General features: G+C 33.5%; 56 protein-coding genes and 1 other annotated feature (2 of these 57 cut by a window edge). Of the genes, 3 read left to right on the forward strand and 53 right to left on the reverse strand.

The features are described from left to right. The 3 genes in view from DFR80_RS01720 to DFR80_RS01730 are tightly spaced (at most 11 nt apart) and all read right to left on the reverse strand, a layout consistent with a single transcriptional unit that may run on beyond the window. Positions 1 to 50, reverse strand: the 5' portion of a protein-coding gene (locus tag DFR80_RS01720; RefSeq protein ID WP_076545026.1) for a DegV family protein. 823 nt of this gene lie to the left of the window's left edge; the window shows 50 of its 873 coding nt (coding positions 1-50); it begins with the start codon at positions 48 to 50; its stop codon lies off the left edge, out of view. A gap of 11 nt (positions 51 to 61) precedes the next feature. Further along, complete coding sequence (locus DFR80_RS01725) at positions 62 to 1840, reverse strand: DAK2 domain-containing protein (protein ID WP_114489057.1); 1779 nt, start codon at positions 1838 to 1840, stop codon at positions 62 to 64. Next, positions 1830 to 2192 carry an Asp23/Gls24 family envelope stress response protein gene (locus tag DFR80_RS01730; RefSeq protein WP_076545030.1) on the reverse strand — a complete coding sequence of 121 codons (363 nt, stop codon included), beginning with the start codon at positions 2190 to 2192 and terminating at the stop codon, positions 1830 to 1832. The genes DFR80_RS01725 and DFR80_RS01730 overlap by 11 nt, the downstream gene beginning before the upstream one ends. Positions 2193 to 2506: 314 nt before the next feature. On the opposite strand from DFR80_RS01730, the gene rpmB reads away from it, so the two are divergent. Beyond that, complete coding sequence (rpmB, locus tag DFR80_RS01735) at positions 2507 to 2737, forward strand: 50S ribosomal protein L28 (protein ID WP_014552945.1); 231 nt, start codon at positions 2507 to 2509, stop codon at positions 2735 to 2737. 59 nt (positions 2738 to 2796) lie between these two features. Here the strand turns inward: rpmB and DFR80_RS01740 are convergent, their stop codons facing one another. From DFR80_RS01740 to remA, 22 genes are all read right to left on the reverse strand, one after another. Then, positions 2797 to 4029 (reverse strand): NADP-dependent malic enzyme, encoded by a 1233-nt coding sequence (locus DFR80_RS01740; RefSeq protein ID WP_076545031.1) that lies wholly within the window; start codon positions 4027 to 4029, stop codon positions 2797 to 2799. 26 nt (positions 4030 to 4055) lie between these two features. After that, positions 4056 to 4718, reverse strand: coding sequence for a thiamine diphosphokinase (locus tag DFR80_RS01745; protein ID WP_076545032.1), 663 nt, complete (start codon positions 4716 to 4718; stop codon positions 4056 to 4058). After that, entirely contained in the window at positions 4711 to 5367 is a 657-nt protein-coding gene (gene rpe, locus DFR80_RS01750) for a ribulose-phosphate 3-epimerase (RefSeq protein ID WP_076545034.1), read from the reverse strand. Before rpe ends, DFR80_RS01745 begins: the two co-directional genes overlap by 8 nt. After that, positions 5367 to 6227 (reverse strand): ribosome small subunit-dependent GTPase A, encoded by an 861-nt coding sequence (rsgA, locus tag DFR80_RS01755; protein WP_114489058.1) that lies wholly within the window; start codon positions 6225 to 6227, stop codon positions 5367 to 5369. The genes rpe and rsgA overlap by 1 nt, the downstream gene beginning before the upstream one ends. Before the next feature lie 8 nt (positions 6228 to 6235). After that, the gene (gene pknB / locus DFR80_RS01760; RefSeq protein WP_114489059.1) at positions 6236 to 8284 is read right to left on the reverse strand and encodes a Stk1 family PASTA domain-containing Ser/Thr kinase; all 2049 of its coding nucleotides are present in this window, start codon (positions 8282 to 8284) and stop codon (positions 6236 to 6238) included. Positions 8285 to 8317: 33 nt separating this feature from the next. After that, positions 8318 to 9031 (reverse strand): Stp1/IreP family PP2C-type Ser/Thr phosphatase, encoded by a 714-nt coding sequence (locus tag DFR80_RS01765; protein WP_114489060.1) that lies wholly within the window; start codon positions 9029 to 9031, stop codon positions 8318 to 8320. A 17-nt stretch (positions 9032 to 9048) separates the two neighbouring features. Further along, complete coding sequence (gene rlmN / locus DFR80_RS01770; RefSeq protein ID WP_076545039.1) at positions 9049 to 10098, reverse strand: 23S rRNA (adenine(2503)-C(2))-methyltransferase RlmN; 1050 nt, start codon at positions 10096 to 10098, stop codon at positions 9049 to 9051. A gap of 7 nt (positions 10099 to 10105) precedes the next feature. Next, positions 10106 to 11440, reverse strand: a complete 1335-nt coding sequence (gene rsmB / locus DFR80_RS01775) for a 16S rRNA (cytosine(967)-C(5))-methyltransferase RsmB (protein ID WP_233493663.1) — start codon at positions 11438 to 11440, stop codon at positions 10106 to 10108. A gap of 15 nt (positions 11441 to 11455) precedes the next feature. Continuing rightward, entirely contained in the window at positions 11456 to 12145 is a 690-nt protein-coding gene (locus tag DFR80_RS01780) for a zinc metallopeptidase (RefSeq protein WP_076545042.1), read from the reverse strand. A gap of 42 nt (positions 12146 to 12187) precedes the next feature. After that, positions 12188 to 13132, reverse strand: coding sequence for a methionyl-tRNA formyltransferase (gene fmt / locus DFR80_RS01785; RefSeq protein ID WP_114489062.1), 945 nt, complete (start codon positions 13130 to 13132; stop codon positions 12188 to 12190). A gap of 4 nt (positions 13133 to 13136) precedes the next feature. Beyond that, on the reverse strand, positions 13137 to 13589 hold the full coding sequence (def, locus tag DFR80_RS01790) for a peptide deformylase (protein ID WP_114489063.1): 453 nt from the start codon (positions 13587 to 13589) through the stop codon (positions 13137 to 13139). 22 nt (positions 13590 to 13611) lie between these two features. Beyond that, complete coding sequence (priA, locus tag DFR80_RS01795; RefSeq protein WP_114489064.1) at positions 13612 to 15837, reverse strand: primosomal protein N'; 2226 nt, start codon at positions 15835 to 15837, stop codon at positions 13612 to 13614. Between the two features lie 90 nt (positions 15838 to 15927). Continuing rightward, entirely contained in the window at positions 15928 to 17112 is a 1185-nt protein-coding gene (gene metK, locus DFR80_RS01800) for a methionine adenosyltransferase (RefSeq protein WP_076545048.1), read from the reverse strand. Positions 17113 to 17219: 107 nt separating this feature from the next. After that, complete coding sequence (locus DFR80_RS15330) at positions 17220 to 17426, reverse strand: prolipoprotein diacylglyceryl transferase family protein (RefSeq protein WP_369862558.1); 207 nt, start codon at positions 17424 to 17426, stop codon at positions 17220 to 17222. Next, positions 17395 to 18003, reverse strand: coding sequence for a prolipoprotein diacylglyceryl transferase (lgt, locus tag DFR80_RS01805; protein WP_233493665.1), 609 nt, complete (start codon positions 18001 to 18003; stop codon positions 17395 to 17397). Before lgt ends, DFR80_RS15330 begins: the two co-directional genes overlap by 32 nt. A gap of 13 nt (positions 18004 to 18016) precedes the next feature. After that, complete coding sequence (gene nikC, locus DFR80_RS01810; protein ID WP_076545049.1) at positions 18017 to 18898, reverse strand: nickel transporter permease; 882 nt, start codon at positions 18896 to 18898, stop codon at positions 18017 to 18019. A gap of 17 nt (positions 18899 to 18915) precedes the next feature. Further along, the gene (locus DFR80_RS01815; protein ID WP_114489065.1) at positions 18916 to 19920 is read right to left on the reverse strand and encodes an ABC transporter permease; all 1005 of its coding nucleotides are present in this window, start codon (positions 19918 to 19920) and stop codon (positions 18916 to 18918) included. Between the two features lie 81 nt (positions 19921 to 20001). Further along, positions 20002 to 21561 (reverse strand): ABC transporter substrate-binding protein, encoded by a 1560-nt coding sequence (locus DFR80_RS01820; RefSeq protein WP_076545053.1) that lies wholly within the window; start codon positions 21559 to 21561, stop codon positions 20002 to 20004. A gap of 207 nt (positions 21562 to 21768) precedes the next feature. Beyond that, positions 21769 to 22953, reverse strand: coding sequence for a bifunctional phosphopantothenoylcysteine decarboxylase/phosphopantothenate--cysteine ligase CoaBC (gene coaBC, locus DFR80_RS01825; protein ID WP_076545055.1), 1185 nt, complete (start codon positions 22951 to 22953; stop codon positions 21769 to 21771). A gap of 57 nt (positions 22954 to 23010) precedes the next feature. Further along, a complete protein-coding gene (gene rpoZ / locus DFR80_RS01830; protein WP_114489066.1) occupies positions 23011 to 23220 on the reverse strand; it encodes a DNA-directed RNA polymerase subunit omega in 210 nt (69 codons plus the stop codon). Next, the gene (gmk, locus tag DFR80_RS01835; protein WP_076545058.1) at positions 23217 to 23792 is read right to left on the reverse strand and encodes a guanylate kinase; all 576 of its coding nucleotides are present in this window, start codon (positions 23790 to 23792) and stop codon (positions 23217 to 23219) included. The genes rpoZ and gmk overlap by 4 nt, the downstream gene beginning before the upstream one ends. A gap of 17 nt (positions 23793 to 23809) precedes the next feature. After that, positions 23810 to 24055 carry an extracellular matrix/biofilm regulator RemA gene (remA, locus tag DFR80_RS01840; protein ID WP_076545060.1) on the reverse strand — a complete coding sequence of 82 codons (246 nt, stop codon included), beginning with the start codon at positions 24053 to 24055 and terminating at the stop codon, positions 23810 to 23812. A 190-nt stretch (positions 24056 to 24245) separates the two neighbouring features. On the opposite strand from remA, the gene DFR80_RS01845 reads away from it, so the two are divergent. Further along, positions 24246 to 25997 carry an NFACT family protein gene (locus DFR80_RS01845; RefSeq protein WP_076545061.1) on the forward strand — a complete coding sequence of 584 codons (1752 nt, stop codon included), beginning with the start codon at positions 24246 to 24248 and terminating at the stop codon, positions 25995 to 25997. Here the strand turns inward: DFR80_RS01845 and DFR80_RS01850 are convergent. The 5 genes from DFR80_RS01850 to lspA all read right to left on the reverse strand — a co-directional run bounded on the left by DFR80_RS01850 (position 25994) and on the right by lspA (position 32532). Next, positions 25994 to 27499: a copper homeostasis protein CutE gene (locus tag DFR80_RS01850; protein ID WP_114489067.1), complete on the reverse strand. Its 1506-nt coding sequence runs from the start codon at positions 27497 to 27499 to the stop codon at positions 25994 to 25996. The two genes, DFR80_RS01845 and DFR80_RS01850, sit on opposite strands and share 4 nt — an antisense overlap. A gap of 97 nt (positions 27500 to 27596) precedes the next feature. Beyond that, a complete protein-coding gene (fusA, locus tag DFR80_RS01855; RefSeq protein WP_233493667.1) occupies positions 27597 to 29666 on the reverse strand; it encodes an elongation factor G in 2070 nt (689 codons plus the stop codon). A 236-nt stretch (positions 29667 to 29902) separates the two neighbouring features. After that, positions 29903 to 31105, reverse strand: coding sequence for an FprA family A-type flavoprotein (locus DFR80_RS01860; protein WP_076545066.1), 1203 nt, complete (start codon positions 31103 to 31105; stop codon positions 29903 to 29905). Positions 31106 to 31161: 56 nt separating this feature from the next. Next, entirely contained in the window at positions 31162 to 32073 is a 912-nt protein-coding gene (locus tag DFR80_RS01865) for an RluA family pseudouridine synthase (protein ID WP_076545067.1), read from the reverse strand. Beyond that, the gene (lspA, locus tag DFR80_RS01870) at positions 32074 to 32532 is read right to left on the reverse strand and encodes a signal peptidase II (RefSeq protein WP_076545069.1); all 459 of its coding nucleotides are present in this window, start codon (positions 32530 to 32532) and stop codon (positions 32074 to 32076) included. A 160-nt stretch (positions 32533 to 32692) separates the two neighbouring features. On the opposite strand from lspA, the gene DFR80_RS01875 reads away from it, so the two are divergent. Beyond that, positions 32693 to 34057, forward strand: a complete 1365-nt coding sequence (locus tag DFR80_RS01875) for an MATE family efflux transporter (protein ID WP_076545071.1) — start codon at positions 32693 to 32695, stop codon at positions 34055 to 34057. 50 nt (positions 34058 to 34107) lie between these two features. On the opposite strand, the gene DFR80_RS01880 is transcribed toward DFR80_RS01875, so the two are convergent. The 23 genes from DFR80_RS01880 to ftsW form a co-directional block, all read right to left on the reverse strand. Next, positions 34108 to 34722: a V-type ATP synthase subunit D gene (locus DFR80_RS01880; RefSeq protein WP_076545164.1), complete on the reverse strand. Its 615-nt coding sequence runs from the start codon at positions 34720 to 34722 to the stop codon at positions 34108 to 34110. Then, entirely contained in the window at positions 34709 to 36103 is a 1395-nt protein-coding gene (locus tag DFR80_RS01885; RefSeq protein WP_076545072.1) for a V-type ATP synthase subunit B, read from the reverse strand. The genes DFR80_RS01880 and DFR80_RS01885 overlap by 14 nt, the downstream gene beginning before the upstream one ends. A gap of 17 nt (positions 36104 to 36120) precedes the next feature. Beyond that, complete coding sequence (locus DFR80_RS01890; protein ID WP_076545074.1) at positions 36121 to 37890, reverse strand: V-type ATP synthase subunit A; 1770 nt, start codon at positions 37888 to 37890, stop codon at positions 36121 to 36123. A 26-nt stretch (positions 37891 to 37916) separates the two neighbouring features. Next, entirely contained in the window at positions 37917 to 38534 is a 618-nt protein-coding gene (locus DFR80_RS01895; RefSeq protein ID WP_076545075.1) for a V-type ATP synthase subunit E, read from the reverse strand. A gap of 147 nt (positions 38535 to 38681) precedes the next feature. Then, complete coding sequence (locus DFR80_RS01900) at positions 38682 to 38993, reverse strand: V-type ATP synthase subunit F (RefSeq protein ID WP_076545077.1); 312 nt, start codon at positions 38991 to 38993, stop codon at positions 38682 to 38684. A gap of 10 nt (positions 38994 to 39003) precedes the next feature. Beyond that, entirely contained in the window at positions 39004 to 39363 is a 360-nt protein-coding gene (locus DFR80_RS01905) for an ATP synthase subunit C (RefSeq protein WP_199505753.1), read from the reverse strand. Positions 39364 to 39498: 135 nt separating this feature from the next. Next, entirely contained in the window at positions 39499 to 41418 is a 1920-nt protein-coding gene (locus DFR80_RS01910; protein WP_114489068.1) for a V-type ATP synthase subunit I, read from the reverse strand. 2 nt (positions 41419 to 41420) lie between these two features. After that, positions 41421 to 42476 carry a V-type ATPase subunit gene (locus DFR80_RS01915; RefSeq protein WP_076545082.1) on the reverse strand — a complete coding sequence of 352 codons (1056 nt, stop codon included), beginning with the start codon at positions 42474 to 42476 and terminating at the stop codon, positions 41421 to 41423. 5 nt (positions 42477 to 42481) lie between these two features. Further along, complete coding sequence (locus DFR80_RS01920) at positions 42482 to 42802, reverse strand: hypothetical protein (protein ID WP_076545084.1); 321 nt, start codon at positions 42800 to 42802, stop codon at positions 42482 to 42484. A gap of 14 nt (positions 42803 to 42816) precedes the next feature. Then, on the reverse strand, positions 42817 to 44202 hold the full coding sequence (locus DFR80_RS01925) for a cell wall metabolism sensor histidine kinase WalK (protein ID WP_076545086.1): 1386 nt from the start codon (positions 44200 to 44202) through the stop codon (positions 42817 to 42819). Continuing rightward, complete coding sequence (locus tag DFR80_RS01930) at positions 44195 to 44875, reverse strand: response regulator transcription factor (protein ID WP_076545088.1); 681 nt, start codon at positions 44873 to 44875, stop codon at positions 44195 to 44197. The genes DFR80_RS01925 and DFR80_RS01930 overlap by 8 nt, the downstream gene beginning before the upstream one ends. Before the next feature lie 262 nt (positions 44876 to 45137). Beyond that, positions 45138 to 47933, reverse strand: a complete 2796-nt coding sequence (gene ileS, locus DFR80_RS01935) for an isoleucine--tRNA ligase (protein WP_114489069.1) — start codon at positions 47931 to 47933, stop codon at positions 45138 to 45140. Positions 47934 to 47989: 56 nt separating this feature from the next. Beyond that, positions 47990 to 48225 (reverse strand) — a binding site (T-box leader). 101 nt (positions 48226 to 48326) lie between these two features. Next, the gene (locus DFR80_RS01940) at positions 48327 to 48857 is read right to left on the reverse strand and encodes a DivIVA domain-containing protein (protein ID WP_076545091.1); all 531 of its coding nucleotides are present in this window, start codon (positions 48855 to 48857) and stop codon (positions 48327 to 48329) included. Positions 48858 to 48876: 19 nt separating this feature from the next. After that, entirely contained in the window at positions 48877 to 49665 is a 789-nt protein-coding gene (locus DFR80_RS01945; protein ID WP_076545094.1) for an RNA-binding protein, read from the reverse strand. An 11-nt stretch (positions 49666 to 49676) separates the two neighbouring features. Then, complete coding sequence (locus DFR80_RS01950) at positions 49677 to 49949, reverse strand: YggT family protein (protein ID WP_076545096.1); 273 nt, start codon at positions 49947 to 49949, stop codon at positions 49677 to 49679. Positions 49950 to 49966: 17 nt separating this feature from the next. Continuing rightward, the gene (locus tag DFR80_RS01955; RefSeq protein WP_076545098.1) at positions 49967 to 50671 is read right to left on the reverse strand and encodes a YggS family pyridoxal phosphate-dependent enzyme; all 705 of its coding nucleotides are present in this window, start codon (positions 50669 to 50671) and stop codon (positions 49967 to 49969) included. A 4-nt stretch (positions 50672 to 50675) separates the two neighbouring features. Further along, positions 50676 to 51578 (reverse strand): HlyD family efflux transporter periplasmic adaptor subunit, encoded by a 903-nt coding sequence (locus tag DFR80_RS01960; RefSeq protein WP_114489070.1) that lies wholly within the window; start codon positions 51576 to 51578, stop codon positions 50676 to 50678. A 66-nt stretch (positions 51579 to 51644) separates the two neighbouring features. Then, entirely contained in the window at positions 51645 to 52730 is a 1086-nt protein-coding gene (gene ftsZ / locus DFR80_RS01965) for a cell division protein FtsZ (protein ID WP_114489071.1), read from the reverse strand. 58 nt (positions 52731 to 52788) lie between these two features. Next, the gene (gene ftsA / locus DFR80_RS01970) at positions 52789 to 54075 is read right to left on the reverse strand and encodes a cell division protein FtsA (protein ID WP_076545104.1); all 1287 of its coding nucleotides are present in this window, start codon (positions 54073 to 54075) and stop codon (positions 52789 to 52791) included. A gap of 119 nt (positions 54076 to 54194) precedes the next feature. Next, the gene (locus DFR80_RS01975; protein ID WP_076545106.1) at positions 54195 to 54890 is read right to left on the reverse strand and encodes a cell division protein FtsQ/DivIB; all 696 of its coding nucleotides are present in this window, start codon (positions 54888 to 54890) and stop codon (positions 54195 to 54197) included. 35 nt (positions 54891 to 54925) lie between these two features. Beyond that, the gene (murC, locus tag DFR80_RS01980) at positions 54926 to 56299 is read right to left on the reverse strand and encodes a UDP-N-acetylmuramate--L-alanine ligase (RefSeq protein WP_234978087.1); all 1374 of its coding nucleotides are present in this window, start codon (positions 56297 to 56299) and stop codon (positions 54926 to 54928) included. A gap of 42 nt (positions 56300 to 56341) precedes the next feature. Then, the gene (gene murG / locus DFR80_RS01985; protein ID WP_114489072.1) at positions 56342 to 57445 is read right to left on the reverse strand and encodes an undecaprenyldiphospho-muramoylpentapeptide beta-N-acetylglucosaminyltransferase; all 1104 of its coding nucleotides are present in this window, start codon (positions 57443 to 57445) and stop codon (positions 56342 to 56344) included. Positions 57446 to 57452: 7 nt separating this feature from the next. Beyond that, on the reverse strand, positions 57453 to 57671 hold the 3' portion of the coding sequence (gene ftsW / locus DFR80_RS01990) for a putative lipid II flippase FtsW (protein ID WP_076545111.1). Its footprint extends 876 nt past the window's final position; only the last 219 of its 1095 coding nucleotides appear in the window; the start codon falls outside the window, past its right edge — the gene reads right to left on this strand; its stop codon occupies positions 57453 to 57455.

The following is a 57671-nucleotide window of genomic DNA, read 5'->3' on the forward strand; positions in this document are numbered from 1 at the left end:
AGAATTTCTGCAGGTAAATCACAGGTGCTATCTGTTACTAAAGCAATCATATTAACACATCCTATTCTAGGGAAATTATAAAGGGATAGAGTGGCTGTCCCCCTGGATAAATCTCTATCTCATCAAAATCAAAATTTTCTTCCATAATATTTTTGACTTCTTCTGCTTCAGCCTCAGTAATGCCTTCTCCATAATAAATAGTAACTAATTCCTCATCTTCAGCAACTTTATTCAATAAATTAATTACTGTTTCTCTTTCTGTTTCAGCACTAACTAAGATATCTCCATCCTTTAAACCAATATAATTATCTTTTTTTATTTCCAGTCCGTTAACCTTAGAATCTTTTACGGCCTGTGTTATTTCCAGTGTTTTTACATATTTAATTTCAGCTTCCATTCTTTCTTTGAGTTGTGAAGGAGAAGCCTGATCATCATAAATCATTAAAGCTGTTACAGCCTGGGGAATAGACCGGGTTTCAATAATCTCAATATTTTTTTTACTCAATTCAGAAACCTGTTTAGCTGCAGAAATAATATTTTTATTATTAGGCAGAATAATTATTTGATCAGTATTCATTCGTTCTACTACCTCTAAAAAATCATTGGTAGAAGGATTCATTGACTGGCCACCTTTTATAACATAGTCAACTCCTAACTCTTTCAGAATATTAACTACACCTTCGCCATTAGCTACAGAAATAATACCAGTGTTTTTCTCTACCACAATTTCTGAATCTTTTTGCTGATTGATTTCTTCTACCTCTTTCCTGTCTTTATCTTCAGTCTCTGCAGGCTCGTTATCTTCTTTAATATCAGTGTCTGAAGCTGATTTTTCACCCTGATGAAACTGAGAATGATCAAAGTCAGAGTCATTTTCCCGCTGTACTTTTTCCTGATTTTGCTTGCGCATATTATCAATTTTTATATCAAAAACTTTACCCTTTTTTAAACCATATTCTAATAAGACACCTGGATGATTGGTATGAACATGTATCTTAATTACATCATCACTGCCAACTACCATAATTGAATCGCCATAACTCTGCATGTCTTTTCTGATCTTATCAATCATACGATCAATATTTGATTTACGGCTGTCAATTTCAATTAACATCTGGGTACAGTAAGTAAACTTTATATCTTCTGCAAGTTCAGATTTTTTTCTTGTTTTAGCTTCAGCTGTTGCAGCCTGATATTCTATTTTTTCTCCTTTTAAACCTTTAAGCATTCCTTCAAGAATTGTTAGATATCCCTGTCCACCAGCATCTACTACTTCAGCCTCCTTTAAAGCAGCAAGTAACTCTGGAGTACGTTCTAACGATTCTTCCGCCGCTTTAATTGTTATTTCAAACAATTCTACTAAATCGGCAGCAGAATCTGCCTCCGCCAGAGCTTTTTCAGCCGCTTCTCTTGAAACAGTTAAAATCGTCCCTTCCACAGGTTTTAAAACACCATGATAGGCAACTTCAGAGGCTTTATTAAGAGCATTTGCTAAATCTTTAACTTTCAGTTTGCTTTTTCCTTTTAAGGCCTGTGCAAAGCCTCTAATTAACTGAGAAAGAATTACTCCTGAGTTTCCACGAGCACCCATTAAGGCACCTTTAGAAAGTGCAGAAGCAAGTTCGGAAACACTTCTTGAGTTTTTATCCTCCAGAGTGGATACAGCTTCCTTAAAGGTTAAATACATATTTGTACCAGTATCACCATCTGGCACCGGAAAAACATTTAGAGAATCAATAAATGATTTTTGCTCTTTAAGCCAGTGTAGTGATGTAAACATCATATCTTTAAATTTCTCTGCATCTACTGCAGTAATTTTTTCTTTATTATTAATTGGCATCGCCAACCCTCACTCCCCTTACATTAACATCTATCTTAACAACTTCAATTCCAACTTTATTTTCGAGGGTATAGCGAACTCTCTCCATTACATTATGAGCTACTTCATGAATATTAGTTCCGTATTCAACAATTATATTTAAATCCAGATGAACCTTATCTTCACTAATATCAATACCAACACCCTTACTAATATTGTCCCACCCTAGAAGATCAGCAAGACCATCCTGCATACTTCTGGAAGACATACCAACAAGACCATAGCATTCCATTACAGCAATACCTGCTGTCTTAGCTATTACCTCTTCATCAATAATTATTTTCCCAAGTTCATTTTTTAATTCTTTTTCCATTCTTTACACCTCTTTTCATACATAATTATTCTATCTTATATAAAGTCTCTATGCAAGAATAAAATCCATAGAAATAGTTAAATTAATACTCATTTATTATTTATTTCAAGATAAATTTATACTTTCCTGCATATATAGATTTATATTTTTTAGAATTGTAACTTGCTAAAGGATGTTTATCTATGTTAAAATATAATCTGAGATAAATTTTATCAGAAAGCGCTCATAAACTTAATTATTAAATTTTTAAAATCTATGGAGCGCCGCCCTTTTGGGTAAGTGCTGAAGTGAATAAATTAAGGAGGTGTTTTTCTATGTCTAGAGTCTGCGAAATTTGTGGTAAAGGTGGAAATAAAGCCAATAGCATACAGCGACGTGGTAAAGCTAAGAAAAAAGGTGGAGTTGGTCGTAACATTACAAGTTCTACAAAAAGAACTCAGCGTCCAAATCTAAAAAAAGTTAAAGCAATTGTTGATGGTTCACCAAAAAGAATAAAAGTATGTACTCAGTGTCTTAAATCCGGTAAGGTTGAAAGAGCTTACTAATTAAGATTTAAATTAGGAAGGGAGCAGCGATTTTAAAATTGCTGCTCCCTTTAGTACATTTAGCTAGTTTTTTTCTCCAGCTTATTTTCGATTTTTTGTTTTAATTCCTGCTCACTTAATTCTATCCGGGCCAGGTTATTTTTAATTGCATTTTTAGCAACTGCAAAAGCAACTGCTGGAACCACTCTCTGATCAAAGGGATCTGGAATAATATATTCAGCCGAAAGATCATCAGCAACCAGTTCAGCTATAGCTTCCGCAGCAGCAATTTTCATCCCTTCACTGATCTCAGAAGCCCTGACATCGAGGGTGCCCCTAAAAACCCCGGGAAAAGCCAGCACATTATTAATCTGATTTGGATAATCTGATCTCCCTGTTGCAATTACTGCAGCACCTGCATTTAAAGCAGATTCTGGATCAATTTCAGGAGTCGGATTTGCCATCGCAAAAATTAAAGGATCATCAGCCATTTCCTCTACCATTTCTGCCTTTAAAATATTACCTACAGACAATCCAATAAATAAATCAGCATCTTTAACCGCTTCCCTCAAACCTCCATTTAAATTATCTGGATTTGTCCTTTTTATTAAATCCTGTCTTAAAGAATCATACTGGTCCAGATTGGATGAATTTAAAATCCCAATTTTATCGTTGATTATCAAATTCTGAGCTCCTGCATCCAAAAGCAGTTTTGATACTGCTGTTGCGGCTGCTCCGGCTCCATTAACAACTATTTTTATCTGATCAATGCTTTTATTTACAAGTTTTAAAGCATTGATTACTGCTGCTAAAACAACAATTGCCGTTCCATGCTGATCATCATGAAAAATAGCCATCTCTGTTTCTTCTTTCAGCCTGGCCTCAATTTCAAAACATCTTGGAGCAGAAATGTCTTCTAAATTTATACCTGCAAAAGTGGGTTCCAGTAATTTAACAAAATCTACTATTTGGTCAACTTGCTTTGTGCCCACACACAAAGGAAAAGCATCTACATTGGCAAATTCCTTAAATAAGACTGCTTTCCCCTCCATAACAGGAAGAGCAGCTTTTGGGCCAATATCCCCCAGACCTAAAACTGCTGTACCAGAGGAGACTACAGCAACCTGATTCCCGTAAGCTGTATATTGATAGAGCTTTTCTGGATCTTGATTAATTTTCCGACAGGGCTCTGCTACTCCCGGCGAATAAGCAAGGCTCAATTCCTCCCTGCTGCGTACCCTGACCTTTGACTTAACTGCAATCTTTCCCTGATGATCACTATGTAATTTTAATGCTTTTTGATAAATATCCATTATTACCTCCATTTACTCTCTGCTATCTACTCTAATTTTTCTAATACATAAATCAACAAGCCACTTTTTAGTTCAATTAGTGCTCTTTCATCCTCAATTAAATTACTAATCCCCCGGCTTTGCGAACGGAAAATATCCTGATTTTCTAAACTATATTTACAGCCCTTAATAGTCAGACCACAAACTGTTTTACTTTGAGGAAGCAGAGAAAGACGATAACCTTTTTTTGATAAAAACTCTTTTTTTTCATTCTGACCAATTAAAGCAATTTCAAGATTCAATGAAATCATCTCTGCTCGCAAATTCAATTCATAAATATATTCTAAAAGATTTAAATTTGCCAGCTGCTGATCTATTCTACCGCCCAGAGCTGCAGTTAAATATAATTCTTCAAATCCATTTTTTTGACAGTAATCAACTGCAATTTCCCCATCTGTCTGATCTTTTTCAACCGGATATTTTATTATATTGACATTATGCTGGTTAAAATATACTTTGTTTTGCTCAGTTAATGAATCCAGATCGCCGATAATTAAATCCGGTATTAGCTTTAAACCTCTTAGTTTATTAGCACCACCATCAACAGCAATAATACAATCTATCTCTTTTTTTGAGATAAGCCGTTTTAAATCTGATTTCTTAAAATTTAGCTCACCATTAAGCACTAAAAGAGCCCTTTTTTTAGACATCAGACGCAATACTCCTCATTTCCAACAGTGCCCGGGCTGGATCAGCTGCACCAAAAATTGCAGAACCAGCAACTATTATATCGGCACCAGCATTTACAACTTCTTTTAAATTATGTGTTTTTATCCCACCATCAACCTCTATCTGACAGCTGTAATTATTTCTTTCAATCATTCTCTTCAAACTAGCAATTTTTGCTGTCATCTGAGGAATATATGATTGCCCTCCAAAACCAGGATTAACTGACATAATTAAAACCTGATCAAGTTCGGGAAGAATATATTCTAAATTCTCTAATGGTGTGGCAGGATTTAGAGAAACACCAGCTTTTATTCCCTGTTCTTTTATCAGCTGAATTACTCGATGAATATGGTCTGTTGCTTCCAGATGGACTGTTAAAATATCAGAACCTGCTTCTGCAAATTCTTTAATGTATCTTTCGGGATTGCTAATCATTAAATGAGTATCAAAAGGAAGCTGACTGTGCTTTCTTATAGAACTAATTAAACCGGGGCCAAAAGTAATGTTGGGCACATAATGACCATCCATTACATCTAAATGTAAATAATCAGCATCTTTAACCAGCTGAATTTGATCTTTTAACTGACTAAAATCAGATGCCAGCAGTGAAGGTGCAAATTCTGTTTTCATTAGTATTTTCTCTCCTTTTCTTTTAATTCATTATATAATTGTTGATAACTCTGATACCTGCGGGCAGATATTTCACCAGCTTCTACTTTTTGCTGAACCACACATTGAGGTTCATGGAGATGAGTACAGCGATTAAATTTACATTGATTATTATATTCTGCAATCTCCGGAAAATACCAGGATAAATTATCTGGCTCAATTTCTAAGTTTAGTTTTGACATTGAAGAAAAGCCTGGAGTATCTGCTACCCACCCCTTGTTTGGTAAAGATAATAATTCCACCATTCTTGTGGTGTGAACTCCTTTTTTTAGTTTTTTACTTACAGCAGCTGTTTTTAAATCAGCATCCTCTATAACTTTATTTAAAAATGAAGATTTACCTGCTCCTGATGGACCAGTTAAAACATTGATTTTGTTATTTAATTTTTTAAATAATCGATCTAGATTTTTATTTTCTTTAACACTGATAAAATGAAGCTCATAGCCTGCATCCTGATATTCTCCAAACTTTTCTTTAAAACTGACTGCAGCCTGGTCAATCTTATTAATTACTATCAAAGGTTCAAATCCAGAACTTTCTACAAGTAACAAAAATCTATCCAGTAATGCAGGCTTAAAATCGGGATTTTTAAGAGAATGCATGATCACAACCTGATCTACATTTGCTACCTTTGGCCTTTTAAGTAAGTTTTTCCTGGAATAAAAGTCTTCCAGAATTTTATTTTTTTTATCTATTTCTACATAATCTCCAGGATAAATTTTTTCTCGTATTTTACCTCTTATTCTACACTGATAAATATTCTTTTCCTGATCAGCTACGAAGAAAAACCCCCCTATGGATTTAATTAAAATCCCTTTCATCTAAATTATCAGCCTCCAAAGCTTTCTGACTTAATTAACTGATCATCAAAGTAAACTTTTATCTCTGTTTTTCCCTGACTTCTAATGTCTCTTACTATGTTATCTCCAGGTTCATGAATAGCCTGATAAACCTGATCTCGCCCATTATCATCTTCAACTACAATTCGTACCTCTCTGCTTTCAGAACCTGTCACATTTACAGAAATTCTATTTAGAGTATAATTCTCGGTCACATTAGTCGCTCCACCTCTACTAACAACAAAATCAACAGCAATCCCCCTGGGAAGATATTCGCCGGCTTTTACACTCTGTGAGATTACCTGTCCATCTGCAAAACGCTCTGAATTTTCCACACTAACCTGACCAATATTTAAACCTTTTTCTTTGATTAAATCAAAGGCTTCTGCCTGGGTTAAACCAGTCAAATCAGGCATACGAACAGATATATCTCGCTCTCCTCGGCTTACAAAAAGAGTGATTTCGCTTCCTTTTTCTACTTCAGCTCCGGCTGCTGGAATTTGATTGATAACTGTACCAGGTTCTTCTGATAACCTAAATATATACTGGATGTCTCCACTTTTTAAAGAAAGATTATCTAACTCAATTAAGGCCTCACGTAATGAATTACCGATAAATTCAGGTATTTCGATCAACTGGGGGCCTTTACTAACAGTAATATTTAAAGGACGACTCTGCTTAACCCTTTCCCCTGCAGCAGGCTGCTGACTAACAATATGTTCAGCCTCAATTTCTTCACTAAAAACCCTTTCTTCATTTTCAACCAGGTTAAGGCCTACTTCTGAAGCAAGTTTTCTGGCCTCAGTTAGGCTTTTACCCTCTATCTCTGGCACCTGAACAACCGGCACATTTGTATATTGATTGAAAAAGAAAACAACTCCACCCAGTGATATCAATAAAAATAATATAACCGCTCCTGTAATAAAAAGAGGTTTTTTATATTTTTCCTGATCACTATTATCTTCAGATCTGTCTTTCTTTGAACCATTTTTCTTTTTAATTCTCGAATGTTTTTCATCCTGTTTGAGATCATTTTTATCTTTTAACCCTTTTTTATTTTTAACTGCTTCTTTATTTTCTTTGTTTTCATCGTTAGTTTTACTAACTTCTGCATTATTTTTGCTAGAATTATTTAAAAAATCAAAATCTGATTTTTTCATAACCCTTGTTTCATCAGCATTAAAATCAGCTTTTTTTTCTGAATTTACAATATTAGATTTTAGATTTTTTAAGCAGTAGGTAATCTGCTGTCGCATTTCGTAAGCATCCTGAAAGCGATCTGCCGGATCTTTTGCTATTGCTTTCATAATCAGGTCATTAACCTCTTCTGGTATATCCTTATTAATTTTTGCAGCTTCAACCGGCTGCTGTTGTATATGTTTTAAAGCAACAGAGATTGGACTCTCTCCATGAAAAGGAAGTTCTCCAGTTGTCATTTCATATAAAACCACACCCAGTGAATAGATATCAGAATAGGCTTTAATCTCTCCTCCTTTTGCCTGCTCAGGAGAAAAATAATGAGCACTTCCGACAACAGTTTCTGTAACCCTGACAGTTGAATTACTAACAGCTCTTGCAATTCCAAAGTCAGTAACCTTAACCTCATGGTCGTCATTTAAAATTATATTATGAGGCTTAATATCACAGTGTACAATCTGATTACCATGGGCAACAGAAAGCGCAGCAGCAATTTGTCTTGCTATCTCTAAAGATTCAGCAATAGATAGTTTTTTTCTTTCTTTTATTATATCTTTCAATGTTTTGCCTTCAACTATTTCCATTACAAGATAAATTCTTTCCTCATCAACAACAATATCATAAATACTCACCACATTAGGATGAGATAATCTGGCTACAGCTCTCGCTTCCTGTCTGAATTTATCAATAAATTCATCATCGGACTTATATTCCGGACGCAGCATTTTAATTGCCACTCGTCTTTCTAAAAGCGTATCACGAGCGGAGTAAACAATCGCCATTCCTCCACGTCCTATTTCCTTTATTATCTTATAACGGTTATTTAAAATCTTACCCTGCATAAATTCACCTCAATTATCATCAAACAATAATTATTATTCATTAAAACCAGCAACTATTAAAGTTATATTATCAAGACCACCACTGCTCAGTGCTTGCTGAAGAAGCTCATCTGCCACTTTTTCTACATTAGTATGTTTATTAAAAACTGTTTTAATTTCTTCTTCTTTGATCATATCTGTTAAACCATCAGTGCAAATTAATATATACTCATCGCCAGAAATATCAAGCTGCCCTTTATCTAAATCCAGTTCAGATTCTAATCCTAAAGCCTGAGTAACTATATTTTTTTTAGGATGATTAAAAGCTTCTTCTTTAGTGATTTTGCCTTTCCTTAATAAATCAGCAACAAGCGAATGATCCTCAGAAATTTTCTTTAAGGTTTTATTACTTTTATTATAAAGATAAATGCGGCTGTCACCTAAATTAACATAATAAAGCCTCTGGTTACAAACAATTACAGCAGCAAATGTAGTTCCCATCCCCTGATAATCAATTTTTTGCTTACTTTTTTTAATAATAGCCTGATTTATTTCAAAGGTCAAATCGCTCAGACTTGCCAGTGGATTTGAAAGTTCAAAGTTAAAATCTGCTGCAAAATCCACTGCAGTCTGACTTGCCACTTCTCCAGCAGCATGTCCCCCCATGCCATCAGCAACCATAAAAAAATCAATATCACTATTTATAAAATAATTATCTTCATTTGCGCTGCGTTTTTTCCCTTTATCAGTTAAAGCTTTAAACCGCATTTTTTTCCTCCTTAAAATTATAAGCTATTTTCTTTTCTTTTAAGCTGACCGCAGGCTGCATCAATCTGAGTTCCCATTTCTCTTCTTAGAGTAACCTGAATACCATTATTAGCCAGAGTTTCATAAAATCTATCTATTACTTTCTGTACAGGTCTTTCAATACCCAGCTCTGGCACTGGATTCGCAGGAATCAAATTTACATGACAGTTTATTCCTCTGAGTAATTCGGCCAGCTGAACAGAAAGCTCAGGACTATCATTAACACTGTCCATTAATACATATTCAAAAGTAACTCTTCTTCCTGTTTTTTCTATATACTCCAGAACTGCTGTCAATAACTGATTTATATTATATTTTTTATTGATCGGCATTATTTTATTACGAAGACGATCATTTGGGGCATGCAGAGAAACTGCAAGACCAATTTGATCGTTAACCCGGGCCAGCTTTTTTATTTCAGGCACCAGTCCGGCTGTCGAAATAGTCATTTTTCGCATCCCGATATTCAGTCCGTTATCAGCATTTAAAATTTCTACCGCTTTCATTAAATTATCAAAATTTGCCAGTGGCTCACCCATTCCCATAAATACAATATTGCTCAATCTTGGCTCAGCAAAATTTTGACCGCTTATATCCTTCTGTACTTTAATAACCTGATCAACTATCTCTCCAGTGCTTAAATTTCTCTTTAAACCATCAATTCCTGTGGCACAAAAAGAACATCCCAGGCCACAGCCAACCTGAGTCGAAATACAGGCACTGTGACGACCTGATTCTGGAAAAGGAAGATAAACTCCCTCAATATTTTGATCATCTTTTAACTGCCATAGATATTTAACTGTGCCGTCAACTGCTACACTTCTTTTGATTTCTTCAATATCTGTTAAAATGTAATTTTCATCAAGAAATTTACGCATTTTTTTTGGGATATTTTTCATTTCCTCAGTACTGGAAACTCCATTTTTATAAAGCCAGTTAAAAACCTGTTCGCCCCTATATGAGGGAAAACCTGCATTTTTTAATTCATCTATTAGTTCACTTCTATTTAACTCTTTTAAATCCTTCATCTTAAATTTAATCACTCTCCACTTTTTTTAATAATGCAAAAAAGAAACCTTCCGAATCTACCTCTCCGGGTAAAAGTTCCAAATATTTATTTTTATTCTCTATTGTAAGACTGCTGATTTCATTTAATTTTATATTCAAATCCATCAGTTTAAAATCACTATTTTCCTGCAGAATTCTTTCAATTAAATCTTGATTTTCTTCCCGCGTTAGAGTACAGGTAGAATATAATAACTGCCCATTTTTTTTAAGTTTAGATAAATTATTATTAAGAATCCTGTATTGAAGATCTGCCATTTTTCTAATAACTGAGCGATCCTTTTCCCATTTAATTTCAGGCTTTGAAGAAATAAGACCAAGTCCTGAACAAGGAAGATCTGCAAGAATTCTATCATATTTTTTATCATCTTCATATTTAGCAGCATCAGCAATTTTTAAGTTAACATTCGTTACTCCCAGTCTACTTAAATTATCACTTACCAAATTAAGACGATGTTGACTGATATCTAAAGCAGTAATTTCACCGGTATTATTCATAATTTCAGCTATATGAGTTGTTTTGCCACCTGGAGCAGCAGCAAGATCCAGAACCTGCATCCCCTCTTTTACATCCAGCAGTAAAGAGGCAAGTCCAGCAGATGTTCCCTGAATATACGCCCCACCTTTTTTAAATACCTGAGTCGCTGCAGGATTATTTATTTTTTTTAACCTAAAAAAAGAATCTAAAAAAGTTTTTTCGTATTCAATACCGTCAGCTTTCAAAAGCTGAAAAAATTCCTTTTCAGTCATTTTCAACGAATTATGACGGTAAGTTACCTCAGAACGTTTATTGCCAGCATTTAATATTGTTTCTGCACTTTCAAACCCATACTGTTGAACAAATTTATTAACCATCCAGATAGGATATGAATACTTAACTGATAAATATTTTTCGGGATTTTTAGCTTTAGCTGGAAGTGCCAATTTATCATGCTGACGGTTAATGTTTCTTAAAACTCCATTAGTAAAGGATACAGCTCCTTTTTTAGAGTTTGGAAGAATAGTCTTGACAGCCTCCACACTCTCATAAATAGCAGCTCTTGCAGGAACTTTATCAAGAAAAAAGAGCTGATAAACACCAATTCTCAGCCCCATCAATACTTCTTTATCCATTTTAACCAGCGGGGTTTTTGAATAATTGTCAATTATAAAATCTAAATATAGTTTATTTCTAATTACCCCATAAAAAATTTCTGTAAAAAGACTTTTATCCCGCTGATCTTTTATTTTTTTCAATTCGGAATTCAGCAGCAAATTAGAATAACTGCCCTCTTCAACTCTAAGTAATGATTGTAAAATTTTCAATCTTAAATTTGACAATTAATCATCACCCAACCCTGCCAGTAGTAAAATTCTAAGCATATTGGCCAGTGCAACCAGAGTCGTGGCGACATAAGTAAATGCAGCTGCTTTTAACACTTTTTTGGCACCTTTAATCTCTGTATCAGTTAACACATCAGTACTCTTTAAATTGCTAATCGCCCTATTGCTTGCATTAAACTCAACCGGTAAGGTTACCAGGTGAAATAAAAACGCTGCCGAAAATAGTACAAATCCAGTCATGATCAAAAAATCTGCTCTGATAAAAAATCCAAATATTGCAAGTGGCAGTCCAAAACTGGAGCCTATATTTGCTGCTGGGACCAGGGAAGCTCTTAAAGAAAGTGGACGATAATTTTCCTTATCCTGAATTGCATGACCTACCTCATGAGCTGCCACACCTACAGCCGCTATGGAGCTATTATTATACACATCAGATGAAAGATTAAGTGTTTTATTTTTTGGATCATAATGATCACTCAGTTTTCCATCACTTTTTCTGATTTCTATATTCTCCAGATTATTAAAGGCCAGAATTTTCCGAGCAGCCTCAGCACCGGTTAAATTAGCACTTAACTGAATTTCATTATATTTATTAAAAGTATTTTTAACTTTATATTGAGCATAAACCGCAATTAAAATAGCGGGTAAAATCACAATCATTGTTGGATCAAAGAAAAACGGATACATAATAATAAACCTCCCTTTTTAAATTAACACTATAATTCAATTTTAATTAATTTCAAACTTATTATTTTCTTCAAGTTGATGTCCATTTAAGAAATCATCAACATCAAGTCTTTTTCCTCCTGGCAGCTGCAGTTTTTCTAAAGATAAAACTCCATCAGCTGTCTGGACAAGGATACCATCACTTTGATTGGCTCTAATAATAGTGCCGGGCATAAAGTTAGAATCTTTATGCTCAGAAACACTGCTCTTCCAGATCTTTATTCGATCTCCGTTGAGCTCTGTATAAGCACCAGGCCAGGGATTTACACCTCTAATCAAATTGTGAATATCCTCCGCACTCTGCTTCCAGTTAATTCTTCCCAGTGATTTATCAATTTTATAAGCAAATGTTGCCTCAGGATCATTCTGAGGAATTCTGGGTGCTTTACCAGCTACAATATCTTTTAAAGTTTTAACCAGCAAATCTGCTCCCTGCTCAGCCAATTTATCATGCAGTTCACCTACAGTCTCATTATCTTTTATTTGAACCTTCTGCTGATAAATAATATCTCCTTCATCCCAGCCTTCATCCATATACATTGTTGTATTACCGGTAAGCTTTTTACCATCTATTATTGCTCTATGGATTGGGCTGGAACCCCTATATTCAGGCAGTAGAGAAGCGTGCAGATTGATACATCCATATTCAGGTATTTCAAGCAGTTCAGCACTTAATTTCTGACCAAAAGCAACTACTACTATAAAATCAGGTTCTATATCCTTTAATTTCTTTATAAAATCATCCTGATTAACATTTTCACTCTGCATAACATTTAAATTTAACGCAAGAGCTTTCTTTTTAACATCTGAATAGTGAACCTGCTGACCTCTCCCACTTTTTCTATCAGGTTGAGTTACCACAGCTTCAATTTCGATCTGCTCATCATTATATAAAGCCTCTAGAGATGGAACTGCAAATTCGGGTGTTCCCATATAAACTATTTTCATCAAATCACTCCGCAATTTTTACAATTTTATCAACAAATAATACTCCATTCAAATGATCAATTTCATGTTGGATAGCTCTAGCTTCAAATCCTTCAGCCTCAAACTCTACCATCTCAGCATCTCTATCCAGGGTCCTTACTTTGATTTTTTCCGATCTAATAACATCACCGGTTTCTCCAGGAATACTCAAACAACCTTCTTCCATAATTGCTTTTCCTTCTTCTGCAATAATTTCTGGATTAATCAATACAATTTTGTTACCCTCTCTAATATCTACAACAGCAATTCTTTTTAAAATTCCTACCTGAGGAGCTGCCAGACCAACTCCATCTTCTTCATACATTGTATCAAACATATTATCTATAAGTGCAAGGGTTTTTTCATTTATTTTATCTATTTCCTTAGCTTTACTTCTTAATACTGGATCTCCAATTTCTCTTACCTTTAAAAGAGCCATAATATCTACCTCCTAAATTATATTATAACATTTGATAGGGATCTACATCAATACGAATTTCCAGTGATTGATCACCATTAATTTCCATAAATCTCTTTTCAATCAGCTGAATAATATATTCTCTATTTTTAATGGAACTGAATTTTAAAATTAACTGCCATCTGTATTTATTTCTAAGTCTGCTCAACACAGCAGGAGCTTCTCCAAATTTCTCTAAATATCTATCACTGTAATTATCCAAAAAAGCAGAAAGCTGCTGGCTGTATTGAGCAGTTTTTTCTTCGTCTTGACCACTGATAATAATATTTAAAAGTCTACAATAAGGAGGATAATTCCTGTTTTCCCTAACTGTATTCTCTTTCTGATAAAATATTTTGTTATCTGATTCTAAAACAGTATTAATACTATAATGTTCCGGCTCATAGCTTTGAATAATAAAATTACTTTCCTTACTATTTACAGATAAATTTTTTAATTGTTTTAATAAAAAGTAATTGTTTTCGGCTGCCCGGAAATCAGCACTATTTAAAGCAGTATCAGCAGAAATTACAGCTAAACATTTTAATTGATCATAAAACTGATTTTTTATCAGAATTGAGGTCCCAACTAAAATATCAATTTTCCCTTTTTTAAATAAATTAAGTCTTTTTTTAACTTCACTGCCAGTCAGATCGCTATCTACTCTGGAAATTCTTGCCTTTGAATATAATTCTTTTAATTCTACCATAATTTTTTCTGTTCCAATCCCGGCCTGCGAAATAAAGCTGCTTCCACATTCCGGACATTTATCAGGCAACTCTTTTTCCATTCCACAGTGATGACAGAGTAATTTTTGCTGTTCCTGATGATAGTTTAAAGAAATATCACAGCTGTCGCATTTAATTACATATCCACATTTTCTGCAAATTATATAATTAGCTGAACCCCGTCTATTTAAAAACAAAATAACTTTATTGTTATCAGTAAGTTCTTTTGTTATTTGCTGTTTTAATTTTTGACTAATATCACTAAGATTTCCTTTTTCAATCTCTTTTCTCATGTCAATAATTTCTGTTTTAAGCTGACTCTTTTCAGCTTTAAAATTCAAATAATTATATTTGCCTTTTTGGGCAAGATATTTGCTTTCCAGTGAAGGAATGGTTGATTCTAAAACCAATAATGAATCCGAATTTTTAAGTCTTTTAACTGCCAGCTGACGAGCATGGTAAAGTGGATGTTCCTGTGATTTATAACTTTCATTATTTTCTTCCATTATGATTACGGCATCAACACGTTTAAAAGGAGCAAAAATAGCAGACCTGGCACCAGCAGCAATCTGAACCTTAGCTTTTTTTATTTGCTGCCACTGATCAAATCTCTCAGCCGGAGAAAGACTGCTGTGTAAAAAAGCAATTTTATCTGCAAAAAAATCATTTAATTGTTCTAAAAAAATATGATCTTTTTCGATTTCCGGTACTAGCAAAATAATATTTTTTTCGGCTGCAATTAATTCCTGCACCAATTTTATTATAAATATATATCTTCTTCGATTATTATTGGTCTCAAGTAGAAATGAATTATTATTTTGATGATCTTCTAAAATTTTTGACAGTATTGATTTTTCCTCTTTATTTAACGAAATATCAATTTTTGCTTCTGCTTTCAAATTACTATTAATGTTTATCTTTCTCAGCTTATTATCAGTATATAATTTAATTAAACCTCTGTCTATTAAACGGTAAACAGTTTGTCTAGAAGTTTCAGCAATATCTAAAACTGCCTTTAATTTATGATCTTGATTCTTATTCTCCAGCAGATACTTGAGAATTAAATACTGTTTTGGAGCTCTTCTTTCAATTTTCTTAAGTTCAGATTTAAAATCACTAACTTCTGGATTCAATTTAAGCATCTCAATCTGCTTTTTTTTGATTTTACCGTCAGTTATGCCTGGTGGCAAAGCACTTTTAATAACCTGAGCTAGATAAGCATGATAATAAGAAGCAGTCCAATAAAAAAGTTCCAGTAAATTCTGGTCAAAAAAACTTTCTTGATAAAGTAGAGATTCAACTTTTTTTAATTTTGACTTATCTACATCGGATCTGGCATCCGTTTCCACCACAAAAGCTGTAAGTTTACGTCTTCCGAATGGAACCCGAACCAGCTGCCCAATTTTAATCTTTGAATTTAATTCCTCAGGCAGCAGATAATCAAACTCTTTATTTAGTTTCTTTAAAGGTAAATCAACTACAACCTTGATTATTTGCTCCATGAAATTCCCTTTCTTAAACTTTATGAATTTAATATTTAAAAAGCCGAAGGCGGAAACCTTCGGCAGCAAATCAAAAATTTTCTTTATAATTTATTCTAAACCAGCTTTTTTCCTTAAGTTATCCACTCTATCAACTTTTTCCCATGGTAGTTTGAGATCATGTCGACCAAAATGACCATAAGCAGCTACCTGTTTATAGATTGGGTTTCTTAAATTTAGATTTTTAATAATCTGAGCCGGCCTTAAATCAAATTCATCTTTTACTATCTTTTCAAGTTGAGCTTCAGATATTACTGAGCTTCCAAAAGTATCGATCATAACAGAAAGTGGTTGAGCAACCCCTATTGCATAAGCAATTTGAACTTCACACCTTTCTGCCAGCTCTGCTGCGACAATGTTTTTGGCAATGTATCGAGCAGCATAAGAAGCTGAACGATCAACTTTCGTTGGGTCTTTACCGGAAAAAGCCCCTCCACCGTGGTGAGCAGTTCCACCATATGTATCTACAATAATTTTTCTGCCTGTTAATCCAGTATCTCCATTTGGTCCTCCAATAACAAATCTACCGGTTGGATTAACCAGAATTTCAGTCTCTTCCTTTAGTAAGTCTGGGTCTATAATTTCCTTAATAACATGTTTAGTTATATCCTCTTTGATCTGATCCTGAGTCACTTTAGGATGATGCTGAGTAGAAACTAATACTTTATCAACATAAGCAGGTTTGTCATCTTCATAAGCTACTGTCACCTGAGTCTTTCCATCAGGCCTCAGATATTTAAGGGGTCCATTTTTCCTAACCTCAGCTAGTCTGCGAGCCAGCTTATGAGAAAGCATAATTGGCAGAGGCATTAATTCTTCTGTTTCATTAGAAGCATAACCAAACATTAACCCCTGATCTCCTGCTCCTAAGTCAAATTCTGATTTACCCTCTTTTTCTTCCAGAGAATGATCTACCCCCATTGCAATATCTCCGGACTGCTCATCAATAGCTGTTAAAACTGCACAGGTTTCACCATCAAACCCATATTTTGCTCTGGTATAACCGATTTCTTTGACCGTCTCTCGAGCAATCTTTTTTAAATCAACATAACAGGAGGTCGTTATTTCTCCTGCAATTAATATTAAACCTGTAGTAACCATAGTCTCACAGGCTACCCGTGCATCTGGATCTTTTTCAATTATTGCATCCAGGACAGCATCAGAGATCTGATCAGCAACCTTATCAGGATGGCCTTCAGTAACAGATTCTGAGCTAAACAAATATTTCCGTGTCATAATATCACCTTTCATCTATACTTATTCAAATCTAAAAGCAAATTTTGCTAAATATAATCAATAAATTTAGTTTAGCATATAAAATTTGAGCTGTCAATTTTGCTGGATTAATTTGATTTTCTAACTTTTCTAATGTAGTAAATCAAGGAAACTCCAATGAAGATAAGTAATAAACTTATTAGCCTGGCAACCTGAAAATCAAAAATTATCAAACTATCTGTTCGCTGTTCTTCTATTAAAAATCTAAAAACAGAATAAATTATTAAATAAAGCGAAAATACTTCACCATTTTTTTTTATAATCAGAACGCAAATAAAAGAACAATATCAGAAAAAGGAAAAAATCTACTATCGATTCATAAAGAAAAGTTGCTTCCCTATATGCTCCTTTAATATACATCTGCTTTTTTATAAATTCTGGAAAAAAATTATAATAACTTTCAGCAACAATCTTGCCATATGCTTCCTGATTAATAAAGTTACCCCAGCGTCCTATTGATTGAGCTAAAGCCGTTAAAGGAGCGAGATAATCCAGAGCCAAAAAAAAGTTTTTATTTCTCTTTTTAGTCAACAGATAAAGAATCAAAACCCCTACTATTATACCCCCATGAATTGCCAGACCACCTTCATTAATGGCTATAATCTTTTCAGGGTAGTTTAAATAATAATCCAGATTAAAGATCACATAATAAAGCCTTGCGCCTAAAACACCAAGGGGAAAAGCTATTATTATGAAATCAAGGAAAAATTCGAAATCAAATTCTTTTTCACTTCTCAATAATAAGTTTAAAATAAAAAGCGAGATTATTAAGGCAGACACAATCAAAAAACCGTACCATCTTACTTCTAAAGAAAAGAATCTTATCAAAACTGGATCAATAATTTTTATCACCTATCTTAATAGCTTAAACATTCTTCATTTTTGGATCCAGTGCATCTCTTAAGCCATCACCAAGTAAATTAAAACCTAAAACACCAAAAATGATTGCCAGCCCGGGAAAAGTTGCCACCCAGGGAGCCCGCTGCAGAGAACTTCGGGCATCACTCAACATTGCTCCCCATTCTGGAGAAGGTGGTTGAGCTCCAAGTCCCAGAAAACTTAAAGCTGCAGCTTCTAAAATAGCTGTAGCAATACTCAGTGTTGTCTGGACAATTAAAGGTGCCATTGCATTTGGAAGTAAATGTTTAAAAACAATCCTTAAATCTCCTGCCCCTAATGCTTTTGCAGCACTTATATATTCGCTTTCTTTAATCGAAAGCACTGATGACCTTACAATTCTTGCAAAACGAGGAACATTAATAATTCCAATAGCAAGCATTGCATTTTTTAACTGTGGCCCTAAAATAGCAACAATTCCAATCGCAAGTAAAATACTGGGGAAAGCCAGCATAATATCCATAAATCGCATAATAACCATGTCTATTTTACCACCATAATAACCAGCAAGAAGACCAAACCCCACTCCAAAAACCAGAGCCAGTGATACTGAAACAAGGCCAACCTGAAGTGAAATTCGGGAACCATAAATAATACGACTCAAAATATCTCTTCCCATTTCATCTGTTCCCAGTAAATGTTCAGAAGATGGTGCTTTGTATCTTGCCAGAATGTTCTGCTCAAAAGGGTTATATGGGGCTAAAACTGGCGCCAGAACAGCTACCAAAATTAAAAATATTATAATACCCAGTCCTGCAATCCCAATCTTACTCTGTAATAATCTTCGCCAGGCTTCAAACCAGGGATTGGTATTCTTTTTCATTACTTTATTCTTTTTACTATCTGACATCTCGATAATCTCCTCTCCTACTCATACTGAATCCTTGGATCTACTAAAGCATATGATAAATCAACAATTAAATTTACAATTACAAAAACTCCTGCAAAAAATAAGATTCCTCCCTGTACTATCGGAAAATCTCTGGCATAAATTGCATCAACCAAGTATTTACCAAGTCCAGGCCAGGAAAAAATTGTCTCGGTCATTACAGCTCCACCAAGTAAAACTCCAAACTGAAGTCCCACAACTGTAATAATTGGTACCATAGCATTTTTTAGAGCATGCTTAAAAATTACAACTTTCCTCTTTAAACCTTTAGCATAAGCAGTCCGAATAAAATCTTTTCTCAAGACTTCCAGCATAGATGAACGAGTCATTCGGGCTATAATTGCCATCGGGATTGTACCCAGTGCAACTGCCGGTAAGACAAGATGATGTAAAATATCTTTTAAAGCTGAAAATTTCAACTGGAGAATGCTGTCAATAACATACAAGTTTGTTATTGGAGTAAAATCAAGCCCTACACCAATTCTTGATGAAGGTGGAAACCAGCCCAACTCAACCGCAAAAAGCCAGATAAACATCAATCCAAGCCAGAAAATTGGCATTGAAACTCCCATTAAAGCTATTAACATACTTAAGTTATCAAACCAGGAATTCTGGTTAATAGATGCAAAAATTCCGGCCGGTATCCCCACCAGAACTGCAAACATTATAGCAAAAAAAGATAATTCTAAAGTTGCCGGAAATCTCTGTGCTAATTCTGCACTAACAGGATTATTACTCATTATTGATCTACCTAAATCTCCTCTTAATAGATCTTTAACATAACGCCAAAACTGTACCGGTAGAGGATCATTTAAACCCATCTGTTCTCTCAGCCGCTGTAAAGCCTCATCGGTAGCCCTCTCTCCCAGCATAGTCTGAGCAGGATCACCAGGAATTAAATGAACAATTAAAAAAACTATAACTGCTACTCCAATTAAAATTGGAATTAAAGCTAGTAATCTTTTGATAATATAGTTAATCATTTCCTAATTACACCTTCCTATTCAAAGTTAATCTGCGGCTTTCCAGCCGCAGATTAATTTTTTGATTCAATTTTAATTTCTTTATTCTTCTAACCAAACTCTGTGTAACTTTTCAGTTCCTGTTGGGTTAGGTACATAATTTTCAACATTTGATTTTAAAGCAATTGGTGGTGTTGAGTGAACTAAAGGTACCCAGGGAGCATCCTTATGGATGATTTCCTGTGCTTCCATATAAAGCTCAACTCGTCTATCCTGATCCATTGTTTTTTGTGCTTCAACTAATACCTCATGCAGTTCTTCACTTTCATATGCATTATTACTATTAGTTTTATCTAAGAGCACATATAAGAAATTATCTGGATCACCATTGTCACCTGTCCATCCCAACATGTATGTTGGAGCTTCCTGATGTTCAGTCTTATCAAGGTAGGTACTCCAGTCATAAGTTACCAGATTAGCTGTAACACCAATTTCACTTAAATAACTTTGAATAGCCTGACCAATAAATTTACCCTGTGGAATATATGGTCTTGGTACCGGTAAATACCAGAGATCAAATTCAAAACCATCTTCATAACCAGCTTCAGCTAATAATTCTTTTGCTTTTTCTGGATCATATTCATAAGGTTCTATATTATCATTATAACCCCAGATAGAAGGTGGCATTGGGTTCTTTGCTGGTTCAGCTAAACCAGCATAAAAAGCATCAATAATTGCCTGCTTATCAATTGCATGGTTAAAGGCTCTTCTAACTCTTACATCATCAAAAGGTTCAAACTTAAAGTTCATTGCAAAATAACCAACATTCATACTTGGTCTTAAGGATAGTTTTAACCCATCAGAACTTTTCACTGCTTCTACATCTTCTGGACTTACTCCATCCATCATATCAATAGTTCCGGACTGTAATTCCATAAAACGAGCTGAGTTATCAGGTATTGAACGGAAAACAATTTCATCCAGATAAGCTCTTTCTCTCCAGTAATTTTCGTTTGCCTTCAGGATTACTCTATCTCCCTGACGCCATTCTTCAAGAGTATAAGCACCAGTACCTACAGGATGTTTAAAATAATTTTCCCCATATTCTTTGACAGCTTCCGGACTGGCAATTCCAAAAGGAACCATAGCCAGGTTGTTTAAAAATGGAGCCTGTTTTTCAGAAAGAACGAATTCTACTGTATATTCGTCTACTACATTAACTTCCTGAATAATTCCCGGGAAACCCTGGAACATATAACCATAATAGGTGAATTCTCCACCAATATGATAGGGATGATCTTCCAGACGCCAGCGATCAAAATTCCATTTTACAGCTTCTGCATTAAATGGATTTCCATCATGAAACTTTACGCCTTCACGTAAATTAAAAGTCCAGGTTAATCCATCTTCAGATACTTCCCAGTCTGTTGCCAGAGCTGGTTCTACTTCGGTTGTGCCAGGAGTATAATCAACAAGGGTATCATAAATCTGCTGAGTTACTTTAAAAGATTCTCCATCAGTCACCTGAATTGGATCTAAACCTACTGTATCTCCTCCACGGCCAAAAACAAGAGTTCCACCCTGTTCCTGTGCCATTACCCCTGTTACAAATACCGACATTACTACTAAAATAATAAAAGTTGTTAAAATTAATTTTCTCATACTAAGCTTCTTCCTCCTCATTTTTGTCTGTAATATCTTATTTTCGGGCCTTACAAAATGTTTTTATCACCTCCAAAAATTAATTGAAAGAATTTTTACAATAATAAATCTATACTTATATTTATTATATTTGATTTTTTGAATTAAGTCAATTATTTCGCAATAATATTTTCAATTAAATATAATAAATGTAAATTAAAATTACATTTATTTCCTTTCTGCATCAATTATATAATCAAATATTTTATGAGCCAGTTTTCCTTTTTCAAGCAGAGGTAATTTAGCACTTCCCTCTTCGCTTAATATAATAACCTGATTTTTATCACTGCCAAAAGCAATATTTTTATCACTAATATCATTTGCAATAATATAATCAGCCTGTTTTTTACTCAATTTAGCCTGGGCATTATCTAACAAATTTTCACTTTCAGCAGCAAAACCAATTAATAGCTGGTTTTTATTTTTGTTTTTGCCCAGTTCCGCCAGAATATCAGTTGTTCTTTCCAGTTCGAGTTTTAAACTGCCTTTTTCTTTCTTGATCTTCTGCGGGTTATACTTCTGAGGACGGTAGTCTGCTACTGCTGCAGCCATAATTATTATATCAGCACTCTCAGCTTCTTTAAATACCTCTTCTTTCATATCAGCAGCGCTTTCTACTCTGATAAGTTCAACACCTAGAGGTGATTTAAGTTCAGTTGGGCCAGAAATCAATTTAACCGCAGCACCTCGATAAGAAGCAGCCTGGGCCAGAGCGTAACCCATTTTGCCACTGGAATGATTAGTTAAAAAACGGACCGGATCTATCGACTCCCGAGTTGGACCAGCAGTAATAAGAATTTTTTTGTTTTTAAGATCCTTTTTTAAAAGTTCCCGTTTGATTTCTTCAACTAAACGTTCAGGATCAGGCAATCTTCCCTGTCCAGTATAACCACAGGCTAGATAACCGGCATCAGGGGTAATAATTTTATAACCTAAATCCTCTAAAGTCTGCATATTTCTCTGTACCACAGGATTCTCAAACATATGCACATTCATAGAAGGTGCAATCATTATTGGAGCTTCTGTAGCCAGAATTACTGTTGTCAGCAAATCATCTGCAATACCTGCCGCTGCCTTAGCAATAAAGTTTGCTGTTGCTGGTGCAATCAAAAACAAATCCGCTTTATCGGCCAGACCAATATGTTTTACTTCACTGGTAGTTGTGCTAAACAATTTACTTTCCACCGGTAAATGTGTTAAAGAATGAAATGTAATTGGTTTAATAAATTCAGTTGCCGATTCAGTCATAATTGTATAAACATTATGATTTAACTTGGTTAAACTGCTTGCAACCTGCAGTGATTTATAAGCTGCTATTCCTCCGGTTACTCCCAAAACAATATTTGCAGACATTTTTCTACCCCTTTGTTTTTAAATATGTTTAGTCAAATTTTTTATAATTTTCAGGTGCTAGACTAAATTATTTCTCTTTTCATAAGTGATTTTATCTTTTTCAATTTCTTCTAAACTTTGAGAAACTAATTTATGACTGCGGTATTCTTCTAATATTTTCTGACCGCTTTCATTGAGATGTCTTGCTCTTTTTGCCGCTAGGATAATAACTGTATATAAACTATCGGCTTTATCTACCAACTGTTTTGCAGAGGGTTCAGTAATCATTTTGAATCTCTCCTTTTTTGTTCCTTTATAATAATTTTTTTTATTTCTCTAACTGCATCTGATAAGCTATCATTAATAACTTCATAATCGTATTTATGTACTTCTTTTAATTCCTGGCGTGCATTTTTCAAACGTAGACTTTTACTTTTATCACTCTCTGAACCACGTTTATCAAGTCTATTCTCTAATTCTTCCAGAGAGGGTGGGACCAAAAAGATATAAACAGCTTCCGGATATTTATCTCGAACCTGTTTTGCACCCTGGGTATCAATTTCCAGAATGATATCTTCTCCATCTTCTAATTTTTGATCGACAAATTTTTTGGGAGTCCCATAATAGTGACCGTGTACCAGAGCACTTTCTATAAAACCATCATTTTCTTCAATTTCTTCAAATTCTGCTTCCGAAATAAAGAAATAATCCTCTCCCTCAATCTCACCCTTTCTTCTTTCGCGGGTGGTTGCAGAAACAGAATAGGAAACCCCATCAAAATTTCTAAACAGTTCGTCAAGCACAGTATTTTTCCCCACACCTGATGGCCCGGATAATACAAATAATAACCCCTTTGACATTAATTTATACCTCCACTTTATTTTTCGTCTTCTAAACGGTGTGAGACAGTTTCTGGCTGAATTGCAGACAGGACTACATGATCACTATCTGTAATAATAACCGCTCGTGTACGACGTCCATAGGTAGCATCGATTAACATTCCTCTTTCACGTGCTTCCTGAATAATTCTTTTTATAGGTGCTGATTCTGGACTAACTACTGCAATCACTCTATTTGCTGCAATAATATTACCAAAACCAATATTGATCAAGTTGACATCCATTATTTATACCCCCTAAAGTCTTATTTATCTAAAATAACTTCGCTCCTTATCTTTATTAATGATACCACAGCATTACTTTTTTGACAAGGGTTGAGCTGAGTCTTTGCTGCAAACGATTGTTTATTTAATTGACTCTCAGCTGAGTTTCTTTTATACTTAAATAAATATATTAAAGATTGGAGTGATCTGTATGGCCTTTGATGGAATTATGTTATCTGCTCTTAAGGATAATTTAAAGCAAAAAATCATCGGCGCCAGAATTGAAAAGGCTTATCAAATAGATAAAAAATATTTAATTATTCGTTTAAGAAATAATAATCAAAACTTAGAACTTTTAATTTCTACTGATCCTCAGGGAGCAAGAATCAATTTAACTGAGCTTGATTTTGACTTTCCTTCCTATCCACCTGATTTTTGTATGATGCTCAGAAAATATTTAAAAAATTCATATATTCAGGATATAATACAGCCGGATTTTGAAAGAATGATTAAAATTGAGATTGAAAAAAGAGGAAAAAAATACTCGTTAATTGCTGAACTAATGGGGAAATACAGTAATGTCATTCTTCTGGATGATAATGAAATGGTACTGGATGCAATGAAAAGAATTACTGAAAAACAAAATTCAGAACGACAGCTATATCCGGGTATAAAATATGAAAAACCTCCAGCACAGGATAAATTAAATCCTCTTAGTCTTACCAGTAAAGAAGAATTCCGGCAAATTATAAGCGAAGACTTTTCTCAAGCTGCTTTTAGAGCGGTAATGTACAATTTTAGAGGTATTGGACCATATTCAGCCCGCGAAATTGTCCATCGAGCTGGAATAGACCCTGCAGAAAATTATAATAATCTAATTAATTCTAAAAAAGATAAAATTGCCGAATCAATGCTGAATCTTTTTAGCGAATTTAAAAAAGGAGTCTACAGGCCAGTAATTGCCACTAAGACAGGTGAGGTAGACTACATTTCTGCCTTTATTCTTAATCACAGAAACCCCGAAAAAATTGAGGAATTTGATGATCTTGATCAAATGATGGATTATTATTTTGAGGAATTTTTAAAGGATAAAGAACTAAATAAAAATATTAGAGAATTAAATAAAGTAGTTAATACTTATCTAAACAAAAATCTTAAGAAACAAAAAAAATTAAAAAAACAGCTTAAAGAAAGTAAAAATGCTAAAAAATATAAAAAAATGGGAGAACTTATAACCGCCAATATTTATCAGATTAATCGGGGAGATAAAAAAGCTGTGGTAAATGATTATTATAGTGAAGATCAGAATCAGATAGAAATAAAACTTGATCCTGCAAAATCTCCTTCTGAAAATGCTCAAAAATATTTTAAGAAATATAATAAATTGAAAAAAAGCGTAAAACATTTAAAAAGAGAAATAGCCAAACTAAGACATGAAGAAAAATATTTAAAACAGGTAAGTATGAATATTGAGCAGGCTGAAACTTTAGATGATCTGGCAGAGATAAAAGAAGAATTAAAAGAAGAAAAGTATATTAAAAAGCAGAAACAAAACAAAAGAAATAAAGGAAGTAAAAAACTACCCCCACGTAAATTCATTTCCAGTGATGGATATCAGATATTGGTGGGAAGGAATAACAAACAGAATGATAGGTTAACTAAAAAAATGGCTAATAATGGTGATATCTGGCTGCATACCAAAGTTATTGCAGGCTCGCATGTGATAATAAAAAGAGACACTGATAAAAACCTTCCCGATAAAACTCTGAGACAGGCAGCAGCCATTGCTGCTTATTTTAGCAAAGCAAGAGAATCCACAAATGTTCCTATAGATTACACGCCTGTGGAAAATGTCAATAAACCTAAAGGGGCTAAACCCGGACTGGTCTATTATGAAAAGTATCAGACAATCTACATCGATCCAGCTGACAAAGAATTATTAAAACAATTAGCAGCAGATTAATTTCTGCTGCTCCATTTATTTTTAATTACTGCAATTGACTTAATGATAACAATTAATATAAAAATGGCAATAATTATTTTTATAATTCTCAGAGGATATTTCTGATAATAACTTGTTTCTTTCCTTAAAGTTAAATTAATCGGCAGAATATCATTTGCAAGCTCTGTCTTTGCCAGCACCTTTCCTCGTTCATTTATATAGCCGCTTAAACCTCCACTTACTGCTCTAATTAAATCTGTTCTGCTTTCTGCAGCCCTGAAAACAGCAGCTGCAAAGCTTAAATTATTATATACCTTAGAAGCAGCCTTTTCTTCGGCAGCTACGTTAACAATTAAATTCATATCCTGAATCTGGTTGTTTTTTTTATTAACAACTGGAATAAAAATTTCTTCAGCAAAAAGATTAATGTAAGCTATATTTTTCACATCAATTTCAGCAGCTGAAACTGGCTGTTTTAATAAGTCAGGTTTATAGTTTAAATAATCAGCCATCAGCCTATTTATTTCTTTAAGATAGGGAAAATTAATTCCTGACATAATATTGCCCTGCTTATTAGTTCTTTTAATCATTTTCATATCTCCGGAAAATAAAAACAGAGAATTAAATACTTCTGCCTGATAATTTTGATCTTTAGCAGCTGCTGCTCCTAACTGAAGATAGGAAGTACCCAAACTCTCTTTTAATCTGGAAAAAAGCTGATCTCTATAATAATTATTTCTAATCAGATCAAAGCTGATACTCTTCTCTGGCATAAATATAACTTCATTTTTACTTTTTTTAACTAAATCTGTTAGATTATCAATTTCTTTTGCTATTTTATCAAAAAAACTGTCATCTCTAACAGAATCCGCTACCAGTAAATCAACTTTCTGTCTGCTGATGTTTGCTTCCAGATCTGTTTTGGTAAAAAAAGGAACAGCTGCCACCACTATAAAAATCAAGATTAAGGGCACAATTTTTTTCCAGGCTGGCTCCAGATAAATTTTAACCAGATAAGAAGCAAATAAAACTGTAATAAATGAGACCAAAAAAACCCCACCATAACCAGCATACTGAACAACTAAAGGAAAAGCACTCTGGGTATAGGCAAAATAATTAAAGGGATTAAAATTAAAAAATTCAAATCGAAAATACTCCAGCACAGTCCAGCTTAAAGCAGCAATAAATGGACTGTAAGAATTTTGTGGCTGTAGAAATTTGTTTATAATCACCCAGCCAGCAAGCGGAAGTGCTGAAAATAAAAAATAAATAAATAAAATAACTAAATTAAAAGAAAAGGGCATTTTAAGAGCTGTATTAAGAGGTTGATAAAGCCAGTGCAGTGAAAAAACTGAATTCAAAAAACCAATCAATAAAGCAATTATAAAAGAATGACTGTAATCATAATCATTAACAAGATAAATTAGGGGTATAAAAGCAAACCAGCTCAAGAAAAATAAAGCTGGATAATAATATGGTGCTGTAAATAAAATTGATGATAAAATAATTAAAATAAATTCCATATTTCTGCCTCCAGAAATCATTATATAATATAAACTGAAAAAAGGCCAGCTATAATAGCCGGCCTCATGCATTCGAGCTGATTTTATTTACTTATGTTTAAGACTTTTCTCTCTTAACCTGTTCTATTATTTTATCACTGATATCTCCCGGAACTTTGTCATAATGAGAAAATTCCATATCAAAAGAACCATAACCACCTGTAATTGATTTCAATTCTACAGCATAATTAAACATTTCTGCCTGTGGTACTTTTGCTTTAATTATCTGTACTCCATCCTGAGGATCCATACCTTCAATTCTACCACGACGAGAATTAAAATCTCCCATTATATCTCCCATAAAGTCTTGAGGTACTGTAACTTTAACGGACATAATTGGTTCCAGTAAAACAGATCTGGCCTGTTCTAGCGCTTTTCTAAAAGCTTTTGAAGAAGCGATTTTAAAAGCCATTTCGGAAGAGTCAACATCATGATAGGAGCCATCATATAAGACTACTTTAAAGTCTACAACTGGATAACCTGCCAGAGCTCCCTCTTCTTTTGCATCTACAATTCCTTTTTCCACTGCAGGAATATACTGACCTGGAATTGCACCACCAAATATTTCTTCTTCAAATTCAAATCCTCTTCCACGAGGCAATGGTTCAACCCGCATTAGCACATGACCATACTGTCCACGTCCTCCGGATTGCTTTTTATATTTTTCTTCTACATCGGCTTTTTTCTGAATAGTTTCCCGGTAAGCAACCTTTGGTTCCTGAGTTGTAAAATCAACATCATATTTGCGCTGACATTCTTCTTTGATCATAATAAAATGAATAGTTCCCATACCATCACAAATTAATTCTTTTGTCACTTTATTATAATTAACTTTAAAAGTTGGATCAGAATCACTGTAGCGCTGTAAAGCAGAAGCCATTTTTTCTTCATCTATGCCGTCAGCTGGATATGCTGCTCTGCTGTACATTGGCTTTGGAAATTCAAGCTCATGATAATAAATATCTGTTTCAGGATCACGCATTGTATAAGAGGTAACCAGCTCATCCAATTTAGCCACAGCGCCAATTTCTCCTGCTGTAAGATCATCAACATTATCCTGATCTTTACCATTAAGTTTATAAAGTTTGGTAACTTTAATTTCTTCATCAATATTTGGAATATAAATCATATCATCCCGCTCTAATTTACCTGAAAAAATTCTAAAAATCGATAGTTTACCAATATAGGGATCCACCATTGTTTTGCAGACCTGAGCACTAAATTTGCTTTCTGGTTCAGGGCTGAGAACTTCTCCAGATTTAACTAGATGATCGGAATGAACTTCAGATGCTGACGGGAAAATCCTTGTTAAATCATCCAGGAATTTAGCTACTCCACAATTTTGTAACGCTGAACCTGCAAAAACTGGAACTAATTCCTCACCAGCAACTTCTTCTTCAAAAGCTTTAGTTAACTCTTTAATGGTTATTTTCTCGCCATCAAGATATTTAATCATCAAATCTTCTTTTAATTCAACTATTTCTTCGGTCAGTTTTAATTCATAATCCTCAACTCTCTCTTTTTCGGAATCCGGAACGGGAAAAGATTTTAATTCCCCATCAATATTTTTATAAAGTTTCTCATCTAATAAGTCAATGATACCTTCAAATTTACCATTTTCATAATAAGGAATAGTAACAATTGCAAAACTGTCATCATATGTAGACCGAAGTTCTTCGACAACTCGATCAAAATCAGCATCTTCCTTATCTACTTTATTTATAAACACAGCTTTTGCCAGATCATTTTTATCCGCTAATTCCCAGACATAACCTGTATTAACTTCAATACCGGCTGCAGCATCAACCAGCAAGACAGCACTTTCCACCATTCTCAGTGCACTGATAACCTCGCTGCGGAAATCTGCATAACCAGGGGTGTCAATAAAATGAAATAATTTATTATGCCATTCAAAATTAAAGTAACTGTTGTGAACTGAGTGTTTATGTTCTTTTTCAACTGCATTAAAATCAGAATGAGAATTTCCTTTATCAACACTGCCTGGTTCATCAATTACACCTGCATTATAAAGCAGCATTTCAGTCAGTGTTGATTTACCCGCACCTCCATGTGATATAAAGCAAAAGTTTCTAATGTCTTTACTAGTAATTTTACTCAATTTTTCCACCAGCCTTTCATATTATTGAAGTTTATTTGATTTGTTGTCAGGATAATTGATTTAAATATTCTGACATTATGCTTTAAAAAATTTTCTGTATTTTATTACTTCTACAATAGTTATTTAAATTCCTTTAATTTTGTGAATATTATTTTAAAAAATTAATCTACTCTGGCTATTTATTTTAAATTATAAAACAGCTGCAGAGTAGATTATTTATTTTTAATTTAAAGCCTATTTAACAGTTAATTATTTTCCTTTACCTTACTAGCTACATTCTCTCCCAACAAATAACATTTTTCCAGAATATCGCCACTCGGTGCAAATTGAGATTCAATTACAGGTTCTACCAGATTGCAGTTAACTTTTTCTTTAAAATCTTTAAGACGATCCAGAGCTCCACCACTCCAGCTGTAGGAACCAAAAATTCCAAGTACACGATTTCTCAAATTTCTACTTTCTAAACTTTTTAGTAAATATTCCATGGGAGGAAAAATCTCGGTGTTATAAGTACAGCTTCCCAAAACAATACCATTATACTTCCATATATCATTAATGATATATGAAATATCTTTCCGGGAAACATCAAATAATCTAATCTGTTCAATACCATTTTCCGATAAGGATCTCGCTACAGTTTCGGCCATAATTTTTGTATTACCATACATTGACCCATAAACAACAACTACCCCATTTTCTGTCTGCTGCTGGCTCCATTTATCATACTCATCAATAATATGAGCAGGATCCTCTCGCCATACCAGTCCGTGAGTAGTAGCAACCATTCCAATCTGATCAATTTCCTTGCGCAATCTGGAAATTGTTTTATGAACAACCGGACCATATTTACCAATAATATTGGAAAAATATCTTCTAATTTCATCTTCAAAATACTCAATATTTACCTCATCATCAAAGAGGTAACCATTTAGAGAACCAAAGCCTCCAAAAGCATCTCCTGCAAATAAAATTTTATCTTTTTGATCAAAGGTCATCATAGTTTCAGGCCAGTGAACCATTGGTGTCAGATAAAATTTAAGTGTTCTTGAGCCTAAGTTAAGTTCATCTCCATCTTCAATTACCATTGTCCCTTCGGTAATTCCATAAAAGCCTTCTAAAAAGTTCATAGTCTTGGCATTACCAACAATTTTCATTTCTGGAAATGCTTCTCGCATTGACTTAATAGAACCGGAATGATCAGGTTCCATATGATTAATAATTAAATAATCAACTTTTTTATCACCAATCACATCTTTAACTTTCTCCAGATATGTATCTGTATAATTAATTTTAACTGTGTCAATTAAAGCAACTTTATCATCATTAATCACATAAGAATTATAAGATATTCCTTCTGGCAGAGGCCACAAAGACTCAAATAAGTCAGTTTCTTTATCATTTACTCCAACCCAGTGAACATTTTCGCTAAGCTTAATTGAATTATACAAAATAACCGCCTCCTAAATTAATTTTCTTCTAAAATTGAATTTTTCCTGCAGTAAAGTTAATTTTCTTTTCTTAATTCAGCCAGAACATCTTTAAAATCAGATTTCAGTTCAGCTTCAAACTCCATTTTTTCCCCACTTACTGGGTGGTTAATAATTAATCTCTTTGCATGCAAAAGCTGCCTTTCAGCTTTAAGACTATTTTTAGAACCATATTTTTTATCCCCAACAATTGGATGTCCAAGATAAGAAAAATGAACCCTAATCTGATGAGTTCTACCGGTTTCAATCTTTACTTCAACCAGCGTATAATTTTTAAACTCTTCAATGATTTTGAAACGACTAACAGCATTTTTACTGTTTCTTTTACGAACAGCCATTTTTTTGCGATCATTTGGATCTCTTCCAATTGGAGCATCTATCTTACCTTTTTCATAGGCCAGATTTCCTTCAATAAGTGCATAATAATATTTTTCTACCCTTCTTTTTTTAAATTGCTGGGCCAAATTTTTATGGCTCCTATCATTTTTAGCAACAATTAACAGCCCTGAGGTGTCCTTATCAAGTCTGTGAACAATCCCGGGTCTTTTTACTCCATTAATTGCTGATAAGTTATCGACATAAGCCAGCAGTGCATTAACAACTGTATCATTGTAGTGACCTGGTGCAGGATGTACAACTCGATCAACCTCTTTATTAATCACTATTATATCCTGGTCTTCATAAACTATATCCAGCTCCATTTCGACCGCTTTAACTTTAGCATCTTTTTCTTTAACCTTAACTTTTACAAAATCCCCCACATTGATCCCATAACTTTTTTCAACTGAATGACCATTTACAGTGATCTCTTCTGCTTCAATCAATTTTTGAATAAATGATCGCGATAACTCAGAAATTTCCGCTGTTAAATATTTATCAATTCTTTTCCCCTGATCCTTTTTTTCTACTTCTAAACTGTATTCTTTCATTTAAACACCTCTATCTTCGTCGATCATTAATTGAAAAATCAAAATTAAGACTCCAAAAAATATAAATATATCTGCAATATTGATAACTGGCAGCTGGTAAAAATCAAATAAATCTACAGCAATAAAGTCCGTCACATAATGCATTAACATACGGTCAATCAAATTCCCCAGACTTCCCCCAAATAAAAAACTAAGAGCTATTTTTACAGAGAGTGAATCTGATAATTCCCACTTATAAAGATAAATAATAAATATTAAAAATAATACTGTAATCAGAATAAAAAATCTGTGCTGACCGCTTAAAATACCAAAGGCAGCTCCCCTATTTTTAACAAAAGTTAAATATAGATAATCTCTGATCAAAAATATTTTTTGAAACTGCTCAAAATTACTTCGAATTAAATATTTACTTAACTGATCAATTAAGATAATTACTGTAGATAAAATGACAATGAACATAAGCTCAACTCCAAATATAATTTTAACATATTGAAATAACTTAGACAATTACTAATTACTCTTTTATATTCGCGAATTATATGCTAAGATAAGAATTGGATGATTATTTTTGTGTCCTCTCAAATCCAAATATATAAATATAAACAAAGGATGAAAGATTATGAAATTAAAATTAACTAAAAACAGCAGCAGAAGAGCAAAAGCTATTTTTGTACTTGCTCTACCAGCAATGTTGGAGATGTCTTTAAATACTCTGGTAGGAATGGCTGATACAATAATGATTAGCCGTTTTATAGGCAAGGAAGCACTGGCAGCAGTTGGCTTTGCTAATCAAATTATTTTTACTTTAATTTTTGTTTTTTCTGCTTTTAATGCAGGTGCAACTGCAATGGTTTCTCGCAGTTATGGTGAAGGTAATAAAAACCGGATGAATAAAATTATGAATGAAAATTTAACCCTGAATTTAATTTTGGGAATAATTGTTACTTTGTTCACCTTCTTTTTTGCAGACCTAATTTTGAATGTATATGACATAACCTCAGTTGTTAAAGCATTTGGAACTACTTATCTAAAATACATTGCTATTGGACAGGTATTCATGTTCATTTCTTTTGCTTCGGCAGCTTCTTTAAGAGGGGCCGGGGATACCAAAACACCAATGTATATAACAGGAATTGCTAATCTTTTAAATATAATTGGAAACTATATTTTGATTACAGGATTCTGGATTTTCCCAGAACTTGGTATAGCAGGTGCAGCAATTTCAACAGCTTTCGCCCGCTTTATTGCGGCAGCACTTTATTTAGTTTTATTTGCCAGCAACAGAGGAGTTTTAAAACTACACCCTGGCTGGATGAGAATAACAAGTAAAATATTTAAACCTCTAATCAGTTTAAGTTATGCCGCCGGTATTGAACAGCTTTTTATGCAGGTAGCTTTTTTTGTTAATGGAATTTTCATCTCTAAACTGGATACTACTGCAGAGGCATCATTTAGAATTCTCTTAAATATAGAATCTCTGTCATTTATGCCGGCAATTGGGATTGCCATAGCCGCTACCACAATTGTTGGTAAGCATCTAGGAGAAGATAATCCTGAGGAATCATTAAAAAGTGGTTTGACTGCTGCAGTTATGGGGGCATTACTGGGAACAACACTGGCCCTAATTTATCTTATTTTCCCTGTCTTTGCACTCAAAATTTTCACAACAGAAGCTCAGGTCATTAATTACTCAGTTCCTGTTTTAAGAATTGTGGCTTTAAACCAGGCTTTTCTCGCCTTTGTAGTGATTATGGTAGGTGCATTAAGAGGTGCAGGAGACACAAAAGGTGCTATGTATATTACAATTATTAGACTCTGGCTCATCTTTATTCCGCTTTCTTATTACTTAATTGTTGTCTCAAATTACGGTGTAGCAGGGGTATGGATTGCCGAAATTATCTCCTTTATAATTGTGGCTTTAATAGTAATTAGAAGATTTATTAAAATGGAATGGGCTGAAATTGAATTTTTTGCAGAAACTTAAAATATTAAAATAAACCTCTCCCGGGCAGTACATCCGAGAGAGGTTGTTTTTTATAACTTTTTTTTAAGCAGCTTTATTCTAAAAAACTCTTCTCTTTCTTTTTCTTCCAGCCGTTCTTCTATAAATTTCACTGTATTTTTATAACGAGGAATTAAAATATTATCTAAAGCATTTGCTCTTTTTTGAGTCTTTTTAATTGAAGTTGCAAGTCTGTAAACAGAGGTTTCAATTTCGGCGAGTCTACTGATTAAATAGACCACTCTTTGGAAATTTTTATAGGCTCTATCTAAAGCCAGATTAGTTTTATAAAAACTATAGTGAGGTGATATTTCTTCTGATAGTTCCTCCACTTCCGGTATTTCAACCCCCATTACACTGTAAGTTCTGATCTTTAAATTATCTATTAAATCAATACCGGCCGCGATTTCTTCAACAGTTTTTATACCCTGAGTAATATCCACAATTTGCAGTGCCTCATAAGCATTATAAAAATACTGATTGATCTGAGATTGTATTTCTTTTGCTTCATCTATTCTTTCCATCATCTCTTTAATTAAAACATTTCTTTTCTTATCTAAAAGTTCATATCCTTCTTCCGCCAGCTCAAGAGAATTTTTTGTAGATAAAAGATTGCTTTTAGTTGGAGATATTTTAAGTTTCTCCATTTTCATCTTTCCTCCTGTAATATTTGTCGATTAACTCTTCTGATAATCTATCCAACTCATGTTCTGGAAGCTCTGAAACAAGATCCCAGGCTAAAGAAAGAGTTTTTTCAATGTTACGACTGGTATTTTTATCCTGATTGAGGAACTCCTCTTCAAATTCACTGCCAAATTCAAGGTATTTTTGATCTATTTCTGAAAGCTCATCTTCTCCAATTACAGAGGCTAATGACTTTACTTCATTAACATGCGAATAAGCGGCATATAATTGACTTGATATATCTGCGTGATCTTCTCGAGTATATTCAGCTCCAATACCATCCTTCATCAGACGAGAAAGAGAAGGTAAAATATTAATTGGTGGATAAATATCTCTTTGAAATAAATCTCTTTCTAAGACTATCTGACCTTCTGTTATATAACCAGTTAGATCAGGTATTGGATGAGTTATATCATCATTGGGCATTGTTAAAATTGGGATTTGGGTTATTGAACCATCCCGTCCTTTAATCATACCAGCTCTTTCATAAAGACTGGCTAGATCACTGTAAAGATAACCTGGATAACCCTTTCTCCCGGGCACCTCTCCCCTTCTTGATGACAGCTCTCTTAAAGCTTCAGAGTAACTTGTCATATCAGTCATTACAACTAAAATATGCATATTTTCTTCAAAGGCCAGGTATTCAGCGGCAGTCAGTGCCACTCTGGGGGCAATAATTCTTTCTACAGAAGGATCATCTGCTAAGTTGACATACATAACAACATTCTGCAGTACTCCGCTTTCTTCAAAACTATTAATAAAATATCTGGCTTCATCATGTTTTATTCCCATTGCCACAAATACAATTGCGAATTTTTCATCTTCTTTACCCAATTTTGCCTGTCTTGTTATCTGGGCAGCAAGCTGATTATGAGGCAGACCATTACCAGAAAAAATCGGTAATTTTTGACCCCTAATTAATGTCATCAATCCATCAATTGCTGACACTCCTGTCTGAATATAATTTCTTGGATACTGTCGCGAATAGGGGTTCATTGGTTTAGAGTTTATATCATATTTATTCTCCGAGTAAATCTGTCCACCATCATCAGTTGCTTCACCAACACCATTAAAAACTCTGCCTAAAATATCCTTACTCAAAGCTATTTTCATTGGTTCCTGCAGAAATTTAACTCTACTTTCGTTAATATTTAAACCCGTACTACCTTCAAAAACCTGAACTACAGCTCTATTTGAACCCACCTGTAAAACTCGCCCTTTTCTCACCTCACCATCGGGAGCAGTCACTTCTACCATTTCATCATAAGCTACATCATCTACATTTTCTACAACAATTAGTGGACCATTAATATTAGCAAGTCCAGTATATTCTTTTTTTAACATTATATACTCCCCCACTATTATTGATAATCATCAGCAAGCTGCTGATAAAAATCATCTATTTCATTCTGAAAATCTTTTATTTTATCTACTTCATCATTAGCGACTGTACTCTTTAACCTTAATAATTTGTTAAACAACTCATTATTTTTTAACTGACTGATTGGAACACTTTTCTTCACCAGCGGCTTTGCCTGATCATAAAGATAAAGTATTATTTTTAAAAGCCAGTACTGTTTTTTTATATCAGAATATCTGTCAATATCATCAAAAGCATTCTGCTGTAAAAAACCAATTTTTATCAGTTTTGCTACTTCTAAAATTAAACGCTGATTATCGGGTAATACATCTTCTCCCACCAGCTGAACTATATCCTGCAATCTTGATTCTTCTTTCAATAAAGACATTGCCCGGCTTCTTAACTCAAGCCATTCCTGATTCACGTTGTCTTTAAACCAGGGCTCAAGGTCTGTTAAATATTCGCTATAACTATCAAGCCAGCTTACTGCCGGAAAATGTCTGGAAGCTGCCAGCGATTTATCGAGAGCCCAGAAACAACGAACAAATCTTTTTGTATTCTGAGTAACCGGTTCTGAAAAGTCTGCACCTGGAGGAGATACTGCTCCAATTAATGATATTGAACCTTCATTTTCACCGGCAAGAGTTTTTACGTAACCTGCTCTTTCATAAAATTCTGCTAGTCGAGTTGGAAGATAAGCTGGAAAACCCTCTTCAGCAGGCATTTCTTCCAAACGCCCCGAAATTTCTCTCAAAGCTTCCGCCCATCTCGACGTAGAATCAGCCATAATTGCTACATTATACCCCATATCGCGATAATATTCTCCTAGAGTAATTCCGGTATAAATACTGGCCTCTCTTGCAGAAACAGGCATATTTGATGTATTAGCAATTAAAACTGTCCTTTCCATCATTGATTTACCAGTTTTGGGGTCTGTTAATTCTGGAAATTCTTCTAAAACATCCGTCATTTCATTTCCACGTTCTCCACACCCAATATAGATAATTAAATCTGCATCTGACCATTTGGCCAGCTGATGTTGAGTCATTGTTTTACCGGCTCCAAAACCTCCGGGAATAGCAGCTGTACCACCTTTAGCAATTGGAAAAAAAGTATCAAGTACCCGCTGACCTGTAAGTAATGGTTCTCCTAATTCAAGTCTGTCACTATAAGGCCTTGGTTTTCTAATCGGCCATTCCTGATAAAGTTTTATTTCAGTTATATTTTCTTCTTCATCCTTTATTTTAGCGATTACATGATCAATAGAATATCTACCATCAGGTACCAGATCAATGATTTCTCCTTCTTTGCCTGGGGGAACCATAATTTTATGAACAATAACTGAAGTCTCATCAATTTCTGCTATTATCTGACCTGACTCAAGATAATCACCTTCTTCAACCAAAACTTTCAATTCCCACTCTTTATCCGGATTTAAAGCACTGACTTTGGCACCTCTTTCTATAAAGGGGCCACTTTTTTTCTCTAAAAAAGGCAGAGGTCTCTGAATACCATCAAATATATTTCCAATTATACCTGGACCAAGCTGAACTGAAAGTGGATGGCCGGTAGAAAACACTGGTTCACCCGGCTTCATTCCACTCGTTTCTTCATAAACCTGAATAGTAGCCGAATCTCCATCAAGTTCAATTATTTCGCCAACCAATTTTAATTCTCCAACATAAACAAGCTCTCGCATAATATAACCGGACATACCTTCAGCCTCAACAACCGGGCCATTTATAAAAGTTATTTTTCCCTGTTTTTCCATACTCACCAACTCCTAATCCATTTATCCTACTTCTGTGTTAAAATATTATTCTTTAATTCTATGGCTATCTCTTCCCTAAATGAATCAATTAAAGCCGCAAAAGTATTTTCTATCATCTGCTGATTGTTTTTTGCTTTAATTATAAAGCCTCCGGATTTAATTTTCTCAGTTAGTCTCATCTCGAATTGGTAATCATCCATTTCTTTTTCCAGCAATTCCTCTAAATCAGACTTGAATTCACTGTCCTTTTCTCTCAATAAAACAGTAAACTCCTGATCTGGCAATTCTTTAGCGGCTGCTTTTATAGAATTAAAAATAAATAAACAATAATCTTTTTCAGCTGTAAACTCATCCAGTTTTTCATGTAATTCCTGAATAAAGTTATTAATCGAATCATTTAGTTTTTTTCTCTTGAGATTTTTTTTCTCCAAAATTGCTCTTGAGATTATTTGTTCTCTTTTTTGCTCCGCCATATTTTCATAATTATTTATAATATTTTTCTGTTTATTATCCAGCTCTTCTTGAAAATTATCGTATCTTTTCTGTAATTCTTTACGTTTCTTTTCAATCTGATTGTTATTTTCCTGCTTAACTTCATCAATAATCTCAGTTTTAATGGCCATAATTTTTTCTGCAATATCCACTCATCTCTCACCTCTTTTGCTGAGTTTTCTTTTATAGACGAAAGGTTAACTCTGCATTAATGCATCGAGCATGTCATGCTGAGTTTTCTTTTATAGACGAAAGGTTAACTCTGCATTAATGCATCGAGCAAAGAATGTTAATCCTTATTAAATCTTAATACCAATCGATTCCTGGACATATTTTGTAATATATTCTGGCTCTTCCTCAGGATCAACATGTCGATCAGGAATCTCCAGCACCAGAGGAAGTTCTGCAGATAATTTCAGTTCATCAATTAAATCAGGTACCAGCTCTGCTAATTTCCTTGTAATTAAAAGAACACCTATATCATTTTTTTTCCTAACCCTGTTAATCTCTTCTATAACTTTTTCTTTTTCATGAATAACAACTCCATTTATTCCAACTAATCTTAAACCTATATTTGTGTCAATATTATCGCTAATACAGTATATTTTCATACTATATCACCTATAATCTTCCCAGAATCATAATTGAAATTATTAATCCATAAATTGCAATTCCCTCTCCTAAACCAATAATAATTAAGGCTCGACCTAAAATTTCAGGTTTTTCACTAATTGCTCCAATAGCAGCTGAGCCAGCAATTCCAACCGCAATACCGGCACCAATTGAAGCAATACCTACTGCAAGTCCTGCTGCAAGATATCCCAGACCTAAGTTAGAAGATGTATTAACAGCTGTATCAGCAGCATATACTCTTGCTGGTAGAGCTAAATTTGAGCCCAGAATCACCAGAGTAAATAATAAAATTAAATTAATACTTAAAATTGAATACTTCAACCATTTCTTATTTGTTTTCTTAAACATAATTATTCCCCCTATAAGTGCTGTAATAAATAAACTTAATAAAGTTAATGTTAAAATCATTTTATTTCCTCCCATCATAATATTTATAATTTTAACGAGTTATTTTAAAATCAAGAGCTTAAATAACTCCTAAAATTATTCAATCTTAAGTGGTTTTAATTCTCTTCCACTGCCACTGTAGAATTTTGCAAATATCTCAAAAAACTCTAATCTTAAAATTTGAATTCCTACAACAACACCTTCCAGAATCATAATAACAATGTTCCCGACAACTAAAACCAGCAGGCTACCAGCATTATTATTTATCATTTCTGACAAAATAATTACTGCCATTGACAGTCCAACATGATTTAAAGTAAAAGCTCCAACCCTCAAAAAAGACAGGGTATTACTCAAATAACTTAAAACTGTATCAAAAAGTTCAAATGCAGATTCCAGTATATACTCAGATATTTTTTTATCAATACTAAACTTCTGCTCTGTCAACAAATTACCAAGTGGTTCTTTAAGAAAGATAAGCAGTAATAATATTATAAAGACTGCTGCGATCACAGGTGCTGGCATTAGAAGTTTATTCTGAATCCCATAATAGGCTAAATTGCTAAGTAAAAATAGATATAATATTAAACCACTTAAACCACTATCAGAAAATAATGCTTCTGTATAATCTTTGTTTTTAAAAGTATTAAATAAGTTGAAAATCATAGAAGTAATTAAAAGGAAAATACCAATCATTACAGTAAAACCAAGCCAAAACATAATATTATCCATTGGTCTAATTATAAGAGCAGGTATCAGGTCCTCAAGCCCAAAAAGACTTCCATAAAATATACCAAAGACCATTGAAGAAAATCCAATTGAAATTAAAATATAGGCAGCATCCTTGTTTTTAATAAAATCTATTTTATTTTTATAAATAGCAAAGCCCAGACTTACAAAAACAAAACCCTGGCCTAAGTCTCCAAACATTATCCCAAATAATAAAATATAACTCAGAGCAAAAAATAGTGATGGATCAATTTCCCCGTATTTAGGCAGACCGTAAAGCTTAACCAGAGATGTGAAAGATTTTATCCACTCTGGATTTTCAATAATTGTTGGGGGATTTTCCTCTTCAGCATTTTTTACTTCCTGGCTGCTGTATATTACTTTTGTATAATTATCTGAAATCAGTTTTTCAAATTCTTTTTCATTTTCTTCACTTATCCAGCCAGTTGTAATGAAAAAATAATTGCTTTCCCCATAATAACTATTATTAACATCTGTAATTTTATTAAAAACCAGCATCTGCTGATAATAATCTAACAGCTGATTTTGATGACGATGCTTCAGTTTTTTAAATTCTAAATTTATTTGGTCTCTAATAATTTCTATTTTATCAAGCCTGTGTCTGGCCTGATTTAATATCTCTTTTGGCGATTCTTTTACTCTATCAGGTAATTCAATTCTCTGGAAATTTGCTGAGTTCAAAATATCAAGTGCTTTTTGTTGATAATTCTTTTTAGCAAATGTAAAAAACCAGACTCGATCCTGATCTCGATTAACTTCCAGAACAAGCACCGGTACTTCCGTAACATTCTCAATTAATCGCTCATATCTTTCCTGACTTAAACTACCAAAAATAAGAGTGATATAGGATAGATTCTTTAGGCTCTGAAGTTCAATATCAATATTTCTCATAACATAAACATGTTTAATCAGATTATTTAAGCGTTTTTCTTCTGCATCGAGTTTTTTGGTTATTCTTTCCAGCTTATTAATCTTTTTCTGAATCGGTTGAACAAAATCCTTGAATTTCTCTAGATTAACTTTATTGAGCTGATCAAAATCAATATTTTCAATTGTTTTACTTAAATTCAAACTATCAAGCATCCGATCCAATTCATTAAAGCAAGACTTATAAGAGTTTTTTATTTGACTGCTTTTAAAATTTTTATGATATTTTTCAGTTTTCAAAAGTTCTATCTCACTATTTCTCATCATCTCCTCAGTTATAGAATCAATATCTCTTTTTAAACCGAGAATCTGAAACTTTTTCATTTTTTTAATTCCCAAAATCACACCTCCTTTCGAATTAAGAAATTTTTAATCCTGTCTTTAGGAAGTGAATATCTAATTCCCTCCAGAACAGTAATTATATCTCTTAATTCATATTCTCTAATATATAAATAAGCCAGTATATTAGAGATCGTAAAAAAGCTTTCTGTTTTAATCTGCTGTAATTTTTTAAAAATATGGTTCAAAAAGAATCTTTCAAAAATAACATTTTCATCTTTAATAGCTTTCTCTAAAAGCTGCTGATATGGTTGATAAGCAATATGTTTTACTAAATTTTCCGACTTATTTTCCTGACTCATATTTTGCAGTTCTTTTCTTTTAACTTTAAAATGATAAGGAATAATATAATTTAAAATTTCACCTGATGATAAATTATAATATCTTTTAATTCTATAAACCCACTGGATATTAAGTAAATCAATGTGGGTTCCAATGATTTCCTCAAAATACTTTTTATCTTTACTGGAAAAGTTCTCAGCCAGTTTATTAAGTTCCGAAAAATAATAAAAATCTAAAGTCATTTCAATTGGAAATAAATTTTTGTTTTTCTGATACTGATCCGAAAATTCATCTAAAATTTCGGAATAATGAAGATTTTTTAGTACTTTTTTAATCTCATTGTAAGAAGACGCCTGAATAAGATTATTAAAATCAATTTTTTTATTTCGATCTATATATATTAAATTATCAGTAAGATAACTCTCTTCACTATCCATTAAAATAGTTCTTAAAATGATTTTTAAATCTTCGATTTCAAATTTTTTAAAATAATGCTCAATAAAACTTTTCAAGTCAGAGCTTACATATTTTTTCAGAAAATCTTCTGAAAGCACAAGACTTTTCTTAAGATTAAGTTCAAGCTGCCGCCGGTGAATTTCCTGACCTGAAAATTCTTCTAAATGTTTTTGATAATAGGTATTGTTATAAAGATAATTAAAAGCTTCCTGAACAGAGTTTAACTCTATTAACTTTTGAAAGTCTTTTTCTTTAAGCATACTGCTACTTAAAGCTTTTAATTTTGCATTTACAGCCGGATACTGAAAAAAAGCTGGCATTATTTTCACCTTCCTGAACTAATTATTTTATCAAAATATTTCTTTAATAAATCAGCTTTCACTTTTTGATAGTCATTTTCAATCTTTTTGATCTCATTTTTACTTTCTTCTTCCAAATTTGCCGCAAATCTTTCTGCTCCAGCTTTACTTTCTGCGAGTATCTCTTCCCCTTCCTTTTTACTTTCTTCAATCTTCACTTTTTCTTCCCGAGCCATTCTTTTTTCATATTTTTCTTCTAATTCTTTAATTTCCTCTGCCAGATCATCTTTCAAACCCTGTGCCTGCTGCTCAATGTTTATAACTTTTTCGATTAATTCTTCCTGCAAATTAATCACCTCCCTTATTTTTTAGGTAACATTACCCTGAATTTAGTACCATTTCTAAGAGAGCTTTCAACATTTATTTCTCCCCCATGAACTTTAACGATCCAGCTGCAGATTGAAAGTCCAAGACCGGTACCACCATAATCTCTTGACCTGGATTTATCAACTCTATAAAAACGTTTAAAGATATTATTCAAATCTTTTTTAGGAATTCCTATCCCATTATCAAGGATATTAATTTCATAATAATTATCAAGATTTTTTAAAGTGATTTTAATTTTCCCTTCATTAGGGGTATACTTTATTGCATTATCTACCAGATTTAATAATAACTGAGTAATCAAACTCAAATCAGCTTTGATTCTAAAATTGTTTTCTCCAATTATTTTTTTTGTAATTAAAATATTTTTTTCAGCAGCTAAATTATTCATTTCTTCTATTACTGTATCAATAACAATCTCCAGATCAAATTTTTCTTTTTCCAGAGTAAAATTTTTTTCATCTGCCTTGGCCAAAATTAGCATCTGAGAAATCAAATTATTTAACTGATCAATTTGTTTTTTTATTGTAGTCAAAATATCCTTTTGTTCAGAAGTTAATTTTTGATCTGAATCCAGTGCTTCCTCAACCTGAGCTCTAATAACAGAAATTGGGGTCTTTAATTCGTGGGAAACATCTGCATTAAATTGTTTCTGCCTGAAAAAAGATGTCTCAAGTCTGTCCAGTAAGTTATTTAATGTTTTACCCAGCCTTCCTATTTCATCTTCACGACTTTCTGGAATATCTATTCTCTGGGAGAGATTGTTCTGACTTATCTTTTCAGCAGTTGAAGAGATTATATCAATTGCTTTTAAAGCCTGCCTTGCCAAAAAATATCCACCCCCACTGGCAAAAAGTAGAGTCAGTGGAATCATAAATATTAAAATTATTATTAACTTATCCAGCATTTTATCTTCCTTATTAAAAGAATAAAGAAGAGTAATATAACCATTAGAAGCGGAAGATTTAGAATTATCTAAATTATAAGCCTCAGTCAGCAGCGCCCACTTTTGATCTTTATATTCTTTAATTGTAAATTTTTCATTATAGTCAGCAGAAATAATATTATTAATTAAGCCCTCTTTAGAGTTATCATTTAGCAACTCTCCCTGATTATTATAAAAAAAGGCTTTAATATTTTGATCACCAGTATTATTTAATATTTTATCATCATTTATAAAATCTGCCTTTATTTTGGTTATTTCGATTTCTAATAAATTATATACTTCTTCTTTTAACTGGTCTTCTAAATAAAAATACAAGATTGAGCTAAAAATGATTAAGACCAGAAACAAAATGATCATATACCAGACTGTTAAATTAAATTTTAAGGAATAATTTTTATAAGTAAAAGTCTTATTCATCTTTGATAACCTTCATTCTATATCCACGACCTCGAACAGTCTCCAGCAGCTTTATCTCGTGCTGATCATCAATTTTTTTTCTTAAAAATCTTATATAAACATCAACAATGTTGGTGTTATTACCACTCATATAACCCCAGACATGTTCTTCTATCTGAGATCTACTTAATATATGGCCTCGATTTCTCATTAAATATTCTAAAACAGCATATTCTTTGCTGGTAAGTTCAATTACTTTATCTGCTCTCTTAACTGAATAGTCAATAGTATTTAAAATCAAATCTCCATTTTTTAAAATATTACTGTGTTCTTTAACCCCTCTTCTAAAAATTGTTTTTATTCTCGCAGTAAGTTCTTCAAAAGCAAAAGGTTTGGTTAAATAATCATCTGCTCCCATATTTAAGCCTTTAACCTTATCTTCCAGACTATCTCTGGCAGTTAAAATAAGTACAGGGGTTTTATCCTCCCAATCTCTTAATTCTCTTAATACTTCCAGTCCACTTTTTTTAGGAATCATAATATCTAAAATAATTAGATCATACTCATTAACAATAGTTTTATCAATTGCTTCTTCACCATCATAAACAATATCAGCTGTATAGTTTTCTCTTTCTAATCTTTTTTTTATTATTTTAGCTAAATCTTTTTCATCCTCTACAATAAGAATTTTCATTAAAACACTTCCTTCAATCTAAAGTTTACAATTTTTATAAATGACTGGAATAAAGTATCCCTTATTATTAATTTATACTTTTAGATAATAAATCCTTTATCTCAAAAGACAAATCTTAACATTTTATTTAAAACATGTTATATTTTTTTGATTTCCTATTTATTATTTAATGAGTATAGCAGCGGAATATTAAAAAATGATTAAAAAAAACAGCCCTATAATTAGGGCTGTTTAAAAACAATTATTTTAGTCTGCTATTTTTTTATTTTTCAGCTTCAATAACGTCAGCACATCTCTGACAGATATCTTCATGTTCTTCTATTTCACCAACTGTTTCGTCATATTTCCAGCAGCGATCACATTTTTCTCCTTTTGCCTCACTAACTCTAACTAAAACAGAACTTTCCTCGCCCTGATGAGAATTTTCAGCAGTTAGTTGGTCATTAAGTTCAGCCTGAGAAACTATAAATAAATCTGCAAGCTGATCTATTTCTGCTCCCAGAAGTTCCTGCTGCTCTTCATTAGCAGCTTTTAATTCGACCATGGCTTCTAGAGAATTCCCAATTTTTTTGTCAGCTCTTGCAAGTTCAAGAGCCTTCGAAACATCTTTTCTTAAAGCAAGTAATTGATCCCATTTATCAATTAGCTCCTGATCATAAAAACTTTCCTTTATTTCCGGCCAGTCAGTTAAAAACACACTTTCTTCAGCTTTCATTTGTTCTGGTAGGAACTGCCATACTTCTTCTGAGGTATGAGGAAGTACAGGTGCTAGAATAACCACCAGACCCATCATGATATCATATAAAGTACTCTGAGCTGAACGGCGGCTTAAAGAATCTGTCCCATCTGTATACAGTCGGTCTTTTGTGATGTCCATATAAAGTGAACTCATCTCAACTGTACAGAAGTTATGAACATCATGATAAACTCTATGATATTCATAGTTTTCAAAAGCAGAGGTTACCTTTTTAATCAGATCCTGTAAACGAATCATAATCCAGCGGTCTAATTCTCTGCGGTCTTCATATTCTACATAATTTTCGTCACTATCAAAATCACTTATATTTCCCAGGATAAAGCGGTAAGTATTCCGAATTCTTCTATATGCTTCAGAATTCTGCTTTAAAATATTATCTGATACTTTAATATCATTTTTAAAATCAGAAGATGCAACCCACAGCCTCAAAATATCAGCACCGTATTGATCAATAACTTTATGGGGAGAAACTACATTCCCCTGTGACTTGGACATCTTATTTCCTTTTTTATCAACAGTAAAGCCATTGGTAATTACCTCATTATATGGTGCTCTGCCTTCAGTAGCCACTGCAGTAAGTAAAGAAGAATTAAACCAGCCGCGGTACTGGTCAGTACCCTCTAAATATACCTGTGCCGGCCAACTTAAGTTTTCACGAGTTTCCAAAACAGCCTTGTGACTGGAACCAGAATCAAACCAGACATCCATTATATCTTCTTCTTTAGAAAAATTATTACTATCACAGTGAGGACAGCTGTATCCTGCTGGCAGTAAATCCGCTGCATCTTTTTCATACCAGGCAGCTGATCCTTCTTCTGCAAAAATAGCTTTAACAGAATCTAAAGTATCATCATTAATTATTGCTTCACCACATTCATCACAGTAGAAAATAGGAATTGGTACTCCCCATTTTTTCTGGCGTGAAATACACCAGTCTGAACGCTCAGAAATCATATTGCTCATTCTTTCTTCACCCCAGGCTGGATACCATTCCACATCTGCAATAGCCTGCAGTGCTTCTTCTTTAATTGCATCAATAGAAGCAAACCACTGATCTGTCGCTCTAAAGATTAAATTACCCTTACAGCGCCAGCAGTGTGGATACTGATGGTCAATAAAATCAAGATTCATTAACAAATTCTTTTCTTTTAATTTATCAGTAACCATAATATTAGCTTCATCATAATGTTTGCCTGCAAATTCTCCAGCTTCTTCAGTAAAATGACCCTTGTTATCCATAGGTGCATAAACATCTAAATCATATTCCTGACCAACTACAAAATCATCATGTCCGTGTCCAGGTGCAGTATGTACACAACCTGAACCCTGTTCTAAAGTAACATGCTCTCCCAAAATTAAAAGTGATTCACGGTCAACTATTGGATGCTGCGCTTTTTTATTTTCCAACTCTTTGCCGCTAAATTCTTCACTTATGATTTCGTAATCTTCAATATCAGATTGAGACATTACTGAATCTACTAGTTCTTTTGCCATAACCAGCTTTTCACCTTCTGCCTCAACTACTACATAAGGATAATCAGGATGAAGAGCAATTGCCATATTAGATGGAATAGTCCAGGGAGTAGTTGTCCAGATAACTATATAGCTGTCTTCATTGCTCAGCTTTACCCCACCAACTTCGACCTCATCAATCATCGGAAATTTAACAAAGATTGAAGGTGCTCGATCTTCACCATATTCAACCTCTGCTTCAGCCAGTGCTGTCTCACAGTGAGGACACCAATGTACAGGTTTTTTACCTCGATAAAATAAATCTTTTTTTGCCATTTCTCCGAAAACTTCTATCTGTTTTACTTCATATTCTTTATTTAGGGTTAAATATGGATTTTCCCATTCTCCCCAGACACCAAGACGCTTAAACTGTTCTCTCTGGCGATCAACATATTTTAAAGCATAGTTAGTACATTTTTCTCTCAATTCAGAGATAGAAAGATCTGCTCGTTCCTGATCACTCATTTCACTTGTAACCTGATGTTCGATTGGCAGACCATGGGTATCCCAGCCAGGTACATAGGGAGAATAATAACCTCTTAAGGTTGCAAATCTGGTTACAAAATCCTTTAGAATTTTATTTAAGGCATGACCAATATGAATATCTCCATTGGCATATGGAGGACCATCATGCAAAATAAAGGATTCATTACCCTCTCTATTTTCCACTGCTTTTTCATAAATTTCTTTTTCCCGCCAAAGTTTTTGAAAATCAACTTCTCTTTCACTTAGATTTGCCCGCATTGGGAAATCTGTATCAGGTAAATTAATTGTCTCCTTATAACTCATTTACTTATATAACCTCCTGTAAAAATATATTAAAAATAAAAAAAGTCTCCTGTCCTGGAAGGGACGAGAGACCGCGGTACCACCCTAATTAAAATAAGTAAGCAGATAAATTCTTTATTTTTAAGCTCACTAATTTTATCTCAGCAATCTTTAACGCAGAAATACGGGTATACTACTGAATTCATATACCGACTCCAGGGTGATCTTCTCAATTTTCAGTTTCCCGGCTTCCACCATCCCCGGTTCGCTGTAAACTATTAAAAATTGATACTCTCCCTTTCAAAATCAATTTATTTATATAGCATTTTTATCAATTATAAACTATCATTCTAAATAAGTCAAGTTCTAAAAATAAAGATAACTTTTTGCAATAACTAATACCAGCAAGCTGATTTAATTATTTTCTTCCAAATCAGTTTTGCCTTCTCTTCCTGCTTCAACTTCAAAACTAGAATCATCGAAATTTCCTCTCAATGATTCTTCACCTTCTTCATTCAACATTTCAAGATGGCTTTCCAGAAGTGTCTGAAAGCGGATCTTAAAGAAATTTCTCTGCTCTCTCAACTGCTCAAGTTTCCGTTTCTCTGAAGCGACCTGATCACGCGCATTTTCTTTTATTTTTTCTGCTTTTATTCTTGCTTCTTTAATAATCATTCGAGCTTCATTATCTGCCTGCTCTATTCTTTCAGAAATAGTACCCTGGATAGAATCAAGAGTATTCTGCAGCTTATCTTCCATATCTTCATAGTTTTCTATTTTTTCATTCAAAGCTTTATTTTCTTCCTGAAGATTGTTCAAATCTTTAAGCAGTCTTTCATAAGCAACGCCCACATCATCCAAAAATTCATCAACCTGAGTGGTATTATAACCAAATGTTGACTTTTTAAATTCCTTATTATATATATCAAGTGGGTTTAACTTCAAAATATCCCTCCTTCTAAAATCAGGTTAATCTTTTTAAAGTTAACTTGATTCTTCCTTTATTCGAAATACCTCTTTCGGCTTCAACCTTAACTCTACCCCGGCCCCTCACAGAAATGAGATCCCCTATTTCTACCTCTGCAGCCGGATCAGTTTCTATTTTCCAGTTTAATTTAACTTTTTCATTCTCTATATCTCTTGACATTTTACTGCGGGAATCACCAAAACCAGAACTGGCTACTGAATCCAACCTCATAGAAGCAACAGTAGTTAAAATTTCTTTCTCATGTTGTACAGGTTTAACAATTTCAGACTCTTTAATCTCTTTAACTTCTATGGGTACCTGATGTACTTTATCCAGCTTCAATTCAATAATATCTTCAATTTCAGCTGCCACTATAATCTGAGCAAAATCTGAATGAACAAGAATATCACCAATCATTTTGCGCTTAAGTCCCAGCCCCATTAGAGCCCCTAAAAAATCTCTGTGACTAAGTTTTTGAAATGCAAAATTACCATTTAGTTGATAAATTTTTATCTGCTTTTCTACTAGGTCTGGAAACAAATATTCTGGAAAAATAACCAGTCTTTTTCTTTCTGCTCCAGGATAGCCTCCCTCTTTTTTAAAATTGATTTCAGCAATCTGTTCAATTAAAGGAATCGCAATCTCAATCTGATAGGGGTTTAAAAAATCTGTTGCCTGAGTTTTATGATATTTTAAAACCTGTTCACATTTATCTAAAATATGTGAACCCAGTATTCTATCTTCTTCTCTATATAAATGATTTAATAGTTTATCTTCGTCAAACATATGTCCCCACCTTAAATTACAATATTAATCAAAAAATTTCTAATTATTGAAAGTGCAAACAGAGCAATTAAGGGTGAAATATCAATACCTAAAATTCCACCTCTGGGCAGCAACTCTCTAATCGGTCCCAGAATTGGTTCAGTTACATCATAAATAAACTTAATTATTTTGCGCCAGCGCATATCACCAGGATTAGGTCTAACCCAGGAAATAATAACTCGAGCGATAATCAATAAATTTAAAATTTCAAAAATAGCGCTAATTGTTCTTGCTAAAATAAACATTATTCTTCCTCCAGATTCTAATATTCTCTTTCGCCAAATATTGCTGAGCCAACCCGGACAATGGTAGCCCCTTCTTCCACAGCAAGCTGATAATCATTTGACATGCCCATTGAAAGTTCTTTAAGAGGAATAACCTCTTTTGAAAGCTGATCAAATAATTTTTTCATATCTTTAAAATATGAACGTAATTTTTCAGCATCATCTAAATATGGTAAAACGGTCATTAGACCTTCAACTTTAAGATAATCGAAATTAGTTATTTTCTTTAAAAAGTCTTCAGCTTTTTCAGGGGTTATTCCAAATTTATTTTCATCCCCTGCAATATTAATTTCAATCAAAACAGGTATCTCTCTTTTATTTTTTTTAGCTCTTTTGTTAACTTCTTTGGCCAGTCTAAAACTATCAATTGACTCTATCATCTTACAATTTTTCATTCTCATTAGATATTTTACTTTATTTCTCTGCAAATGTCCAATAAAATGCCAGTCCAGGGTAATATTTTCCGCTGTTAACATTTCATTTTTTTCTTCCAGCTCCTGAACTCGATTTTCACCAAAAAAATTGATGCCTGCTTCAGCTAAAATTTTAATGTCGTCTAAACTCTGATTTTTACTTACAGCAAGTAGAGTTATATCCTGATAATTCCTGTTAGCTCTACCGGCTGCTGCTTTTATATTTTCTTTAACCTGATTAAAGTTAGAAATCAACTTTTCTTTCTCCATTAACCTAAGCCTCCCTACCATAATCAAAGTCCTCAGGATTTGTAATTATTTCCTCACCTATATCCAGACCATTAACTATTACATACTGAGAATTTCCATTTAAAATTACTACTTTCTGAAATTCATATTTGTTATAACCACTGACTTTAAGTACTCCCTGACCCGAAGGTTGACTAAAAACTGCTTTCCTGGGAATTTTAATACCACGATAAATATTTTTAATAATATTTATATTAATTCTTCTTCTATTAATCCAGCGAGAAATAAATTGATCTAATTCAATAACAAAAAAGGTATTATTTAAATTATGACGAATATCAACAATTTTTGCCTCAATAAGTTTATCAGAATTTTTCTGTTCTAAAAAGATCAACTCATTAGTTCGAAATCTTTTTACCTGAGAATTTGGGATTTGGGCTACTAAATAAAGTTTAAAATTATTAATAATTCTGTATAATGGCTCTTCTTTTTTTATTCGGTCACCGGACAACAGATGTCTATAATTTCCCTTTAATTCTTCAAAATTACTTAAATTTATTTGTTTTAAATCATTAGCATTAACTTTATTTTCCAGTCCATCAACCGCAAAACTAACTATCCCTGCCTCTTTATTAAATATCTTCTGCAGCTGATTAGAAGATTTAATTTCTGCCAATTTAATTCCCGAAGCAAGTCGATCACCTTCTCCAACCATAAGTTTGACTTTCCCTGATACTGGGGATTTTATAACTTCTTCATCCCGGACTATTAAGGCATCAGACCAGAAACCATCAATAACTTCCCCCTGGGCAGCCAGTATCGTCTCAAATCTAGCTGCACCAAAAAGCTGGATTCCAATAATTAAAGTAATTACTAATATAAATATTATAACAAAGGGTTTAAAACTTGTAGAACTTTTTTTTGCCATCAGCATCACCTTAAAAGAAAAAGATAATTTAAATCCTGATGTTGGAACATCAGGATTTAATTATTATTATCCTTTTTTATTTCTTAAAAAAGCTGGTATATCAAGATCATCACCAGAAAAACTTTCCATTTCAAAGTCTTCTTCTGGCATTTCTTCTCCCGCGGAACTGGAGCTATTCTCAACTCTCTTTTTAGGAGAACCAGCATCAAAACCAGTTGCAATAACTGTAACCTTAACCTCACTATCAAATTCTTCGTCTATTACAGCACCCAGAATAATATTTGCATCCGGGTCAGCTACTTCCTGAATAACTCTAGCGGCTTCGTTGGCTTCGTGAATACCTAAATCCATTCCACCTGTTATATTTAATAATACACCTCTGGCTCCATCAATAGAAGCCTCCAGCAAAGGAGAAGCAATAGCAAGTTTAGCCGCCTCTGTTGCTCTATTATCACCATCAGCTCTACCAATTCCCATTAAAGCAGAACCAGCATCAGTCATAATAGTCTTAACATCAGCGAAATCCAGGTTAATAATACCGGTAATTGTAATTAAATCGGAAATACCCTGTACACCCTGCCTCAAAACATTATCAGCAATTTTAAAGGCATCCATTAGGCTTGTTTGTTTTTCAGCAACCTCAAGCAAACGATCATTTGGAATTACAATTAAGGTATCAACCTTATTTTTTAACTCTTCAATCCCTGAAATAGCATTGTTCATTCGTTTTTTACCTTCAACTGTCAGCGGTTTGGTTACAACTCCAACTGTTAGCGCTCCCTGCTTTTTTGCTGCTTCTGCAACTACAGGAGCTGCTCCAGTACCTGTTCCTCCACCCATACCTGCAGTTATAAAAACCATATCTGCTCCATCTATAGCCTGGGAAATTTCTTCCTTATTTTCTTCTGCAGCCTCAAAACCAATTTGCGGATCTGAACCTGCCCCCAGCCCTCGGGTTATTTTTTCCCCAATTCTGATTGTAACACCTGCATTAGATGCCATTAAGGCCTGAGCATCAGTATTTACAGCTATAAACTCAACTCCATCCAGTCCCTCTTCTATCATTCTATTTACGGCGTTATTACCGCCTCCACCTACACCAACTACTTTTATATTTGCAAACTGTTCAATTTCTGTTCCAATATCAAACACTAATTTTCCCTCCCCGTTAAGGATAATATGTAAGCTTTAAGAATACTTCCAGCTGGCATTAGAAAAATTCACTAAACCAGTTTTTTAATTTACTAAAAAACCCACTTACAATTTCTTTGCTATTATTACTATTATTACTACTTAACTTACTATTCTTTGCATCTTCATTTTCTAAAGCAAATTCAATTAAACCAACAGCTGTAGAGAATATAGCTCGTGGTATAGTATCACCCTTTTTTATATATACGGGATTATCAATAACATTAGACAGTCCACTAACGTAATCAGGCTCACCAATTCTTACAGGTAATTCTGTAATATCAGAAGCTAACTTTTCAGATCCTTCCAATAAAGAAGCTCCACCTGTTAAAATCATTCCAGCCGGTGTAAGATCAGCTGATCCTGCACTATTTAATTCCTTTTTTACCATTGAAAATACTTCTGTCATCCGCGGCTCAATTACCTGACACAACATTTTACGAGATAATTTTTTTCTTTCCTTACCACTAGCTGCCAGAACTTCAATTTTCTCCTGTTCATCAATTTCGGCCGGTAAGACTGAACCATGCATAATTTTAATTTTCTCAGCTTCAGAAACCGGCGTTCTTAAGCCTACAGCAATATCATTACTTACATGATTACCTCCAACAGGTAAAACTGAAGTGTGAGCTATACTGCCTTCATGAAAAACAATTACATCAGTAGTTCCCCCACCAATATCAACCAGAACGGCACCCAGATCCTTCTCATCATCTGATAACACAGCCTGACTGGAAGCCAGCGGTTCTAAAACCACCTCATCCACACTTAAACCAGCTCTTAAAACACTTTTTACCAGATTTTGAATTGAAGTAGAAGCTCCTTTAATTATATGAGTTTCCACTTCCAGACGCACCCCTGACATCCCCAGAGGGTCCTGAATCCCGGGACTTCCATCTACAATAAATTCTCTGGGAAGTACATGTAATATATCTTCCTCAGCTGATACCGGAACAATTCGGGCTGCATCAATTACTCTTTTTATATCACTTTCTTTTATTTCTTTCTCGTCTCCAGTTACTGCAACTACTCCATGACTGTTGATAGACTTGATATGTGAACCAGCAATACCAACATAAGCAGAGTCAACCTTTTGACCGGCCATTCTTTCTGCTTTTTGAACAGCACTTTTTATTGCATGGCTGGTTTTATCTATATCAACTACAATTCCTTTGCGGAGGCCGTTAGATGGAGCTAAACCAATCCCGACAATCTCTATATTATTTTCTCCACTTACTTCTGCTATTAATGCACAAATCTTGGTAGTACCGATATCAAGTCCGGTAACTATTTTTCTTCTTTTCACAACAGTCTACCTCCTTTCTTATCCAAACACTTATTATTATAAACTTTTTTATTAATTAGGCTCAATTTAAATAATTCAATATAAAATATATTATTCCTTTATTATAAAGAAAATAATATTTATTTTAGTTTAATCACAGGGTGTTTAGTAACCTGCAAATTTATATAATCAATTTCTTTATCCTGATTATTTTCTAATATAGAGTTCAAAATAGCAAACTTCTCTTCCAGCTTGTTATTTCTGCCCAGATTAACTCCGCCTCCCTTTCGCAGATAAAGTCTATAAATATCATCTCTAAAATCTACTTTTTTTATCTTTTTTAAATAATTTGATTCCAGATCATTTAATACTTTAATCATGTCATCTGTATAATGAGGAAATTTTATTTTATTACCGGAAAAATAATAAGGGAAATTTTCGAATTGAGGAACAGATAGTTCTTTATCCAATTTTTTTTCTCCTAAAATAATCCCGTCGGCAGAAAAAATTAACTTGTGCTCATTATTCTTAAGCCAGGCAATAGCCGTTCTTTCCTCTATGACAACATGTACTGTTGAAGGAAATGATTTTTCTATTCGAACAGATGAAATCAAATTATGTTTTAATAAACTTTTTTTTAATTCTTCTTCATTTAAAAATAATAAATTTTTACCATAGAATTTATTGATATTAGTCCTCAATTCATTTTTATCAATTTCTGTCCTGGAATGAAAAACAAAATCCCTGACATCAAAAAAAGGAGAAAAAAGAAATGAAATGAATGTTAAAAGTATAAAAAACAAAATTAATAATACTATTTGATATTTTTTCTCCATTAATATCCCTCACATGATTAAGAATCAACACTGGATTAATTCTTTTCTAATAGTTGATCTGAAAGCTCAGTAATATCTCCTGCTCCAACAGTCAAAATAATATCTCCAGCTTCAGCCTCAGTTAATAGTTTATCTTTGATTTTCTTAAAGTCAGAACAATACTGACATTCTACATCTGAATTTTTAGCAATTTTGGCAGCAAATTCAGTCAGAGAAATTGGGTGAGATTTCTTTTCAGAGGCAGAAAAAATATCTGTTAAATATACCTGATCTGCATTAATAAAAGAAAAAGAAAATTCATCTAAAAATTTCCTGGTTCTGCTGTATCTGTGAGGCTGAAAAACAACTCTAATTTTTTTATAATTCATTTTTTTTACTGCTTTTAAAAGTTCTCTGATTTCAGTAGGATGGTGAGCATAATCATCTACCAGATCAACTTGAGAATTTTTTATTTTTCCTTTTAACTCAAACCTGCGGCCAACTCCACTAAAATCTTTTAAAGCCAATTTAATTGCTTCAATATCAATATTTAGTCTGTAAGCTGCTGCCGCTGCCCCAAGAGCATTGTAAAGATTGTATTCTCCAGGAACAGAAAGTTCAATTTGAGCTATAAAGTTATCCTGATAATAAAAATCAAAAGAACTCTCAAAGTTATTATATTCAATATTTTTACCAGTAAACTCTCCATCTGATAGAGAAAAAGTGCTGATTTTTCTTCTTTTTGCAAAGAGGGAATTCAAATTATTATCGTCTTTATTATATAATAGAATTGACTGCTTGTCATTCTTATCGGCAAATCTTTTAAAAATATTCATAAATTCATCCAAATCCTGATAAAAATCAGGGTGATCCAGTTCCAAATTATTTAATAAAAGTAAATAGGGATCAAAATAAAGAAAAGAGCCATCACTTTCATCAGCCTCAGTAATAAAATATTCTCCTTTACCATCTGCTATATTACCATTAAGTTCTTTAAGAAAACCTCCCACCATAACTGCGGGGTCTTTTTTGGCTTTTTTGAAAATTGCAGCAATCATTGCTGTCACTGTTGTTTTGCCATGAGTCCCAGCAACAGCAATAGTTTTTTTATCTCTCATCAGATAGGCAAGCATTTCTGCTCTCTTTACAATTTTTATCCCCGCTTTTTTAGCTGCTTTAATTTCGGGGTTATCAGCTGGAATAGCACTGGTTTTTACTATTAAATCTGCTCCTTCAATATTAGCGGCTGCATGACCAATAAACAGCTCAACATCATATTTTTTTAATAAGTCCAGATATTTGCTGTATTTTAAATCTGAACCACTTACTTTATAACCTCTTTCAGCCAGGATTTCTGCAATACCACTCATAGAAACCCCACCTATACCAATTAAGTGAATATGCGAATTTTTATTAAGCAAAATAATCACCCTAAACTATATATTATATAAAAATATTGAATAAAAGTATTCTTATTCTGATGTTAATTTTTCAATTACTTTAATTAATTTTTTGAGAGAATCTTCTTGAGAAAGAGCCCCAGCTGCCTCTGACATTGAGCGCAGCTTTTCCTCATCTTCAATAATCTCCCTAACTTTATCTAACAAAATCCTCCCACTAAGCTCTGATTCTTCCAGCAAAACTGCAGCACCATTTTTTTGTAGTGCCTGAGCATTAAGCAGCTGATGATTTTCTGCTGCTCCTGCAAAAGGAATTAAAATTGACGCTTTTTTTGAACTAGTAATCTCAGAAAGACCTGTTGCCCCCGCTCTAGCTATAATTATATCAGCAGCTGTTAAAGCATATTCCATCTCATCTAAATAATCAATAATCTTTAGCTGAGGTTTTTCGGGATCAATACCCCATTTTTTAAGCTGATCAATAAGCAAGCTGTAATTTTTTTTACCACTTAGATGAATAATTTGAATGTTGTTTTGAAGCGCATATTGGTAAAGTTCTACAACATTCTGATTAATCACTTCAGCTCCCAGGCTGCCTCCAGTTATTAAAATTGTTTTTAACTCAGTCTGTAAATTTAATTCCTGATGAGCACGCTCCGAATCTACATTAAATATTCGAGGACGGACAGGATTACCTGTAATTCTTATTTTTTTTTGGCTAATATTAAAATATTCACCTGCTTCTGGGAAATTCAAACAAACTCGGTCAACCACCCTGGCCAGTAATTTATTTGTAATTCCAGGATAGGCGTTCTGTTCATGGATTACTGTTTTTTTCCCTAACAGAGCTCCAGCTAAAACAACTGGTCCAGCTACAAAGCCTCCAGTACCAATTATAACATCTGGCTTAAACTCTAAAATTAATTTAATAGCTCTAAAAAAAGCCTTAGAATTATAAAATATTGAAGATATAATTTTAGTTGAAATTTCACGAGGAAGTGGTCTCACAGCAAGCCCTTCAAAATTAAAATTTGCTGCTGGAACAATTTCTGATTCCATTCGATAATCAGATCCAAGATATAAAATTTCCCAATCTTTATTTTTTAATTCTTCAGCAACAGCAAGAGCTGGATAGATATGTCCACCTGTTCCACCACCTGTAATAATTGCTTTCATAAATTTCTCATCCTTCAACATAACATGATATATTTAACAATAAACTTAATGCCACTAAGTTAATAACAAGTGAAGAACCACCATAACTAATAAGCGGCAGAGTAATTCCGGTAACTGGCATCAAAGAGGTTACGACTGCCATATTTATTAAAGCCTGAATAACTATCATTGAAGTTATTCCTACAGCCAGCATTGATCCAAAAACATCATCAACTTTAGCTGCAAT

Origin of the sequence: Halanaerobium sp. ST460_2HS_T2, from assembly GCF_003337665.1 — a bacterium.
GTDB lineage: Bacteria > Bacillota > Halanaerobiia > Halanaerobiales > Halanaerobiaceae > Halanaerobium > Halanaerobium kushneri.

Excerpts from the sequence above, each read along its gene's own strand:
- DFR80_RS01725 (WP_114489057.1), bottom strand. The coding sequence starts at position 1,840 with ATGCCAATTAATAATAAAGAAAAAATTACTGCAGTAGATGCAGAGAAA.
- DFR80_RS01730 (WP_076545030.1), bottom strand. The coding sequence starts at position 2,192 with ATGGAAAAAGAATTAAAAAATGAACTTGGGAAAATAATTATTGATGAA.
- rpmB (WP_014552945.1), top strand. The coding sequence starts at position 2,507 with ATGTCTAGAGTCTGCGAAATTTGTGGTAAAGGTGGAAATAAAGCCAAT.
- DFR80_RS01740 (WP_076545031.1), bottom strand. The coding sequence starts at position 4,029 with ATGGATATTTATCAAAAAGCATTAAAATTACATAGTGATCATCAGGGA.
- DFR80_RS01745 (WP_076545032.1), bottom strand. The coding sequence starts at position 4,718 with ATGTCTAAAAAAAGGGCTCTTTTAGTGCTTAATGGTGAGCTAAATTTT.
- rpe (WP_076545034.1), bottom strand. The coding sequence starts at position 5,367 with ATGAAAACAGAATTTGCACCTTCACTGCTGGCATCTGATTTTAGTCAG.
- rsgA (WP_114489058.1), bottom strand. The coding sequence starts at position 6,227 with ATGAAAGGGATTTTAATTAAATCCATAGGGGGGTTTTTCTTCGTAGCT.
- pknB (WP_114489059.1), bottom strand. The coding sequence starts at position 8,284 with ATGCAGGGTAAGATTTTAAATAACCGTTATAAGATAATAAAGGAAATA.
- DFR80_RS01765 (WP_114489060.1), bottom strand. The coding sequence starts at position 9,031 with ATGCGGTTTAAAGCTTTAACTGATAAAGGGAAAAAACGCAGCGCAAAT.
- rlmN (WP_076545039.1), bottom strand. The coding sequence starts at position 10,098 with ATGAAGGATTTAAAAGAGTTAAATAGAAGTGAACTAATAGATGAATTA.
- DFR80_RS01780 (WP_076545042.1), bottom strand. The coding sequence starts at position 12,145 with ATGTATCCGTTTTTCTTTGATCCAACAATGATTGTGATTTTACCCGCT.
- fmt (WP_114489062.1), bottom strand. The coding sequence starts at position 13,132 with ATGAAAATAGTTTATATGGGAACACCCGAATTTGCAGTTCCATCTCTA.
- def (WP_114489063.1), bottom strand. The coding sequence starts at position 13,589 with ATGGCTCTTTTAAAGGTAAGAGAAATTGGAGATCCAGTATTAAGAAGT.
- priA (WP_114489064.1), bottom strand. The coding sequence starts at position 15,837 with ATGGAGCAAATAATCAAGGTTGTAGTTGATTTACCTTTAAAGAAACTA.
- metK (WP_076545048.1), bottom strand. The coding sequence starts at position 17,112 with ATGACACGGAAATATTTGTTTAGCTCAGAATCTGTTACTGAAGGCCAT.
- nikC (WP_076545049.1), bottom strand. The coding sequence starts at position 18,898 with ATGTCAGATAGTAAAAAGAATAAAGTAATGAAAAAGAATACCAATCCC.
- DFR80_RS01815 (WP_114489065.1), bottom strand. The coding sequence starts at position 19,920 with ATGATTAACTATATTATCAAAAGATTACTAGCTTTAATTCCAATTTTA.
- DFR80_RS01820 (WP_076545053.1), bottom strand. The coding sequence starts at position 21,561 with ATGAGAAAATTAATTTTAACAACTTTTATTATTTTAGTAGTAATGTCG.
- coaBC (WP_076545055.1), bottom strand. The coding sequence starts at position 22,953 with ATGTCTGCAAATATTGTTTTGGGAGTAACCGGAGGAATAGCAGCTTAT.
- rpoZ (WP_114489066.1), bottom strand. The coding sequence starts at position 23,220 with ATGATTACTGAACCCTCTGCAAAACAGTTGGTAGATAAAGCCGATAGT.
- gmk (WP_076545058.1), bottom strand. The coding sequence starts at position 23,792 with ATGTCAAAGGGGTTATTATTTGTATTATCCGGGCCATCAGGTGTGGGG.
- remA (WP_076545060.1), bottom strand. The coding sequence starts at position 24,055 with ATGGATGTCAACTTGATCAATATTGGTTTTGGTAATATTATTGCAGCA.
- DFR80_RS01845 (WP_076545061.1), top strand. The coding sequence starts at position 24,246 with ATGGCCTTTGATGGAATTATGTTATCTGCTCTTAAGGATAATTTAAAG.
- DFR80_RS01850 (WP_114489067.1), bottom strand. The coding sequence starts at position 27,499 with ATGGAATTTATTTTAATTATTTTATCATCAATTTTATTTACAGCACCA.
- DFR80_RS01865 (WP_076545067.1), bottom strand. The coding sequence starts at position 32,073 with ATGAAAGAATACAGTTTAGAAGTAGAAAAAAAGGATCAGGGGAAAAGA.
- lspA (WP_076545069.1), bottom strand. The coding sequence starts at position 32,532 with ATGTTCATTGTCATTTTATCTACAGTAATTATCTTAATTGATCAGTTA.
- DFR80_RS01875 (WP_076545071.1), top strand. The coding sequence starts at position 32,693 with ATGAAATTAAAATTAACTAAAAACAGCAGCAGAAGAGCAAAAGCTATT.
- DFR80_RS01880 (WP_076545164.1), bottom strand. The coding sequence starts at position 34,722 with ATGGAGAAACTTAAAATATCTCCAACTAAAAGCAATCTTTTATCTACA.
- DFR80_RS01885 (WP_076545072.1), bottom strand. The coding sequence starts at position 36,103 with ATGTTAAAAAAAGAATATACTGGACTTGCTAATATTAATGGTCCACTA.
- DFR80_RS01890 (WP_076545074.1), bottom strand. The coding sequence starts at position 37,890 with ATGGAAAAACAGGGAAAAATAACTTTTATAAATGGCCCGGTTGTTGAG.
- DFR80_RS01900 (WP_076545077.1), bottom strand. The coding sequence starts at position 38,993 with ATGAAAATATACTGTATTAGCGATAATATTGACACAAATATAGGTTTA.
- DFR80_RS01905 (WP_199505753.1), bottom strand. The coding sequence starts at position 39,363 with ATGTTTAAGAAAACAAATAAGAAATGGTTGAAGTATTCAATTTTAAGT.
- DFR80_RS01915 (WP_076545082.1), bottom strand. The coding sequence starts at position 42,476 with ATGCCAGCTTTTTTTCAGTATCCGGCTGTAAATGCAAAATTAAAAGCT.
- DFR80_RS01925 (WP_076545086.1), bottom strand. The coding sequence starts at position 44,202 with ATGAATAAGACTTTTACTTATAAAAATTATTCCTTAAAATTTAATTTA.
- DFR80_RS01930 (WP_076545088.1), bottom strand. The coding sequence starts at position 44,875 with ATGAAAATTCTTATTGTAGAGGATGAAAAAGATTTAGCTAAAATAATA.
- ileS (WP_114489069.1), bottom strand. The coding sequence starts at position 47,933 with ATGAGTTATAAGGAGACAATTAATTTACCTGATACAGATTTCCCAATG.
- DFR80_RS01945 (WP_076545094.1), bottom strand. The coding sequence starts at position 49,665 with ATGTTTGACGAAGATAAACTATTAAATCATTTATATAGAGAAGAAGAT.
- DFR80_RS01950 (WP_076545096.1), bottom strand. The coding sequence starts at position 49,949 with ATGTTTATTTTAGCAAGAACAATTAGCGCTATTTTTGAAATTTTAAAT.
- DFR80_RS01955 (WP_076545098.1), bottom strand. The coding sequence starts at position 50,671 with ATGGAGAAAGAAAAGTTGATTTCTAACTTTAATCAGGTTAAAGAAAAT.
- DFR80_RS01960 (WP_114489070.1), bottom strand. The coding sequence starts at position 51,578 with ATGGCAAAAAAAAGTTCTACAAGTTTTAAACCCTTTGTTATAATATTT.
- DFR80_RS01975 (WP_076545106.1), bottom strand. The coding sequence starts at position 54,890 with ATGGAGAAAAAATATCAAATAGTATTATTAATTTTGTTTTTTATACTT.
- murG (WP_114489072.1), bottom strand. The coding sequence starts at position 57,445 with ATGAAAGCAATTATTACAGGTGGTGGAACAGGTGGACATATCTATCCA.